This window comes from Acidovorax sp. Leaf191 (assembly GCF_001424425.1).
Classification (GTDB): Bacteria; Pseudomonadota; Gammaproteobacteria; order Burkholderiales; family Burkholderiaceae_C; genus Acidovorax.
In genome coordinates this window covers 1-51,992 of record NZ_LMPT01000009.1, presented here as the reverse complement: position 1 = coordinate 51,992, position 51,992 = coordinate 1, and the positions used below count along the sequence as shown (strand labels likewise).

Annotated in this window: 67 protein-coding genes and 2 pseudogenes (1 of these 69 running past the window's edge); 32 read left to right on the top strand and 37 right to left on the bottom strand. The window is 65.5% G+C overall.

What is annotated here, in order from left to right; genetic code table 11:
* Positions 1-416 carry the 5' end (the start) of a hypothetical protein gene (locus tag ASG27_RS08095; RefSeq protein ID WP_056416788.1) on the bottom strand. Its footprint begins 1,138 nt before the window's first position, so only the first 416 of its 1,554 coding nucleotides appear in the window; the start codon lies at positions 414-416; the stop codon falls past the left edge of the window.
* Positions 417-562: 146 nt separating this feature from the next.
* On the opposite strand from ASG27_RS08095, the gene ASG27_RS08090 reads away from it, so the two are divergent.
* On the top strand, positions 563-895 hold the full coding sequence (locus ASG27_RS08090; protein ID WP_056416786.1) for an STAS domain-containing protein: 333 nt from the start codon (positions 563-565) through the stop codon (positions 893-895).
* A 104-nt stretch (positions 896-999) separates the two neighbouring features.
* On the opposite strand, the gene sctV is transcribed toward ASG27_RS08090, so the two are convergent.
* The 5 genes from sctV to sctW all read right to left on the bottom strand — a co-directional run bounded on the left by sctV (position 1,000) and on the right by sctW (position 5,630).
* The gene (gene sctV, locus ASG27_RS08085; RefSeq protein ID WP_082485937.1) at positions 1,000-3,120 is read right to left on the bottom strand and encodes a type III secretion system export apparatus subunit SctV; all 2,121 of its coding nucleotides are present in this window, start codon (positions 3,118-3,120) and stop codon (positions 1,000-1,002) included.
* A gap of 12 nt (positions 3,121-3,132) precedes the next feature.
* On the bottom strand, positions 3,133-3,549 hold the full coding sequence (locus ASG27_RS08080; protein ID WP_200912422.1) for a CDC27 family protein: 417 nt from the start codon (positions 3,547-3,549) through the stop codon (positions 3,133-3,135).
* A gap of 8 nt (positions 3,550-3,557) precedes the next feature.
* Positions 3,558-3,986, bottom strand: coding sequence for a hypothetical protein (locus ASG27_RS08075; RefSeq protein WP_056416783.1), 429 nt, complete (start codon positions 3,984-3,986; stop codon positions 3,558-3,560).
* 154 nt (positions 3,987-4,140) lie between these two features.
* Positions 4,141-4,524, bottom strand: coding sequence for a hypothetical protein (locus tag ASG27_RS08070; RefSeq protein WP_056416780.1), 384 nt, complete (start codon positions 4,522-4,524; stop codon positions 4,141-4,143).
* Positions 4,525-4,526: 2 nt separating this feature from the next.
* Positions 4,527-5,630 (bottom strand): type III secretion system gatekeeper subunit SctW, encoded by a 1,104-nt coding sequence (gene sctW, locus ASG27_RS08065; RefSeq protein WP_056416777.1) that lies wholly within the window; start codon positions 5,628-5,630, stop codon positions 4,527-4,529.
* A 190-nt stretch (positions 5,631-5,820) separates the two neighbouring features.
* On the opposite strand from sctW, the gene ASG27_RS08060 reads away from it, so the two are divergent.
* The 22 genes from ASG27_RS08060 to sctC all read left to right on the top strand — a co-directional run bounded on the left by ASG27_RS08060 (position 5,821) and on the right by sctC (position 22,708).
* A complete protein-coding gene (locus tag ASG27_RS08060; protein WP_056416775.1) occupies positions 5,821-6,114 on the top strand; it encodes a hypothetical protein in 294 nt (97 codons plus the stop codon).
* 39 nt (positions 6,115-6,153) lie between these two features.
* Complete coding sequence (locus ASG27_RS08055) at positions 6,154-6,648, top strand: hypothetical protein (protein ID WP_156388134.1); 495 nt, start codon at positions 6,154-6,156, stop codon at positions 6,646-6,648.
* Positions 6,649-6,756: 108 nt separating this feature from the next.
* A complete protein-coding gene (locus ASG27_RS08050; protein ID WP_156388133.1) occupies positions 6,757-7,452 on the top strand; it encodes a hypothetical protein in 696 nt (231 codons plus the stop codon).
* Positions 7,449-7,949 carry a SycD/LcrH family type III secretion system chaperone gene (locus tag ASG27_RS08045; RefSeq protein WP_056416768.1) on the top strand — a complete coding sequence of 167 codons (501 nt, stop codon included), beginning with the start codon at positions 7,449-7,451 and terminating at the stop codon, positions 7,947-7,949. The genes ASG27_RS08050 and ASG27_RS08045 overlap by 4 nt, the downstream gene beginning before the upstream one ends.
* Positions 7,950-7,962: 13 nt before the next feature.
* On the top strand, positions 7,963-9,099 hold the full coding sequence (gene sctE / locus ASG27_RS08040; protein WP_056416765.1) for a type III secretion system translocon subunit SctE: 1,137 nt from the start codon (positions 7,963-7,965) through the stop codon (positions 9,097-9,099).
* Between the two features lie 25 nt (positions 9,100-9,124).
* Positions 9,125-10,006 (top strand): type III secretion system translocon subunit SctB, encoded by an 882-nt coding sequence (gene sctB / locus ASG27_RS08035; RefSeq protein ID WP_056416763.1) that lies wholly within the window; start codon positions 9,125-9,127, stop codon positions 10,004-10,006.
* A gap of 23 nt (positions 10,007-10,029) precedes the next feature.
* Positions 10,030-10,518, top strand: coding sequence for a tetratricopeptide repeat protein (locus ASG27_RS08030; RefSeq protein ID WP_056416760.1), 489 nt, complete (start codon positions 10,030-10,032; stop codon positions 10,516-10,518).
* A gap of 37 nt (positions 10,519-10,555) precedes the next feature.
* Positions 10,556-10,948: a hypothetical protein gene (locus ASG27_RS08025; RefSeq protein WP_056416758.1), complete on the top strand. Its 393-nt coding sequence runs from the start codon at positions 10,556-10,558 to the stop codon at positions 10,946-10,948.
* A 14-nt stretch (positions 10,949-10,962) separates the two neighbouring features.
* Positions 10,963-11,406, top strand: a complete 444-nt coding sequence (gene sctI, locus ASG27_RS08020; RefSeq protein ID WP_056416755.1) for a type III secretion system inner rod subunit SctI — start codon at positions 10,963-10,965, stop codon at positions 11,404-11,406.
* On the top strand, positions 11,403-12,248 hold the full coding sequence (gene sctJ, locus ASG27_RS08015) for a type III secretion system inner membrane ring lipoprotein SctJ (protein WP_056416752.1): 846 nt from the start codon (positions 11,403-11,405) through the stop codon (positions 12,246-12,248). The genes sctI and sctJ overlap by 4 nt, the downstream gene beginning before the upstream one ends.
* Before the next feature lie 44 nt (positions 12,249-12,292).
* Complete coding sequence (locus ASG27_RS08010) at positions 12,293-12,991, top strand: hypothetical protein (RefSeq protein WP_056416749.1); 699 nt, start codon at positions 12,293-12,295, stop codon at positions 12,989-12,991.
* Entirely contained in the window at positions 12,961-13,602 is a 642-nt protein-coding gene (locus ASG27_RS08005; protein WP_082485934.1) for an HrpE/YscL family type III secretion apparatus protein, read from the top strand. The genes ASG27_RS08010 and ASG27_RS08005 overlap by 31 nt, the downstream gene beginning before the upstream one ends.
* Before the next feature lie 44 nt (positions 13,603-13,646).
* Positions 13,647-14,987, top strand: a complete 1,341-nt coding sequence (gene sctN, locus ASG27_RS08000) for a type III secretion system ATPase SctN (RefSeq protein ID WP_156370654.1) — start codon at positions 13,647-13,649, stop codon at positions 14,985-14,987.
* Positions 14,984-15,490, top strand: a complete 507-nt coding sequence (gene sctO / locus ASG27_RS07995; protein WP_056416741.1) for a type III secretion system stalk subunit SctO — start codon at positions 14,984-14,986, stop codon at positions 15,488-15,490. Before sctN ends, sctO begins: the two co-directional genes overlap by 4 nt.
* A 139-nt stretch (positions 15,491-15,629) precedes the next feature.
* Positions 15,630-16,256, top strand: coding sequence for a hypothetical protein (locus ASG27_RS27140; RefSeq protein WP_056416738.1), 627 nt, complete (start codon positions 15,630-15,632; stop codon positions 16,254-16,256).
* Positions 16,257-16,335: 79 nt separating this feature from the next.
* Positions 16,336-17,409: a type III secretion system cytoplasmic ring protein SctQ gene (gene sctQ, locus ASG27_RS27135; protein WP_056416736.1), complete on the top strand. Its 1,074-nt coding sequence runs from the start codon at positions 16,336-16,338 to the stop codon at positions 17,407-17,409.
* Between the two features lie 7 nt (positions 17,410-17,416).
* Positions 17,417-18,064, top strand: a complete 648-nt coding sequence (gene sctR / locus ASG27_RS07980; protein ID WP_056416733.1) for a type III secretion system export apparatus subunit SctR — start codon at positions 17,417-17,419, stop codon at positions 18,062-18,064.
* Between the two features lie 68 nt (positions 18,065-18,132).
* A complete protein-coding gene (sctS, locus tag ASG27_RS07975) occupies positions 18,133-18,402 on the top strand; it encodes a type III secretion system export apparatus subunit SctS (RefSeq protein WP_056416730.1) in 270 nt (89 codons plus the stop codon).
* Positions 18,403-18,455: 53 nt separating this feature from the next.
* Positions 18,456-19,265 carry a type III secretion system export apparatus subunit SctT gene (gene sctT, locus ASG27_RS07970; RefSeq protein WP_056164708.1) on the top strand — a complete coding sequence of 270 codons (810 nt, stop codon included), beginning with the start codon at positions 18,456-18,458 and terminating at the stop codon, positions 19,263-19,265.
* An 8-nt stretch (positions 19,266-19,273) separates the two neighbouring features.
* Positions 19,274-20,326: a type III secretion system export apparatus subunit SctU gene (gene sctU, locus ASG27_RS07965; protein WP_056416851.1), complete on the top strand. Its 1,053-nt coding sequence runs from the start codon at positions 19,274-19,276 to the stop codon at positions 20,324-20,326.
* Between the two features lie 25 nt (positions 20,327-20,351).
* A complete protein-coding gene (locus ASG27_RS07960; RefSeq protein WP_056416727.1) occupies positions 20,352-20,765 on the top strand; it encodes a type III secretion system chaperone in 414 nt (137 codons plus the stop codon).
* Between the two features lie 35 nt (positions 20,766-20,800).
* Positions 20,801-22,708, top strand: a complete 1,908-nt coding sequence (sctC, locus tag ASG27_RS07955; RefSeq protein WP_235504016.1) for a type III secretion system outer membrane ring subunit SctC — start codon at positions 20,801-20,803, stop codon at positions 22,706-22,708.
* A 239-nt stretch (positions 22,709-22,947) separates the two neighbouring features.
* Here the strand turns inward: sctC and ASG27_RS07950 are convergent, their stop codons facing one another.
* A complete protein-coding gene (locus ASG27_RS07950) occupies positions 22,948-23,538 on the bottom strand; it encodes an RNA polymerase sigma factor (protein ID WP_235504015.1) in 591 nt (196 codons plus the stop codon).
* Positions 23,539-23,729: 191 nt separating this feature from the next.
* Entirely contained in the window at positions 23,730-24,335 is a 606-nt protein-coding gene (locus ASG27_RS07945; RefSeq protein ID WP_056416721.1) for a hypothetical protein, read from the bottom strand.
* Between the two features lie 398 nt (positions 24,336-24,733).
* On the opposite strand from ASG27_RS07945, the pseudogene ASG27_RS27510 reads away from it, so the two are divergent.
* Positions 24,734-24,957, top strand: a pseudogene (locus tag ASG27_RS27510) (DUF4148 domain-containing protein); the annotation flags it as partial.
* Between the two features lie 577 nt (positions 24,958-25,534).
* Here ASG27_RS27510 and ASG27_RS07935 read toward each other — a convergent pair.
* The 9 genes from ASG27_RS07935 to ASG27_RS07895 all read right to left on the bottom strand — a co-directional run bounded on the left by ASG27_RS07935 (position 25,535) and on the right by ASG27_RS07895 (position 32,717).
* Positions 25,535-25,951 (bottom strand): F0F1 ATP synthase subunit epsilon, encoded by a 417-nt coding sequence (locus ASG27_RS07935; protein WP_056164895.1) that lies wholly within the window; start codon positions 25,949-25,951, stop codon positions 25,535-25,537.
* Positions 25,952-26,035: 84 nt separating this feature from the next.
* Positions 26,036-27,442 (bottom strand): F0F1 ATP synthase subunit beta, encoded by a 1,407-nt coding sequence (gene atpD, locus ASG27_RS07930; RefSeq protein ID WP_056416714.1) that lies wholly within the window; start codon positions 27,440-27,442, stop codon positions 26,036-26,038.
* A 33-nt stretch (positions 27,443-27,475) separates the two neighbouring features.
* A complete protein-coding gene (gene atpG / locus ASG27_RS07925) occupies positions 27,476-28,342 on the bottom strand; it encodes a F0F1 ATP synthase subunit gamma (RefSeq protein WP_056416711.1) in 867 nt (288 codons plus the stop codon).
* An 18-nt stretch (positions 28,343-28,360) separates the two neighbouring features.
* Positions 28,361-29,914, bottom strand: coding sequence for a F0F1 ATP synthase subunit alpha (gene atpA, locus ASG27_RS07920; protein WP_056416708.1), 1,554 nt, complete (start codon positions 29,912-29,914; stop codon positions 28,361-28,363).
* 42 nt (positions 29,915-29,956) lie between these two features.
* Entirely contained in the window at positions 29,957-30,499 is a 543-nt protein-coding gene (locus tag ASG27_RS07915; RefSeq protein WP_056416706.1) for a F0F1 ATP synthase subunit delta, read from the bottom strand.
* A 10-nt stretch (positions 30,500-30,509) separates the two neighbouring features.
* Positions 30,510-30,980: a F0F1 ATP synthase subunit B gene (locus ASG27_RS07910; protein ID WP_007847746.1), complete on the bottom strand. Its 471-nt coding sequence runs from the start codon at positions 30,978-30,980 to the stop codon at positions 30,510-30,512.
* A 34-nt stretch (positions 30,981-31,014) separates the two neighbouring features.
* Positions 31,015-31,284 carry a F0F1 ATP synthase subunit C gene (gene atpE, locus ASG27_RS07905; RefSeq protein WP_007847749.1) on the bottom strand — a complete coding sequence of 90 codons (270 nt, stop codon included), beginning with the start codon at positions 31,282-31,284 and terminating at the stop codon, positions 31,015-31,017.
* 59 nt (positions 31,285-31,343) lie between these two features.
* Positions 31,344-32,222, bottom strand: a complete 879-nt coding sequence (gene atpB, locus ASG27_RS07900) for a F0F1 ATP synthase subunit A (RefSeq protein ID WP_010467223.1) — start codon at positions 32,220-32,222, stop codon at positions 31,344-31,346.
* Between the two features lie 21 nt (positions 32,223-32,243).
* Positions 32,244-32,717, bottom strand: a complete 474-nt coding sequence (locus ASG27_RS07895) for an ATP synthase subunit I (protein ID WP_056416703.1) — start codon at positions 32,715-32,717, stop codon at positions 32,244-32,246.
* A gap of 275 nt (positions 32,718-32,992) precedes the next feature.
* Here ASG27_RS07895 and ASG27_RS07890 point away from each other — a divergent pair, with 275 nt between their 5' ends.
* The 5 genes from ASG27_RS07890 to ASG27_RS07870 all read left to right on the top strand — a co-directional run bounded on the left by ASG27_RS07890 (position 32,993) and on the right by ASG27_RS07870 (position 36,683).
* Positions 32,993-33,313 (top strand): YbeD family protein, encoded by a 321-nt coding sequence (locus tag ASG27_RS07890; RefSeq protein WP_056416701.1) that lies wholly within the window; start codon positions 32,993-32,995, stop codon positions 33,311-33,313.
* A 13-nt stretch (positions 33,314-33,326) separates the two neighbouring features.
* Complete coding sequence (gene lipB, locus ASG27_RS07885) at positions 33,327-34,025, top strand: lipoyl(octanoyl) transferase LipB (RefSeq protein ID WP_056416699.1); 699 nt, start codon at positions 33,327-33,329, stop codon at positions 34,023-34,025.
* Positions 34,026-34,049: 24 nt separating this feature from the next.
* The gene (gene lipA, locus ASG27_RS07880) at positions 34,050-35,030 is read left to right on the top strand and encodes a lipoyl synthase (RefSeq protein ID WP_056416696.1); all 981 of its coding nucleotides are present in this window, start codon (positions 34,050-34,052) and stop codon (positions 35,028-35,030) included.
* An 18-nt stretch (positions 35,031-35,048) separates the two neighbouring features.
* A complete protein-coding gene (locus ASG27_RS07875) occupies positions 35,049-35,756 on the top strand; it encodes an AraC family transcriptional regulator (RefSeq protein WP_056416693.1) in 708 nt (235 codons plus the stop codon).
* Positions 35,757-35,849: 93 nt separating this feature from the next.
* Entirely contained in the window at positions 35,850-36,683 is an 834-nt protein-coding gene (locus ASG27_RS07870) for a DMT family transporter (protein WP_056416691.1), read from the top strand.
* Positions 36,684-36,843: 160 nt separating this feature from the next.
* Here ASG27_RS07870 and ASG27_RS07865 read toward each other — a convergent pair whose 3' ends face one another.
* The 6 genes from ASG27_RS07865 to ASG27_RS07840 all read right to left on the bottom strand — a co-directional run bounded on the left by ASG27_RS07865 (position 36,844) and on the right by ASG27_RS07840 (position 42,709).
* Positions 36,844-38,103, bottom strand: a complete 1,260-nt coding sequence (locus ASG27_RS07865; protein WP_056416846.1) for an MFS transporter — start codon at positions 38,101-38,103, stop codon at positions 36,844-36,846.
* A gap of 248 nt (positions 38,104-38,351) precedes the next feature.
* Positions 38,352-40,121: a phosphoenolpyruvate--protein phosphotransferase gene (gene ptsP, locus ASG27_RS07860; protein ID WP_056416687.1), complete on the bottom strand. Its 1,770-nt coding sequence runs from the start codon at positions 40,119-40,121 to the stop codon at positions 38,352-38,354.
* A 54-nt stretch (positions 40,122-40,175) separates the two neighbouring features.
* On the bottom strand, positions 40,176-40,445 hold the full coding sequence (locus ASG27_RS07855) for an HPr family phosphocarrier protein (protein ID WP_056164752.1): 270 nt from the start codon (positions 40,443-40,445) through the stop codon (positions 40,176-40,178).
* The gene (locus tag ASG27_RS07850) at positions 40,414-40,866 is read right to left on the bottom strand and encodes a PTS sugar transporter subunit IIA (protein WP_056164753.1); all 453 of its coding nucleotides are present in this window, start codon (positions 40,864-40,866) and stop codon (positions 40,414-40,416) included. The genes ASG27_RS07855 and ASG27_RS07850 overlap by 32 nt, the downstream gene beginning before the upstream one ends.
* On the bottom strand, positions 40,863-42,140 hold the full coding sequence (locus ASG27_RS07845) for an MFS transporter (RefSeq protein ID WP_056416685.1): 1,278 nt from the start codon (positions 42,138-42,140) through the stop codon (positions 40,863-40,865). Before ASG27_RS07845 ends, ASG27_RS07850 begins: the two co-directional genes overlap by 4 nt.
* Positions 42,137-42,709, bottom strand: coding sequence for a hypothetical protein (locus tag ASG27_RS07840; protein ID WP_056416682.1), 573 nt, complete (start codon positions 42,707-42,709; stop codon positions 42,137-42,139). Before ASG27_RS07840 ends, ASG27_RS07845 begins: the two co-directional genes overlap by 4 nt.
* A 254-nt stretch (positions 42,710-42,963) precedes the next feature.
* Here ASG27_RS07840 and ASG27_RS07835 point away from each other — a divergent pair, with 254 nt between their 5' ends.
* Complete coding sequence (locus ASG27_RS07835; protein ID WP_056416678.1) at positions 42,964-43,467, top strand: TlpA disulfide reductase family protein; 504 nt, start codon at positions 42,964-42,966, stop codon at positions 43,465-43,467.
* Positions 43,468-43,759: 292 nt separating this feature from the next.
* Here ASG27_RS07835 and ASG27_RS07830 read toward each other — a convergent pair whose 3' ends face one another.
* Positions 43,760-44,215: a c-type cytochrome gene (locus tag ASG27_RS07830; protein WP_056416675.1), complete on the bottom strand. Its 456-nt coding sequence runs from the start codon at positions 44,213-44,215 to the stop codon at positions 43,760-43,762.
* A gap of 295 nt (positions 44,216-44,510) precedes the next feature.
* Between ASG27_RS07830 and ASG27_RS07825 the strand changes: the two genes are divergently transcribed.
* Together ASG27_RS07825 and ASG27_RS07820 are read left to right on the top strand one after the other, a co-directional pair.
* The gene (locus ASG27_RS07825; protein WP_056416673.1) at positions 44,511-45,197 is read left to right on the top strand and encodes a cytochrome b/b6 domain-containing protein; all 687 of its coding nucleotides are present in this window, start codon (positions 44,511-44,513) and stop codon (positions 45,195-45,197) included.
* Between the two features lie 46 nt (positions 45,198-45,243).
* Entirely contained in the window at positions 45,244-45,735 is a 492-nt protein-coding gene (locus ASG27_RS07820) for a GNAT family N-acetyltransferase (protein ID WP_056416670.1), read from the top strand.
* An 82-nt stretch (positions 45,736-45,817) separates the two neighbouring features.
* Here the strand turns inward: ASG27_RS07820 and ASG27_RS07815 are convergent, their stop codons facing one another.
* The 13 genes and pseudogenes from ASG27_RS07815 to ASG27_RS25855 form a co-directional block, all read right to left on the bottom strand.
* A complete protein-coding gene (locus ASG27_RS07815; protein WP_056416667.1) occupies positions 45,818-46,324 on the bottom strand; it encodes a peroxiredoxin in 507 nt (168 codons plus the stop codon).
* A 161-nt stretch (positions 46,325-46,485) separates the two neighbouring features.
* Complete coding sequence (gene rpsQ, locus ASG27_RS07810; protein WP_055394987.1) at positions 46,486-46,755, bottom strand: 30S ribosomal protein S17; 270 nt, start codon at positions 46,753-46,755, stop codon at positions 46,486-46,488.
* 10 nt (positions 46,756-46,765) lie between these two features.
* Positions 46,766-46,960 carry a 50S ribosomal protein L29 gene (gene rpmC, locus ASG27_RS07805; RefSeq protein ID WP_008906429.1) on the bottom strand — a complete coding sequence of 65 codons (195 nt, stop codon included), beginning with the start codon at positions 46,958-46,960 and terminating at the stop codon, positions 46,766-46,768.
* A gap of 16 nt (positions 46,961-46,976) precedes the next feature.
* On the bottom strand, positions 46,977-47,393 hold the full coding sequence (gene rplP / locus ASG27_RS07800) for a 50S ribosomal protein L16 (protein WP_056164770.1): 417 nt from the start codon (positions 47,391-47,393) through the stop codon (positions 46,977-46,979).
* A gap of 2 nt (positions 47,394-47,395) precedes the next feature.
* Positions 47,396-48,277 (bottom strand): 30S ribosomal protein S3, encoded by an 882-nt coding sequence (gene rpsC, locus ASG27_RS07795; protein ID WP_056164772.1) that lies wholly within the window; start codon positions 48,275-48,277, stop codon positions 47,396-47,398.
* Between the two features lie 15 nt (positions 48,278-48,292).
* Positions 48,293-48,625 (bottom strand): 50S ribosomal protein L22, encoded by a 333-nt coding sequence (gene rplV / locus ASG27_RS07790; RefSeq protein ID WP_005796970.1) that lies wholly within the window; start codon positions 48,623-48,625, stop codon positions 48,293-48,295.
* 9 nt (positions 48,626-48,634) lie between these two features.
* Positions 48,635-48,910 (bottom strand): 30S ribosomal protein S19, encoded by a 276-nt coding sequence (gene rpsS, locus ASG27_RS07785; protein ID WP_056164774.1) that lies wholly within the window; start codon positions 48,908-48,910, stop codon positions 48,635-48,637.
* A gap of 10 nt (positions 48,911-48,920) precedes the next feature.
* Positions 48,921-49,745 (bottom strand): 50S ribosomal protein L2, encoded by an 825-nt coding sequence (gene rplB / locus ASG27_RS07780; protein WP_010467175.1) that lies wholly within the window; start codon positions 49,743-49,745, stop codon positions 48,921-48,923.
* A 2-nt stretch (positions 49,746-49,747) separates the two neighbouring features.
* Complete coding sequence (gene rplW / locus ASG27_RS07775; RefSeq protein ID WP_010467173.1) at positions 49,748-50,062, bottom strand: 50S ribosomal protein L23; 315 nt, start codon at positions 50,060-50,062, stop codon at positions 49,748-49,750.
* Entirely contained in the window at positions 50,059-50,679 is a 621-nt protein-coding gene (rplD, locus tag ASG27_RS07770; RefSeq protein WP_010467171.1) for a 50S ribosomal protein L4, read from the bottom strand. The genes rplW and rplD overlap by 4 nt, the downstream gene beginning before the upstream one ends.
* On the bottom strand, positions 50,679-51,350 hold the full coding sequence (gene rplC / locus ASG27_RS07765; RefSeq protein WP_056416664.1) for a 50S ribosomal protein L3: 672 nt from the start codon (positions 51,348-51,350) through the stop codon (positions 50,679-50,681). The genes rplD and rplC overlap by 1 nt, the downstream gene beginning before the upstream one ends.
* A 210-nt stretch (positions 51,351-51,560) precedes the next feature.
* Positions 51,561-51,872, bottom strand: a complete 312-nt coding sequence (gene rpsJ / locus ASG27_RS07760) for a 30S ribosomal protein S10 (RefSeq protein WP_005796953.1) — start codon at positions 51,870-51,872, stop codon at positions 51,561-51,563.
* A gap of 26 nt (positions 51,873-51,898) precedes the next feature.
* A pseudogene (locus ASG27_RS25855) lies at positions 51,899-51,992 on the bottom strand (elongation factor Tu); the annotation flags it as partial.

The window sequence follows — 51,992 nt, the reverse complement described above, 5'->3', positions numbered from 1 at the left end:
CCGGCGCTGGCTGCCGTCAAAGTGGTATCTGCGGCGGTTTTGTCAGCGGTTGCAGCCGCACCAGCAGCTTCCACATGGCCGTGCGGCACGGCCTGCCAGGCAGCGTCCGCCGCGCTGACGGTGATCGCCACCTGCCCCAGGTAGGCCACCGCACCCCAGGGCTGCTCGGACACCCAGGAGGAAGCGGGGTCTGCCGGCGGGGCATCGGCCGGTGCCTGCGCCTCGGGCGGCGACGAGCGCACCCACCAGCGTCCCATCGCAATCTGTACCCAGGCCCCCATGTCGGAGGGCAGGTCCAGGTCGGTCAGGATGAGGTCGCAACCGTCGTCCGCCCCCATGCGCTCGCCGCCCGCCAAGGGGGCGCGCGCGCCGGCGTGCCGGCCGGTCAGGATGCGCAGTTCCGCCGCAGCGCTCATCGTGCGCCTCCTGCGGCGGACACCCGCGCCGCACGCCGTGCAGGCGCCGGGCAATTAATCCGCGCGGGTTGGCGGGGCGGCCCATACAATGCGCCCTTTCCGGTTTTCTCCCCCACTCCACCCCTCACCCCCGAAGGACTGCGTCCATGAATCTCGAACAGGAACGCCGCAATGACATCCTCATCCTGCGTCCCCGTGGCCGTCTGGACAGCAGCAGCTCGCCGGAGCTCGAACGCGTGGTGACCGAGCAACTCGACGCAGGCATCCAGCGCCTGGTGTTCGACCTCTCGGCGCTGGAATACATCAGCTCCGCCGGACTGCGCGTGGTGCTGCTGGCGGGCAAGAAGCTGCGCACCAGCAAGGGCAAGCTGGTGCTCGTGGGCCTGCGCGACATGGTGCGCGAGGTGTTCGACATGAGCGGCTTCCTGACCCTGTTCGCCGTGACCGACACGCTGGACGAGGGCATCGCCAAGGTGTAACGCCGACGGGGCGTTGAACTTGAAGCAAAAATGGGCCCTGCCGCTTGCTGGACAAGCGGTAGCAGCTATGAATTCAGGAGCATCGCTCCAGGGTCGGCTTCCGCTCACAGGTCGATCCTCGCGAGCGGCTGGATGTTGATCTCCTGGGTCAGCTCCTGGTAGGACAGCACGGGCAGGTCGTACAGGTCCTGCTCGATCATCTTGCGCATGTAGCGCCGGATGTCCATGGAGGTGAGCAGCACGGGGCGCTGCGCATTGCCGCCGATGTCGCCCACCGCCTTCTTGATGTTCTCCACCAGCCGCTTGCTCACCGCCGGGTCCAGCGACAGGTAGCTACCCGCCGAGGTCTGGCGCACCGCGCCGCGCACGGTGTCCTCGATGCTGGGCGCCAGCAGGTAGGCCGGCAGGATGTTCTGCCCGCTGGAGTACTTGTAGCTGATGTGCCGCTTGAGCGTGGAGCGCACGTACTCGGTCAGCAGGACCGAGTCCTTTTCCTTCTGGCCCCATTCGATCAGCGACTCCAGGATGGCGCGCAGGTTGCGCACGGAAATGTCCTCGGACACCAGCCGCTGCAGGATTTCGGCAATCTTCTGGATCGGCAGGACCCGGGTGGACTCCTTGACCAGGTCGGGGAAGCGGCCCTCCATTGCGCTGAGCAAAAAGCGGGTTTCCTGGATGCCGATGAAGTCGGCCGAGTACTTCTTGAGCACGAAGGCCAGGTGGTACGTCAGCACCTGGCTGGGGTCCATGAACGGAATGCCCGCGCGCGACAGCGGCTCGCGCAGGTGGTCGCCCACCCACAGGGTCGGGATGTGGGGCAGGAACTTGCGGTCCTCCTCGTAGGCGATCTGCAGCGCATCGAGGTTGCTCAGGCTCTCGCGCACCAGCAGGTAGCCGGGGCGCAGGCGGCCCTGCGATACCGGCACTTCGGACAGCAGGATGTTGTAGCTCTCGGGCGGCAGGGATTCGTTGAAGCGCAGCTGGATGCCCGGGAACGGCACGCCCAGGTCGAAATACAGCGCACGGCGGATCTTGAGCAGTTCGTCGTTGAGCACGCCGGCATCGAAGCTGGTCTGCAGGCCCGCGGCCACGTCCATCAGCAGGGGCACCGTGGGCGCGAACTCGTCGCTGCCGTCCGATGCCTTGGGCTTGGTGCGCGCCTCGCCCGCGGGCTGCATGGCGGGCACCTCGGTGACCTCGCCGGTTTTTTCGTCCACCACGCGCCGGGTGCCGCGCAAAATGGTGAAGCCGATGGTGCCGATGACCACCGCCAGGATCAGGAACACCGGCAGCGGCATGCCGGGGATCAGCCCCATGCCCAGCGCCACGGCCGCAGCGATCAGCAGCGCGCGGGGCTGCGCCAGCACCTGCTGGCCGATGTCCTTGCCGACGTTGGAGGGGCCATCGCCCGTCTGCACGCGCGTCACGATCATGCCCGCGCAGATCGCGATGAACAGCGCCGGGATCTGCGCGATCAGGCCGTCGCCGATGGTCAGCACGGAGTAGGTCTTCATCGCGTCCGCCGCGCTCATGCCGCGCTGCGTGGTGCCGATGACGATGCCGCCCAGCAGGTTCACCGCCACGATGATCAGGCCGGCGATGGCGTCGCCCTTGACGAACTTCATCGCGCCGTCCATGGCGCCGTAGAGCTGGCTTTCCTTCTCGACGATGTTGCGGCGGCGCTTGGCCTCGTCCATGTCGATGGTGCCCGCGCGCATGTCGCCGTCGATGGACATCTGCTTGCCGGGCATGGCGTCGAGCGAGAAGCGCGCCGCCACTTCGGCCACGCGCTCCGCGCCCTTGGTGATCACCACGAACTGCACGATGGTCAGGATCAGGAACACCACCAGGCCGACCACCAGGTTGCCGCCCACCACGAAGTTGCCGAACGTGAAGATGATATGGCCCGCGTCGCCCTGCAGCAGGATCAGGCGGGTGGTGGCGATGGAGATGCCCAGGCGAAACAGCGTGGTCACCAGCAGCACCGACGGAAACGACGAGAACGCCAGCGGCGAGGGCAGGTACATGGCCACCATCAGCAAGATGGCCGAGATCGTCATGTTGATGCCGATGAGCGCGTCCACCAGCCAGGTCGGCAGGGGCAGGATCATCATGAAGATCACCGCCACCAGGAAGAACGCCAGGATCAGGTCGTTGCGGCTGGTGAGTATCTGGACGAAGCGCTGCAGGCGGGCGAACGGAGAGAACGAAGCAGTCTGGGACATGGTGGAATGCAATCAGCGCCCGGTGGACGCGGTCTCCGGGGTGGGCTCGGCAGCGTTGCGCTGTGCGACGAAGGCACGCATCGCGGCCGCCGCTTCGTCGCGGCGGTCCAGCGCATGCAGGGCTTGCGCGCGCACCAGATGAAAGGAAGCATCCATGGCGCCCAGCAGCGCCAGCTGCTCCAGGGTGTTCAGGGCGCGCTGCGGCTTGGCCGAGCGCACCTGGGCCAGCGCCAGCGACAGCAGCGCCCGGGGATCCTCGGGCGCCAGGAGGTTGCGGGCGGCCAGCAGCACGGCGGCCTTGTCGGGCAGGCCGTTTTGCAGGTACACGAAGGCCAGCAGGTCCATCAGCTCGATACTGGCCGCCGGGGTTGCGCCGGGTTGCTGGGCGCTCGCCGCCGCGGTTGCGGGTGCTGCTGCGTCAGATGCCATGTGCGCCATCAGCCCTGGTAGAGAGCGCTGCGGTACATCTGCACGAGGTCGCGCAGTCCCACCTCTTCGCTCAGAAGGCGGGTGGCGCGGTTGAGCACGCGCAGCTCGTCGTCCGAGCCGGGGGCCGAGCCCGCGCCGCCCGGCGCCTGCCACTGGGCCGCCGCATCGCGCAACTGCTGCAGGGCGTTGTCCAGGGCCTCGCGAAAGCGCGTGGGCACGAGCAGGTCCCGGTTCGCGATCTGCGGGCGGGTGGCCGTGTCGAGGAAGTCGTCGATGGACGGCTTGTCCAGCAAAGCCGACAACTGGGCCCGTGAACCCACGTCGGGCGGTGCGGACTCCCCGCGCTCGGGCAGCATGGTCTGCGCATCCTGCTGGGCGTAGGTGATGCTGTCGATGCCCCGGTCAAACACCAGACCGCTGATTCTCATATCCGTCATACAGCATGCTCCCAGAAGATTCGCAGGGTGCGGGCGCAGCCTTGCGTGTTTCAGTAACCGCGCGCACGGGGAAGTTCCATCGCGCGCGCAGTTTAGTTGTGCCGGTGCGCCGCGGCACCGGCCCCCAGCCGCCCGCGGCATCGCGGGCTCGCGGTCAGCGGCTGCCGCCCAGGTCGGCCTGCCACTGCCGCAGGAACTCCGAGGCCTCCCGAATGCGGCGGGCGCTCACGCCTTCGGCCGCGAACCGGGTGGCCAGCACCAGCCAGTCGCCCGTGGGCAGGCTGCGCAGCCCCACCTGCACGGGCTGGGCGGCATCGCGGGCGTCGCCCGCCAGCTTCATGGCACGCAGGAGCAGCGCAGCAATGTCGTAGCGCACCGGTTCGGCCCAGTGCACCACCACCTCCTCGCCCTGCTGGGCAACCCCCAGCAGCGCGCCCGACTCCAGACGCAGCTGCACGCCCCCGTCCGGGCCGCCCTCCAGAGTGGGCAGGCCGATATCGCGGCCGAAATCGGCCAGCGCCTGTTGCAAATGCGCCATGGTCAGTAGTCCTCCTTGTCGATGGCGGCGTCCAGTGCATCCTGCACCGCCTGAAAAATCGTCTGCCGCTGGTCCGCATCCACGAACACCTTGACCGGCATGTCCCGCACCAGCAGCTTCACGCCCGTGAGGAAATGGATCTGCGCCTCCACGCCCGTGGCGCCGAACTTCTCGGCCAGGGCGGTGAACCGCGCGCCGGAGACCCATTTTTCGGCGCTGATGCCCACCAGGTCCTGCATCAGGGCGACCGGCGTGCCGGTGAGCGGGCCGTGCTGTTCGCTGATCTTGGCGTGCAGCTCGCGGCTGGCATCGAGCACGGTCGAGGCCACGCCCAGGTGGTACAGGTCCTGCACCAGGTTTTGCAGCCGCGTGGGGTCGGCCGAGGGCCGGGCGGCTGCCAGGTCCTGGCCCAGCGCCTGGGTCAGGCGCGCCAGCCCGGCGGCGAAGTCGCTGTCGCCAAAGCGCTCGAGCGCCAGCTTGAGCGTGCCCGCCAGCGACGGGTTGCCCAGCACCACGTCGCGGTAGGTGGACTGGAACTGCGCCACATCGGCATGCCCCCGCGCGCCCTCTTGCGCCGTGCCGATGGTGTTGACATCGGCCCGCATGCGCGGCCCGTGCTCCATCTCCAGGTCGTCCAGGGCCTCGCGCAGGGCGTCCAGCACGTCGGCCGGCGCGCCGTCGCGCTCGCCCTGGTGCAGCGCGTACTGCAGCGCCATGAACTGCTCGGTGGGACCCTGGAAAGCCTGCTTGGCCTGGGCTGCGGGGTCGCCCTGGCCGGACAGCATCCGCTTGGCCAGTTGCACCAGCTGCTCGGGGTCCTCGAAGGCCTGGGCCGCCTCCATGTAGGCCGTGATGGCCTCGGGGCTCATCAGCTCCATCGGCCGGGTGGCCTCCTTCTTGCGTTCGGAGGCGTGCTTGGTCTCGGCCTTTTCCGAATGGTGCAGGCTGATTTCTTCCGCCGCGTCGGCCAGCACGGACAGCCCGTCATCCACCTTGACCTGCTGGCCGGCGTATTGCCCGGCCAAAGCCTGGCCCCCGCCCTGCAGCCCGCCGCGCAAAGACATGTTGTCGAAAGACGGGGTGTTGAACGATTCGATTCTGGACATAGGGATTTCTCTTATGGGCTCGCGCGCAGGGCACCCCTGGGTGGGTAACGGCTGGCGCCATCGGGTTCCCTGCAAGGCCTGCCGAAAATTTCTGCGCGACCGTGGAACCGGACCTTCGGGGTGGTTACTTACCCGGTGTCGTGCGGCACATTTCGCACCACCACCGCCCAATATCAACAGGAGTTTCGAAATGGCAGGACAAGACAACCCCCAGGACATCGTAGCCCGCGCCCAGGCGCTGATCGATGAAGTGCAAGGCCAGCTGGCAGCCGCCGACGAGTTCTACCGCAGCCAGGGCCTGGACCCCGAGAAGGTGCGCAGTGTCCTGGACGCCCAGCTCGACCTCAAGGGCATCGAAGCCGCGCAGAAGGCCTTCCAGGAAGACATGGCTGCGGTGGAGCAGGACGTGAAGGAAGAACAGGCCCGCGCTTCGTTTGCAGCGCCCGGCGCCGGTGCGGCACGCCGCCCGCGTTCGATGATCTAAAAATCTCCAATCAACCAAACATTTCAATAGGAGAAAACTATGTCTAGTATCTCTGGTATCGGCGGCGCACAGGGCATCAACGTCCAGGGCATGGACCTTGAAACCGCCATGATGGCCGTCCAGTCCAACCGCGCCAATCTGCTGGAAACGCAACTCAAGGACCAGATCTCCTCGGTGCAAGCCAAGAACGATCAGATCTCCAAGATGAACCAGCTGCTGGGTTCGCTGAACAAGGCCGCTGCCATGTTCGGCTCGGACGCCAAGGCCGACACCCGCATCGATGGGAACAGCCAGTTCGCCAACGGCGGCGCCTACAACGTCGAGAAGGAAGTCAACAGCGCCTACATCTCGGCCGGCATCACCAACCCCGGCCTGTCGGACAACAAGGACGGCGGCGGCGGGCTGACCAACACACTCAAGGCCGATGGCAGTGCAGCGCGCCTGGAAGGCGGCCTGCGCGGCGACGTGACCAAGGGCAAGCTCGATGGCGCGATCCAGCCCTGTCCAACAAGCGCAACGAAGCCTTCGACGTGATGACCAACTTCATCAAGAAGATGCAGGACAGCCGCAGCTCCATCATCGGCAACATGCGCTGAGATCAGCGACCCGCAACAACGACAACAGCATCGGAAGGACGCCATCATGTCAACTGTCGGCAATGTCAATGTGGGGGGCGTGACCTCCATCAACGTCCAGGGCATGGACCTGGAAACCGCCATGATGGCCGTTCAATCCAACCGCGCGAATCTCCTGGAAGCGCAGCTCAAGGACCAGATCTCTTCGGTCCAGGCCAAGAACGACCAGATCTCCAAGCTCAACCAGCTGCTGGGCTCGCTCAACAAGGCCGCAGCCAGTGTGCCGGCCGACGCCAAGGCCGGCGACAAGGTCAACATCGCCGGATCCGCACCCGACCTCAAGTCGGCTGCCGCCAGCGCTGGCGTGACGCTGCCCGAGAGCATTGGCGCCGAAAAATCCTGGGAAGTGAAACTGCGCGACGGCACCACGCACAAGGTGGACGAAGCCGGCAAACGCGAAGCGGACGACTACAAATCCAAGAACTGGGCGTTCCGCTCCAGCGACTACAGCGGCAAGAAGGGCATCGCGTCCATCACGGAAACCACGCCGCAACCCACCAAGGGCGAGCTCGACGGCTTCATCCAGCAGRTCAAGTCGCAGATCGACAGCATGAGCAACCCTGTCCAACAAGCGCAACGAAGCCTTCGACGTGATGACCAACTTCATCAAGAAGATGCAGGACAGCCGCAGCTCCATCATCGGCAACATGCGCTGAGCGCACGCGAACGCGCGCCACAGCCAACCCCCGAGAGTCACCCATGAATACCAAAAACGCACCCGCTTCGATTCCCGACAATCTGCCAGAACAGATTGCGGAGTTGCTGACGAACGGCGGAACCCTGGGTTCCGTCTACGACTACGACGACACCGACTACGAAGTGCTCTACGCACTGGGCCACAGCCTGTACAGCCAGACCCGCTACCAGGATGCCATGCGCACCTTCGGCTTCCTGGTCACGCACAACCACATGGAAAAGCGGTTCATGAACGCGTTTGCCGCCAGCCTGCAGATGCTCAAGAGCTACAAGGAAGCCATCAAGTACTACTCGATGGCCTCGCTGATGGACATGGGCGACCCGCTGCCCACCTACCACACCGCCGAATGCATGATCGCGCTGGGCTACACGGCTGAAGCCAAGGAAGCGCTGCAGTTCGTGCTGCGCCAGAGCGAAACGCCGGAGCGCGCAGAACTCAAGTCGCGCGCACAGGCCATGCTCGAGCTGATGAACAGCGCCAAATCGTCCACGTCCACGCACTGAACAGGGAGATCCCATGAACGACATCACCCGCGTGGCAGGCGGCCCCGCCGCTTTCACCCCCTTTCAGCCCAGCGACCTGAGTGCCGAAGTGGCCAGCCGCATGCAGCAGGCGCGGCTCGACCCCACCCAGTCCCTCAAGGAAATCGCGGACCTTGCCGGCACGATCAAGACCTTGAATCCACAGGGCAGCACGGGCGGCAACTCCATCGTCAACGGCAACGGCGCGCCCCAGCTGGACGGCGTCACGGTCAACTTCTCGGCCGAAGACATGGCGGCCACGCTCCTGGTCCTGCAGGGCAAGACCCAGGAAGCCCAGTTGTCCACGGCCAAGGAAGGCATCAACACCAACAAGAAAAAGCTGGAAGACCAGAACCAGCGCGCCACCGACAAGATCAACGACTGGATCAAGAAGTGCGAAGAGGCGTCCGCCAAGGAAAAGGCCGGCGGCGTGCTGAACTGGTTCAAGAAGATCGCCGGTGCCATCGCCGCCGCATTCGCGGTGGTGGCAGCCGCTGTCGCCACCGTGGCGACCGGCGGTGCGGCAGCCCCATTGCTGGCCTTGGCGGTGCTCGCCCTGGCCTCGTCTGCGGTCGACATTGCCAGCGAGGTCGACAAGGCCAACGGGGGCAAGGGGTTCGATCACGTCACCCAGTGGATGGACCCGGGCTCGATCATCGGCAAGGGCATGGGTGAACTGGCCAAGGCCTTCGGCGCCAGCGACGAGCAGGCCGCCATCGTGTCCGCCACGTTCGCGGTGGTGGCCACCATCGCCATCATGGCTGCGTCCATCGCCCTCACCGGCGGCGCATCGGCAGTGAGCGACGTGCAAAAGATGATCCTCACGGCGGCCCGCGTCGGCCAGGCGGTGGCAGGCGTCGTCGCCGGTGCGACCACGGCCGCCAAGGGCGGCGTGGACATCGCGGTGGCGCACGACCAGCGCGACGCGACCCTCATCCAGGCCGACAAGAAGAAGATCGACGCCATCATCGCCAAGCTGCAAAAGCAGATGGACGAGGACCGGGACGAAATCAAGAAGGTGCTCGACCAGATGATGGAAGGCATGAACATCGTCAGCAAGATGATCAATTCCGCTGGCGAGAGCCGCGCCCAGATTGCATCGAACCTGTCCGGCAAGGCACAAACCATTTGACGCACCAGGCGCCAAGGAGAATTTCATGAGCATCGACGGCATCCAAAGAGCCCCCACCCTCGCCCCGCTGGGCGACACCGGCCCCACCCAGGCCGCAGGCAAGACCGCCGGGGCCAAGGGCTATTCTGAAATCGACATCGAGGCGCTGCTGGGCGCGAAAGGCGGCCCCGCAGGCGGCCCCGCAGGCGGCGCCAAGAGCGCGGCGGATGCACTCAAGACGCCTGCATCGTCCAGCGACCCGAAGGCCCAGGAAGCGGCGCTGAACAATCTGGGCGGCTTCTCGGACACCCAGGTCACGGCGGACATCTTTGCGTTCATGGCGCTCTTCCAGAAGCTCGCGCAGCAAATGCGCGACACGGCCCGCACGCAGCGCACGACCGACATGCAGGCGCAAGTGTCGTCGCTGCAAAACGCGGCCGAAAAGATGAAGGACGCAGCGGCTGAGCGCCTCACGGCAGCCGTCGTGCAGGGAGCCATGCAAATTGCGGGTGGCGTGATGCAGGTCGGCTTGTCGGCAGCTTCCATTTCCAACACGGTCAAGGGCGCCAAGATGGGTGCAGAAGCCGATGCGATGAGCCCCAAGGCAGCCGTCATGACTGGCGCCAAGGCCGATGCCGCCAAGCTGACGGCCACCGGCCAGGCGCAGGTGAGCTATGCACAGGCCTCAGGCGGCATCACCGCAGGCCTGGGCGGCATCATCGGCGCTTCGTTCACCCACAAGGCCGATCTGCTCGACGCCGACAAGATGAACCTGGAAACCCAGGCCAAGGTCGCCGAGACCGGCGTGCAGCATGCCAACGACATGATGCAGCAGATGATGGACGTGATCCGCGACGTGCGCGAAAAGCTGTCCTCCATCCAGCAGGCGTCCATCGAAACCAACCGCGGCATCGCGCGCAACATCTGATCACCGAGAGGAACCCAGCCGCCATGTCGAACACCGCTTCTCCCTCCGCCGCCGTCCAGTCCATCCTGGACCTCAAGGCCGCACTCGAGTCCCTGCCGTCCAACACACGCCTGTCCACGGCCGACGCCGACGCCATCTACGCACTGGCCTATCAACTGGTCCGGCAAAACCGCTACGAGACCGCCTACCGCTACTTCTCGCTGCTCACGCTGTACAAGCCGACCGACACGGCCTACCTGCAGGGCCTGGCGCTGACCTACCGCATGATGGAGCGCTACGACGAGGCGCTGAACGTGTACTCGTTCCTGGCCACGATCGATCCGGACAACCTGGACCACAACATGGCCATCGTCGAGTGCCTGCTGCTCAAGCGTGAATTCGAGGAAGCCCAGGACACGGTGACCACGCTGCTGCAGTACTGCAAGGAAAACGCGATCACCGGCAAGGTCGGCGACCGTGCCGAAGCCCTGCTGGGCCTGCTGTCGTCCGCCAAGGGGGCCGTGTCTGCTTGACGCCCCGGACATCCGCCTGCTGACCGAGGTCGGGTTCATGGCCTCCGCCCGCGCGGACGTGCAGCGCGCCGAACGAATCTTCGGCGCGCTTTTGCGCGTGCGGCCCGACCGCGCCTTCGGACACATCGGCATGGCCACGGCGTTGCTCAATGCGGGCCGTGCTGGCGATGCAGCCACGCGGCTGTCGGATGCCCGCACCTCGGCCGGCGAAGACACCGACCTGGTGCAGGCCTTTCTTGGCCTGGCCTTGCAGCTCGACGGCCGGGCCGGAGAAGCCATGCGCGTCTTGCGCCCCGTGGCAGCGCGCGGTGACAATGGCAGCACGGCAGACACCACCGAGGGTGTGCGGCTGGCACAGCGCCTGCTGGGCCAACCCGCCGGCATCCCCGGCAGCACGCAGCAGCCCGGTCTTTCCACATCCCCATCCTGACCCTAGGAACCACCATGGACATCGTTGCAAGCCCACTGGTTGCCACCACTTTGCCGGCCCTCTCATCGCCTGCGGTCGCCACCGCGGTGCCCGATGCGTCGGCCACCGCGCGCTTCGCTGCACTAATGCAGGCTCCGCCGGCAGCCCCCACCGCCATGGACAGCGTGGCCGCATCCATGGCGGCGCAACCCGCCGCCGGCAGCACGGCCGCAGCAGTCAAGGGACCGTCGTCGGTGGGCGACCGCATCCTGGCGGGCATGCAGGGGGTGTCGAGCGACTTCCAGTCGGCCTGGAAGTCGGTGTCCGCGTCGCTGGACGCGAACTCGCAGTCCATGGGCATGCAGGACCTGCTCAAGCTGCAGCTGCAGCTGGTGCAGGTGTCCGTGCAGTACGACCTCGTCGGCAAGGCCGTGAGCCGTTCCACCCAGAATTTCGATCAGTTGGTACGCATCCAATGAAGCTGCATTTTTCAACGGGCTCGACGGGCTCCTCATCGCTGGCGCGCTGGCTGCGTGTGTCCCTGGCCTGCGCCCTGCTGGCGCTGGTGGCGGCCTGCGGAGCGCGCGTCGACCTGATGGGGTCCATCCCCGAAGACGAAGCCAACGACGTGCTCTCGGCGCTGCTGAAAGCCGACATTCCCGCCGAGAAGATCGCCGGCAAGGAAGGCATGGTCGGCGTGCGCGTCGATGCCAGCCAGGTGGGCCGCGCACTCGAGATCTTGCGCGAGAACGGCCTGCCGCGCGAACGCTTCGCCGGCATGGGGCAGGTGTTCAAGAAGGAAGGCCTGATCTCCTCGCCGCTGGAAGAGCGTGCGCGCTACATCTACGCGCTGTCGCAGGAGCTGTCCAACACCCTGTCCAAGATCGACGGCGTACTGGCCGCCCGCGTGCACGTGGTGCTGCCCGAGCGCGGCCCCGCGGGCGAAACCGGCGTGCTGTCGACGTCGGCCGTGTTCATCAAGCACCAGGAGGGCTACAACCTGGATGTGATCCAGCCGCAGATCCGCAGGCTGGTGACCAACAGCATTCCGGGCCTCACGGCCGACCGGGTCTCTGTGATCTTCGTGGCCGCGCAGCCCCGCACCAACGGCGTCCGCGCAGAGACTGGCGCCGGCGCAGGCAGCACGGTCTGGGGCATCGCGGTGCCCAGCAGCAGCGCCGGCACGCTGGGCAGCGTGCTGTGGGGCCTGCTGGCGGTGGCGGTGCTGTCCCTGGCGGCGTTGGGCTTTCTGCTGTGGCGCTATGTGCTGCCAGCCCGCAAGGCTGCCGCACGCGGTGATGGCCTGGCACGGGCCGCCTGACCGCACCACCCCACCCGCCTTCACGTTCAGCCCGCCCCTCTCGCATGCCCGCACAGGCCGCTTTCTCCCCCCGTCTTCTGCAGGCACCGCTGCAGGAGTTCAACCTGCTGCCCAGCCGCAGCCTGCACGCCGGCCGCGCGCAGGCCTTGGCGCATGCCGGCATGCCGCCGCAGGGGCCAGCAGCCCTGGCCGCGCCCCCCGCCGTGCAGCGCGCACTGCACCGGCGCTGGTCCGCGCAACTGCTGGCCCAGCTGGGCGACCACGCGCAGCCCGTGCTGGACCTGTCCCACGCGGCGTTGCCGGTGGCGCTGGCCTCACCGGCGTTGCTGGGCCGCGTGGCACGCGATGCAGGGGTGGCGCTGCTGGGCGGCTACCTGCGCCGCACCATCGCCCGCGACGCGGTGCTGTCGGCCCGTGAATCCCTGGGCGCGCCGGCCCTGGACTGGGCCCGCCACGGCGCAGCAGATGTCCATCCCGGCCTGGCAGACCCCGGCCGATGGACCCAGTCCGACCTGGGCGAGGCGGCAGACCTGCTGGGCGCTGGCGTCATCGCCCAGTCCTGGCAGGATGCCCCCGCGCCCCTCAAACTGCGCGCCGACTGGAAGCTGCCCCCCAGGGCGGTCGAAGACACTGCGGTGCGCACCGCCAGCGCCCTGGACCCTCAGGGCGCGCGACAACTTTGCCTTCAACTACTGGCCCGACTGGACCCTGCATGGCTTTCCAACTTCCCCGCGACCCGCTGACCCCCCAGCGCACGCTGCAAGCGCGCATCGCACCGGGCAGCCGCGTGGTGCGCGCCGCCGACGTGGCCGCCTGGACCGACGCGCAAGGCCTGATTGCCGCGGCGCGCGCGCAGGCCGATGCCATCGTGGCGCAGGCGCAGGCCGCCTTCGAAGAAGAGCGCCAGCGGGGCTATGAGGAAGGCGTGGCCGAGGCCCAGCTGGAGCAGGCCGAGAAGATGATCGAGAACGTGAGCCGCACGGTGGACTACTTCTCCAAAGTCGAGACCGACATGGTCGCCCTGGTGATGTCTGCGGTGCGCAAGATCATCGACGGCTACGACGACGCCGACCGCGTGATCATCGTGGTGAAGAACGCACTGTCGGTAGTGCGCAACCAAAAGCAGATGACGCTGCGCCTGCACCCGCAGCAGGTCGACACGGTGCGCGCGCGGGTGAACGACCTGCTGGCCGCGTACCCCGGCGTGGGCTACCTGGACATCGTGGGCGACGGCCGCCTGGGCAAGGAGGCGTGCATCCTGGAAAGCGAGATCGGCTTGGTGGAGGCAAGCATCGACGGGCAGATCGCCGCGCTGCAGGGCGCGTTCCAGAAAGTGCTGGGCAGCCGCATATGACACCCCCCGGCACCACCGGCCACCCGCAGGGCGCCACGCGCTCGGTGCGCCAGTTCGACTACATCGCCGAGATGATGCAGCTGGCGCTGGACGACACGCCGGTGCTGCAGATCAAGGGCCGCGTCACGCAGGTGATCGGCACCATCATCAAGGCCGTGGTGCCCACGGTGAAGGTCGGCGAGGTGTGCGTGCTGCGCAACCCCGGCGAGGATTTCGAGATGAAGGCCGAGGTGGTGGGCTTTGCACGCGACGCCGCGCTGCTCACGCCCATCGGCGACATGTACGGCATCTCTGCCGCGACCGAGGTCATCCCCACCGGCCGCGCGCACATGGTGCCCGTGGGCTTCGGCCTGCTGGGCCGCGTGCTGGACGGCCTGGGCCGGCCCCTGGACGAGGCCGAGCGCGGCCCGCTGGAGGCCACCAAGTTCTACCCCGTCTTCGCGGATGCGCCCGATCCGCTCAAGCGCCGCATCATCAGCGAGCCGATGGAACTGGGCGTTCGGGTGCTCGACTCGGTGCTGACCTGCGGCGAGGGCCAGCGCATGGGCATCTTCGCGGCGGCGGGCGGCGGCAAGTCCACCTTGATGGGCATGCTGGTCAAAGGCGCCGCAGTGGATGTGACCGTGGTGGCGCTGATCGGCGAGCGGGGCCGGGAAGTGCGCGAGTTCCTGGAGCACGAACTGGGCGAGGAAGGCCGGCGCAAGAGCGTGATCGTCTGCGCCACCAGCGACAAGTCTTCCATGGAGCGCGCCAAGGCCGCGTACGTGGCCACCGCCATCGCCGAGTACTTCCGCGACCAGGGCAAGAAGGTGCTGTTCCTCATGGACTCGGTCACGCGTTTTGCCCGGGCGCAGCGCGAGATCGGGCTGGCAGCGGGCGAGCCGCCCACACGGCGCGGCTACCCGCCCAGCGTGTTCGCCACCCTGCCCAAGCTCATGGAGCGCGTGGGCATGAACGACAAGGGATCGATCACCGCGCTGTACACCGTGCTGGTGGAAGGCGACGACATGACCGAGCCGATCGCCGACGAAACCCGCTCCATCCTGGACGGGCACATCGTGCTGTCGCGCAAGCTGGGCGCCGCCAACCACTACCCTGCGGTGGACGTGCTGGCGTCGGCATCGCGCGTGATGAACGCCGTGATCACGCCCGAGCACAAGAAGCTGGCCGGCCGGCTGCGCGAGCTGATGGCCAAGTACGAAGAGGTCGAGCTGCTGGTGAAGATCGGCGAGTACAAGCGCGGCGGCGACCCGACGACGGACGAGGCCATCGACAAGATCGAAGCCATCCGCACGTTCTTGCGGCAGCGCACGGACGAGCACGCCACCATGCAGCAGACGCTGGAACAACTGTCTGCCCTGGTGGGCTCGGGTGTACGCCGATGAGCATCTTCCGCGACCTGCTCGCCATCAAGGCCTTTCGCGAGAACAAGGCCGAGACGGCGGTGCGCGTGCAGCGTGATGCGCTGCGCGAGGCCCGCGAGGCCCGCGAGGCGGCCCAGGCGCTGCTGGAGCGCCTGCTGCGCGAAGGGCTGGCGCACGAAATGCAGCTCTACCGCGACCTGTGCGAACGCATCGTGCGGCTGCGCGAGATCGAAGACGTGCAGTTGGCCGTGGTCGGCCTGCGCCAGCGCGAAGCGCAGCAGCAGGATGCAGTCGTGGCGGCCACCAAGGTGCAGGAGCAGGCCAACGAGAAGCTGGAGACGGCGCGCGCTGCCCACCAGGAGGCCAGCCGGCAGAAATCCAAGTTCGTCGACCTGGCGCGCAACTACGCCGAAGAGCAGATGCGGGAGACCGAGCGCAAGGAAGACCTGGAGATGGAAGAAGCTGCCAGCGTGAAACGCGACCGCGAAGATTGGGAAGCGTACGACCCGGAGGCCGTGGCATGACCCCCCTGCAAGGCGCACCCCGCGGCTGCAAAAGCCGCCCACACACCGAATGCTACATATTTGATAGCTTAAGAAGCACGTCCATCGAGCGGCAGAGGCCATTTTTTATGCCAACACCCATGGCTGCAAAGGTGCTGGCATGAACACCGAACGACCGATTCACCTGGACCTGGGCATGCCGGCGTCGACGGCGTTCGAAGCCCGCACCGGCAATGGCGCGCAGACCGGCGGCGAGCCCCGCGACACCGACACGCTGTCCGACGATGCGAAGGCACTGCGCAGCCTGCTGGAACAGCAGCGTGCGGCGCCCCCCGCTGGCGCGGCGCAGCCGCCCAGCGCCCCGCGCCCCTTCGACCTCTTTGGCGCCGGTGCCGCGGCACTGCCAGGCCAGGTGCCGCAGCAGGCCGTCCAGCCCGCGGGCACCGCAGCGGCAGCCCCCGCCGATGCGCCCCGGGGCATTGGCGAGACCTTGTCGCAGATGGCCCAGCGGCTGCTGGTGGGCGACGGCAGCACCGGCCGGCGCTCGGTGCAGATCCAGTTGGCGGACGACAGCCTGCCGGGCGTGGTGGTCGACATCTTCGAAGACGGTGGCCGCGTCGTGGCGCAGTTCACCTGCATGCAGGAGTCGTCGCGCGAACGCCTGGTGCGCAATGCGCAGTGGCTGGCGGACGGACTGGCCGAGCGCCTGGCCCAGGGCGTGTCCGTGCGGGTGCAGACCGACGACCCGGAAGACCTTTGCCTGGTGGAGGCGCACGCCGGCGGGTGACACCCCACCTGCTGCCTGTATCCCACCGCTTGCACCGCTGACCGAACCACCCATCGACTCGCCTTTTTACCGAGCACCCATGTCCTCCCCCCACGCCACCGCCGCCTTGCAGCCCCTGCGCCTGTCGCGCAACGAGGCCCAGGCCCGCACCACCATTGCCCAGCGCGCCGCGGGGCTGCCGCTGCGCCTGGGCGCGTCCGCCTGGCAGGCCCGCCTTCACCCGGTGGCCGGCTCGGCCGCGCCCTGGCCCGAGCCCGGCTACGTTCTCCGCCTGGAATGGGCCGGTGCCGCCATGGCCTTGCGGCTGCCCGCCGCAGCCATCGAACAGGCCCTGGCCAGCGTGCTGGAAGGTGCCGCGCTGCCCGCCATCCCGTCCACCCTGGCCGATGCCGTGCTGGAAGCCAGCGCGGGCGAGCTGCTCCAGAGCCTGCAGGCCCTGGGCCGTGGCACGCCAGAGCTGCTGGCCTGGGGCCCGGCGCAGCCGGGCGACGTGCAGAACCTGCCGCCCCATGCGTGCGATGTCTATCTGGCCGCTGACGACGGCGTGCAGGCGATTGCCGGCTCGCTGCACCTCGATGGGCTGGGGCTGCTGCTCGTGGCAGGCCTGGTCGGCAAGCGCCCGCCGCAGCCGGGCCCGCTGGACGACAGCCTGCCCGTCACCCTGCGTGCGGAAGTCGGCTTCACCCGCCTGCCCGCCGGCGATGCCGCCACGCTGGCGCTTGGCGACGTGGTGCTGCTGGATGCTTTCTTCGCCACGGCCGACCGTGCGCTGTGGCTGAGCGCCGACGGCCGCCAGGGCGTGCACGTGCAGTGGCCCCTGCCGGCCGATGCCGCCGACGCCACCCAGCCGAGCCGCCTTACCGTCATCCTCCCCTGGACCGAAACCATGCCCGCCACCTCCGACACCCCTTCCACCGACACCGCGGCACTCGACACGGTGCCGGTGCGGCTTTCCTTCGACCTGGGCGATGTGACCCTGACGCTCGCGCAGCTGCGCGCCCTGCAGCCCGGCCAGACACTGGACCTGGGCCACCCGCTGGCAGGTGCCGTGCGCATCCGTGCCAACGGCGCACTGGTGGGCGAAGGCGACCTCGTGGACATCGACGGCCAGATCGGCGTGTCCGTGCGCAGCCTGCACTCTGCCAGCCACTGAGTCCCCGATGAGCAATTTCGATCCGATCACGCTGGCGGTACTGCTGGCCCTGATGGCGCTGATGCCCACGCTGGTGGTGGTGAGCACGAGCTTCCTCAAGATCGCCGTGGTGATGTCGCTGCTGCGCAATGCCATCGGGGTGCAGCAGATGCCCCCCAACCTGGCGCTGTACGGCATGGCGCTGATCCTGTCGGCCTATGTCATGGCGCCGGTGGGCATGCACATGTTCGATCGGCTCACCGAACGCCCCGACACGCTCAAGAGCGTGCCCACCCTGGTCGGCGCGGTGCGCGACGGGGCGGAGCCGCTGCGCGAATTCATGCTCAAGAACAGCCGGGCCGAGCAGCGCGACTTTTTTGTGCGCACTGCGCAGCGCATGTGGGGCCCCAAGCTGTCGGAAGGCATCACGCAGCGCGACTTCATCGTGCTGATGCCGGCCTTCGTGGTGTCGGAGCTCACGGCGGCGTTCCAGATAGGGTTTTTGCTCTATCTGCCGTTCGTGGTGATCGACCTGATCGTCTCCAACATCCTTTTGGCGATGGGGATGATGATGGTCTCGCCCGTGACCATCTCCCTGCCGCTCAAGCTCTTCCTGTTCGTGATGGTGGACGGCTGGTCGCGGCTGATCCAGGGCCTGGTCCTCACCTATGCATGAACACACTCCCCTGTTGGCGCTGACGGCAGCAACACCACGCGCGGCACACCCTACCTTGGACCACTGACATGCAATCCGTCGACGTCGTTTCGTTCTTCACCCAGGCGCTGTACCTGGTGCTCTGGCTGTCCCTGCCACCCATCGTCGTGGGCTCGGTCGTGGGTACCTTGTTCTCGCTGTTCCAGGCGCTCACGCAGATCCAGGAGCAGACGCTGTCCTTCGGCGTGAAGCTGATCGCCGTGTCCGTGACCATTTTGCTGACGGCCCGCTGGGTCGGCGGCGAAATGTTCAATTTCACGGTGCAGATCTTCGACTCCATCCCGTCGCTGGGCCGCTGAGCCCCGCACGGACAGCAACGCCCTCAGCCCGCACACGCACAGGACGGAACCGCATGGACCTGCCGGTTACTTACCAGGAAGCCAAGACGTTCATCGGAACGCTGGCCCTGACACAACCGCGCATCCTGGCCATGTTCATCGTCCTGCCGCTTTTCAACACCCAGTTGGTGCCGGGCCTGCTGCGCATTTCCGTGGCCGTGTCGCTGGGCATCGTCATGGTGCCCGCGCTGTCCGGGCAGATCGCGGTGGCCGAACTGCACGCGGCGCAGTTGCTGCTGTTGATCATGAAGGAAGCGTTCATCGGCTTCGTCATCGGCTACATCGCCGCCATCCCGTTCTGGATCTTCGAAGCCGTCGGGTTCCTGGTGGACAACCAGCGCGGGGCCAGCATCGCGTCCACGCTCAACCCGCTGACGGGCAACGACTCGTCGCCGCTGGGCATCCTGTTCAACCAGGCGTTCATCGTGTTCTTTCTCATCACGGGGGGCTTCACGCTGCTGCTGGGCGTGCTGTACGACAGCTTCGGCCTGTGGAGCGTGACCCAGTGGGCGCCCACGCTGCGGCCTGAATCGATCCCCCTGCTACTCGATCAGCTCGACCGCCTGGTGCGCATGGCCATGCTGCTGGCGGCGCCGGTGCTGGTGGCGATGTTCCTCGCCGAGATCGGCCTGGCGCTCGTGAGCCGCTTTGCGCCGCAGCTGCAGGTGTTCTTCATGGCCATGCCCATCAAGAGCGCGCTGGCGATGCTGGTGCTGCTGCTTTATGGGGCGTCGCTCTTCGAGTACGGCGCGGAGCAGGTCGAGTCCATGGGCCACATCCTGCCTTTCCTGCGCGAGCAGTGGGCGGCGCCGTCCGGCGGCTGAGGAGCACCATGAGCGAAAAGACCGAACAACCCACCTCCAAGCGCCTGCGCGATTCGCGGCAAAAGGGCGATGTCGCGTACAGCAAGGACTTCACACAGACCTTTCTGATCCTGGCCATCTTCGGCTACCTGCTCGCCAGTGCCGGGCACATGGTCGAGGTGATGGGCCAGATGATCCTGCTGCCCACCACGCTGCTCAAGCTGGGCTTCAACGAAGCGGCCAACACCCTGGTGGAAGAACTGCTGCGGGAAGCTGCGTGGCTCACCCTCCCCATCATCGGCATCGTGCTGGGCGCCGGTGTGTTTGCCGATGCGCTGCAGGTGGGCGTGCTGTTCGCCTTCGAGAAACTCAAGCCGTCCGCCAAGAAGCTCAACGTCCTGGACAACCTCAAGAACATCTTCTCCAAGAAGAATCTCATGGAGTTCTTGAAGTCGATCCTCAAGATCGCGTTCCTGTCCACCCTGCTGACGCTGCTGATCAAGGACGCGCTGCCGATCATGACGAGCATTCCGCAGGCCGGCCTGCCGGGCCTGGGGCAGGTGGTGGCCGCGCTCCTCAAGACCATGCTCATCCACATCGGCCTGGCCTATGGCGCCATTGCGCTGGCCGACTTCGCCTGGCAGCGGTACCAGTACCGCAAGGGGCTGATGATGTCCAAGGACGAGATCAAGCAGGAATACAAGGAGATGGAGGGCGACCCCCACATCAAGCACCAGCGCAAGCACCTGCACCAGGAGATGATGCAGCACGGCGCCGTGGAAAGCTCCCGCAAGGCCACCGTGGTGGTCACCAACCCCACCCACCTGGCCGTGGCCCTGCGCTACGACGCCGAAGAAACGCCGCTGCCCGTGGTGCTGGCCAAGGGCGAAGGCGCGCTGGCCGAACGCATGATGCAGGCAGCCCGCGAAGCCGGTGTGCCGGTGATGCAGAACATTCCGCTGGCCCGCGCCCTCACCGAACATGCCGAAGCCGGCCAGTACATCCCTTCCGAGCTGGTGGAGCCCGTGGCGGAACTGCTGCGCCTGCTGCAACAGATGAATGCCGATCCGGGCCTGTCCTGAACGTCGCTCCCGATCCCGAAACACCATGAAATCATCCGCCCCCGCAGACCCCACTTCCGCCCGCCTGCTGCAGGCCTACGCCAGCCAGCACGGCCTGGTGGCACCGGGCGCCGCCAGCAGTGCCCCCGTCGACATGACCGTGGACGGCATCTACCGCATCCGCCTGCGCGCACTGCCCCAGGGTGGTGTGGCAGTGAGCGCGCGCCTGCGCACCTTGCCGGAGCCCGGCCCGGCCCGTGACGACATGCTGCTGGGCGTTGCGCGCCTGGCCTGCGGCACCATGAAGGACCATGCCAGCGGCTGCGTGGTCGATGAGCGCGCGCGCGCCATCTGGCTGCAGCAGACGGCGCCTGCAGCCTCCGGCCAGGATATCGACGACGCCGTGGGCGGGTTTGTGAATGCCCTGGCGTTCTGGTCCAAGGCCATCGCCACCGTCTGATTGATCCCCCGGTCCCTGCGCACGATCCGAACCCTATGCACGCCACTCCACGCTCCTTCTTCCCACGCATGCCGGCCGCTGGCCCGCTGGGCTCCGCCATCGCCCTGGCATGCGCGCTGCTGCTGGGCGCTGCGCCCGCGCAGGCCGGCACGCCGCCGTGGGCCAACGCGCCCTACAGCTACTACGCAGACAACGCGCCCATCGCCAACGTGCTGCGGGACTTTGCGAGCAGCTTCAGCCTGTCGCTCGAACTCTCGCCGCTGGTGGAGGGCAAGGTCAACGGCCGATTCAACGCCCAGAACCCGACCGAGTTCATGGACCGGATGGCCAGCGTCTACGGGCTGACCTGGTTCACCCACGCCGGCACGCTGTTCGTGAGCCGCACCACCGAAATGAGCACCCGCAGCATCACTGGCGGCGGCAGCGGCATCGCCACGGTCCGCCAGGCGCTGACCAGCCTGGGCGTGCTGGACACACGCTTCGGATGGGGTGAATTGCCCGAGCAGGGGGTGGCGCTGGTCTCCGGCCCGCCCGCCTACGTGGCCTTGATCGAGCGCACGATGGCCTCGTTGCCGCTGATGGCGGGCGGGCAGCAGGTGGCCGTGTTCCGCCTGAAACACGCGTCGGTGGACGACCGGACCATTCTCTACCGCGACCGGCAGATCACGACGCCGGGGCTTGCGCAGGTGCTGCGCAACCTCATCAGCGGCAGTGCTGGCACTGCCGGGGTGAACAACGCCCTGCTGTCGTCGGTGGCAGGACAGTCCGGCAACATGGCAGGGATGCCGGTGGCGGCCAACACCGCCGGCATCTCCTTCGACCCTGCAAGCTCCGGCATGCAGACCGGGCCTGCGGCCTCGGCGAATGGAACGGCGTCAGGCACGGGCGCGACCAACGCCCAGGGGTCTGGCTCGGGCCCGGCCGCAGGTGTGGGCGGGCGCGGGGGCTCTTCCGGGGCGGCGAGCGTGTCGTCCACCCGGCGGCTGGCGCCCTCCATTCAGGCGGATTCGCGCCTCAACGCCATCATCGTGCAGGACACGCCCGAGCGCATACCGCTGTACAAGGCGCTGATCGATCAGCTCGATATCCCCACGCCGCTGATCGAGATCGAGGCGATGATCATCGACATCAACTCCAGCCGCCTGGACGAGCTGGGCATCTCCTGGAGCGGCCGCCGCGGTGGCAGCGTGGGAGGCTTCGGCAACATGACCCGGGTCGACGATGGCAACGACCTGGTGCTGGGCGCCCTGCAGCGTGGCGCCAGCGTGGACCCCACCAGCCTCGTCGTCAGCTCGGGCAACTTCCTGATGAGCCGCATCCGCGCGCTGGAGGGCACCGGAGAGGCATCCATCCAGTCGCGTCCGTCCATCCTCACCATCGACAACATCGGGGCACTGCTGGACCTGTCCGAGACCTTCTACATCCGCAGCATCGGTGAACGCGTGGCCACCATCACGCCGATCACGGCCGGCACGACCTTGCGGGTGACGCCGCACTTCGTTCAGCGCGATGAGGGGCCCGTCATCCAGCTGGACGTGGACATCGAGGACGGGCAGATCCAGGAAACGACGGTCGACACCATTCCTACCGTTCGGCGCAGCGTGGTGAGCACCCAGGCCATCGTCGGCGAAGGGCAGACCCTGGTCATCGGCGGCTACAAAAGCACGCAGCGGACCAACGAGTTGAACAAGGTGCCTGGCCTGGGCGCCGTGCCCGTCGTGGGCCTGTTTTTCTCCAACCGCGTCAACAACGTCCAGTCGCGTGAACGCGTGTTCATGATCAAGCCCCGGCTGGTATCGCTGCCCTCCAACGTGGTATCGGCGGCGGATGCGCTGCGCACCGGCCCTGCGGTGGCCATGCCCCCGCTGAATGTGCCGCAGCCCGCACCGGTGGCCCCGGCATACTTGCCGCCGATGACCGGGAATCCCGCCACGCAGCAGTAGAGCGGCGCAACAAGGCCGGGGATCCTCGGCAACTGGGGGAGAGGGGTGCCATGCCCCGCGCTCTGCCCCACCCTCCGCAAGGCGTGGGCAGCTCAAGGCCCTGGAGGGCGCGGCGGGGTCGGTTTGTTCGAAGCGCGAGGACCCGGGTCGTGCGGCGTCCGGGCTGGGGTCTCCGCTGGCTGGGCGGCACGCAGTGCGGGCTGCACGCCAGCCTCTCCTTCACCGCGCACGCGCCAGTGTCAGAACTCGAATTCCACGCCGCGGGCCAGAAGCTTTGCGCGCAAGGCGCTGCGGGCTCGCGACAGACGGCTGCGCACGGTGCCGACAGGCACGGTCAGCAACGCTGCGGCGTCTTCATAGGACAGCTCATCGACCGCCACCATCAGGAGGATGTCCCGCATGCTCTCCGGAAGCTCGGCCATCGCCTCTTCCAGAAAACGCAGGTGCTGTGCCTGTTCCACGGCCTGCGCAGGCGTGAGGTGCTCGCTCGCCATCTCTGACAGCTCAGACTCGTCGGTGAACTCGTAGCGCCGATGGGGGGCCCGTGACAGGTGATTGCGCACCAGATTCATGGCAATGCCGTACAGCCAGGTGGACAGTTCTGACTGGCCCTTGAACGTCTCGTAAGAGCGCACAGCCTCCATGAATGCCTGCTGTGCCAGGTCTTCCGCATCGGTGGAGTTGCCGATGTTCTTGATGATGAAGCGGTGCAGGCGCACGCCATGGGCTTGCACCAGCGTGCGAAACAGGGCGTCGCGCTCGACCACTTCGTGCTCGCGCAAATCGCGCACTGGCTCCGGGGTGTCGGCCGCGGCGTAGGCAGCCGACAAGCTCTCTGATTCACTATCGTGTCCGGGCATCGCCAGGGGCGGATATTCCGGGTGTGCACACTCAGCTGGATGGGCTCCAGAATTGGTAATAAGTGTTACAAAATGGGCGTGCACCGGGGGATTTTCACAGAGGAATTCCCACCTGTACAGCAAGAAGTGTGCGCTGCGTGTTTATGCGGATGGCGCCGCCATCAGTTTGCGTGTGGACGGGAAAGCTGCAGGGCTTGCAGCTCGTCACGCAGCCAATCGCGCGCAGTTTGCAGGGCCACCGGCGAGCGCCCTTCGCGCGCCGCAAGGTCAAACCGCTGTTGCATGGCGGCATCGATAGATTCGCGTTGCTGTGGCGTCACAGCGTCCTCCGAAATCCCGCTGGACCGGCAGGCTTCTTTGAACCCCGCCGAGTGCCCCACCGCACTCACCGTGAGCTGGGTCAGAAAATCCACGCCCTGCATCGTCTGACGGCTAGTCTGCGCCATGTCGATGGCCTGCATCACGGTGCGTGACGACAGCGGTTTGCCCGGAGCGGGGCCCAACCCCAGCTCGCGCACGACCGACGCCTGAATGCCCTGCGAAAAGCTCTGGCCTAGCGCCCCCACGAAGGCGGACGTGGAATCTGCTCCGGGCTCGATCCAGGCCACGGACCGCTGGGACGGCGTGGTCCCGGTGCCCAGCACTTTCCACTGCGCGCCGTCCCGGCTGACGTGCACCCAGTCCCCTTCCTGCGCGGCTTGCTGGAACGCGTCCAGCGAAGGGCGGGCAATGGCATCTGCAGGAGAGAGGCGGTTGGAAACGTTCACACGAAACAGGCTATTGAGGGGGTTCGTCGCTAGTTTAGTAACAAGGACTTCGTTGCGGTTCCACTGGTTTGCAAACGATTGTCAGCAGACATCAGGCCGGATTTTGGCAATGGTGTGTCTGCGGGACGCTGATGCGGATCAGTGTAGCGCGATCATTGTTCGCAATACTGGAACATTCAGTTCGCGACTGGGTGGTTTTTCTCTGGACACCACCGGCGTACAGTTCAACCCATCGATGAGCCGAACCCGCAAGGCGACTCACCGAACCCGGTTCAAGAATGGTTTTTGTACCGGCTTTATTGAGACGCTTTTNCCGCAAGGCGACTCACCGAACCCGGTTCAAGAATGGTTTTTGTACCGGCTTTATTGAGACGCTTTTAACTTCAAGGACTTTCATCATGAACAAGACCGCACGCTTCCTCTCCATCGCCGCTGTGTCCGCTTTCGCTGCCTTCGGCGCCCACGCCGACGAAGCCGATGCTTCGCAATTCGCCACCCAATTCGAAACGAACCGCACCCGCGCTGAAGTGGCTGCCGAAGCCTCCACCGTTGCCCAGACCCGCAGCATCGAGCCTGCTGGTTCGCGCGTCGTGACCTACAAGTCCACGGCCGACCGCGCTGCNGAAGTGGCTGCCGAAGCCTCCACCGTTGCCCAGACCCGCAGCATCGAGCCTGCTGGTTCGCGCGTCGTGACCTACAAGTCCACGGCCGACCGCGCTGCCGTGCGTGCCCAGGCTGCTGAAGCCGTGCGTGCTGGCACGATTCCTTCGGGCGAAATCAGCGCGATGTAAGCAACAGCGATCGGGGGGCATCATTGTTTGCCACCCGATCGTGGCGATGCCTTTGGGTGACGCCGCTGCGCAGGGTGGTTTGAAACAGCCCTCCGTTGCACAAAAAAGCGGGCTCCATCAAGGAGCCCGTTGTCGTTGGCGAGCAGTACATCTCGCCTGACCTTCAAGCTTGGTTGCCCGCTATCGATGGACACCGCTGGCGGCGCACCAGCATCAGTTGGCAAGTGCTCCAAGTCCAGAGAAGGCAGGCCGCACAGGGCCGACGTTCAGCCGAAATGTTCGGCTGGCTAGATGGTTCACTCGACGACGGACAGAGTTGCCGAACTGGTCATCCGTCGGTCCATGAAAAAACCCGGCAAAGCCGGGTTTTTCTTGAAGGGTTGCCGATACAGCAACTCCGACGTCGCCTTACTTCTTTTGGCGAAACTTGCGCAGGGCTGCAAACTGGGCAGCCAGCACCGCCAGTTCGGACTGTGCCTTGGCCAGGTCGATTTCGCTCTTGGCGTTTTTCAGCGCTTCTTCGGCCGAGGCCTTGGCAGCGTTGGCCTTCTCGTCGTCCAGGTCCTTGCCGCGGATGGCGGTGTCGGACAGCACGGTCACGCGGTTGGGCTGCACTTCCAGAATGCCACCGGCGACGAACACGAATTCTTCGCGGCCGTCGGCCATTTCGATGCGCACCGAGCCCGGCTTGATCCGGGTGATCAGCGGGGTGTGGCGGGGAAAGATGCCCAGTTCGCCGGCTTCGCCAGGCAGCGCGACAAAGCGTGCTTCACCGGAGAAGATGGACTCTTCGGCACTGACCACATCAACGTGGATGGTGTTCATCATTGCTCCTAGGAAAAGGGGATGGGTTGCTTGACTGCAGTGGACGGCCGGGCAGCGCGGTGGCGCTGCTCAGCCACCGGGCAATCAGGCCACCTTCTTGGCCTTTTCGAAGGCTTCGTCGATGGTGCCGACCATGTAGAACGCCTGTTCTGGCAGGTGGTCGCATTCGCCGTTCACGATCATCTTGAAACCACGGATGGTTTCAGCCAGGGGAACGTACTTGCCTGGCGAGCCCGTGAACACTTCGGCCACGTGGAAAGGCTGTGACAGGAAACGCTGGATCTTGCGAGCGCGGGCCACGGCCAGCTTGTCGTCGGGAGCCAGTTCGTCCATGCCCAGAATGGCGATGATGTCGCGCAGTTCCTTGTAGCGCTGCAGCGTGCCTTGCACCGCACGGGCCGTGGCGTAGTGGTCTTCGCCCACGACGTTCGGGTCCAGCTGGCGGCTGGTGGAGTCCAGCGGGTCCACGGCGGGGTAGATACCCAGCGAAGCGATGTCACGGGACAGCACCACGGTGGAGTCCAAGTGAGCGAACGTGGTGGCGGGCGATGGGTCGGTCAAGTCATCGGCTGGCACGTAAACGGCCTGGATGGACGTGATCGAACCGACCTTGGTCGAGGTGATGCGCTCTTGCAGGCGACCCATTTCCTCGGCCAGCGTAGGCTGGTAGCCCACGGCGGAAGGCATGCGGCCCAGCAGGGCGGACACTTCGGTACCGGCCAGCGTGTAGCGGTAGATGTTGTCCACGAAGAACAGAACGTCACGGCCTTCGTCACGGAACGATTCCGCGATGGTCAGGCCGGTCAGCGCCACGCGCAGACGGTTGCCTGGGGGCTCGTTCATCTGGCCGTACACCATGGCGACCTTGGACTCTTCGAGCTTCTCCAGGTTCACCACGCCGGAATCGGCCATTTCATGGTAGAAGTCGTTCCCTTCGCGGGTACGCTCGCCCACACCAGCGAACACCGACAGCCCCGAGTGGGCCTTGGCGATGTTGTTGATGAGTTCCATCATGTTCACGGTCTTGCCCACGCCGGCGCCGCCGAACAGGCCCACCTTGCCGCCCTTGGCGAACGGGCACACCAGGTCGATCACCTTGATGCCGGTTTCCAGCAGCTCTTGCGAAGGCGACAGTTCGTCGTACGCAGGGGCCTTGCGGTGGATGGATGCGGTCAGCTCCTGGCTCACCGGACCACGTTCGTCGATGGGGTTGCCCAGCACGTCCATGATGCGGCCCAGCGTGGCCTTGCCCACTGGGACGGTGATGGCGTTGGCGGTGTTGCTGACCATCAGGCCGCGACGCAGGCCGTCCGACGAGCCGAGGGCAATGGTACGCACCACGCCGTCGCCCAGCTGCTGCTGCACTTCCAGCGTCAGGGCCGAGCCCTCGAGCTTGAGTGCGTCATACACCTTGGGCATCTGGTCGCGCGGGAACTCAACGTCCACCACAGCGCCGATACATTGAACAATCTTGCCTTGCACTTGAGCCATTTTTCGCTCCAATTTAGATGTTGGTTGAGCTGCTTACACAGCAGCGGCGCCAGCCACGATTTCCGAAAGTTCTTTCGTGATCGCTGCCTGGCGCGTCTTGTTGTAGACCAGCTTCAACTCGCCAATGACGCTGCCGGCGTTGTCGGTGGCGGCCTTCATGGCCACCATGCGTGCCGACTGCTCGGACGCCATGTTTTCCGCAACGGCCTGGTAGATCAGGGATTCGACATAGCGGACCAGCAGATCGTCGATCACGGTCTGGGCATCGGGTTCGTAGATGTAGTCCCAGCCATGTTCGGTCTTCTCGGCCTGCATCTGCTCGGACGACAGCGGCAGCAACTGCTCCACCACCGATTCCTGACGCATGGTGTTGATGAACTTGGTGTAGCTCAGGTACACCGCGTTGATCTTGCCTTCTGCATAGGCGTCGAGCAGCACCTTGACGGGGCCGATCAGCTTGTCCAGATGCGGCGTATCGCCCAGGCCCGTTACATGCGACACCACCTTGGCGCCGACGCGGTTCAGGAAACCCAGGCCCTTGTTGCCAATGGCCACCGCCTCCGTCGACACACCCGCGCCTTGCAACTCACGCAGCTTGGTCGTCACGGCACGCAACACGTTGGTGTTCATGCCGCCGCACAGGCCCTTGTCCGTGGTCACCACGATCACGCCAGCCACCTTGGCATCGTTCACTTTCATGAACGCGTGCACGTATTCGGGGTTGGCGTGGCCGAGGTTGGCTGCAATGTTGCGGATCTTTTCGCTGTAAGGGCGGGCAGCCCGCATCCGTTCCTGCGCCTTGCGCATTTTGGATGCAGCCACCATTTCCATGGCCTTGGTGATCTTCTTGGTGTTTTCCACCGATTTGATCTTGCCGCGTATTTCCTTGCCTGCTGCCATGATCGCTCCTCGTCCGGTTTAAGCGAACGACTTCTTGAACGCTGCGACTGCGGCGGTCAATTCGGCTTCTGCATCCTTGTCCATGGCCTTGGCCTGTTCCAGCTTGGCCAGCAGTGCGGCGTGGCTGGTCTTCAGGAACTGGTGCAGACCGTGTTCGAAGTCGAGAACCTTCTTGACGTCGATATCGTCCATGAAGCCCTTGTTCACAGCGAACAGCGTGGCACCCATCAGCGAGATGGGCAGCGGGCTGTACTGTGCCTGCTTGAGCAGTTCGGTCACGCGGGCACCGCGGTCCAGCTGCTTGCGGGTGGCTTCGTCCAGGTCGGAAGCGAACTGCGCGAACGCAGCCAGTTCACGGTACTGGGCCAGGTCGGTACGGATACCGCCGGACAGGTTCTTCACCAGCTTGGTCTGGGCGGCACCACCGACGCGCGACACCGAGATACCGGCGTTGATGGCGGGGCGGATACCGGCGTTGAACAGGCTGGTTTCCAGGAAGATCTGGCCGTCCGTGATCGAGATCACGTTGGTCGGAACGAAGGCGGACACGTCGCCGGCTTGCGTTTCGATGATAGGCAGTGCGGTCAGCGAACCGGTCTTGCCCTTGACTTCACCCTTGGTGAAGGCTTCGACGTAGTCGGCGTTCACACGGGCTGCGCGCTCGAGCAGGCGGCTGTGGAGATAGAACACGTCGCCAGGGTAGGCTTCGCGGCCTGGTGGGCGGCGCAGCAGCAGCGAAACCTGGCGGTAGGCCACGGCTTGCTTGGACAGATCGTCATAAACGATCAGGGCGTCCTGGCCGCGGTCGCGGAAGTATTCGCCCATCGTGCAGCCCGAGTAGGCCGACACGTACTGCATGGCTGCCGATTCGGAGGCCGATGCGGCCACCACGATCGTGTAGTCCATGGCACCGGCTTGTTCCAGCGCGCGCACCACGTTCTTGATCGACGAAGCCTTCTGGCCGATGGCGACGTAGATACACGTCACGCCCTGGCCCTTCTGGGCGATGATGGCGTCGATGGCGACAGCGGTCTTGCCGGTCTGGCGGTCACCGATGATCAGCTCGCGCTGGCCACGGCCCACGGGCACCATGGAGTCGATGGACTTCAGGCCGGTCTGCAGGGGTTGGTCCACCGATTTACGGGCGATCACGCCCGGAGCGACCTTTTCGATCACGTCGGTGAGCTTGGCATTGATGGGACCCTTGCCGTCGATCGGCTGGCCCAGGGCGTTCACCACGCGGCCGACCAGCTCGGGGCCGACCGGCACTTCCAGAATGCGGCCCGTGCACTTGACGGTGTCGCCTTCGGAGATGTGTTCGTACTCACCCAGAATCACGGCGCCGACGGAGTCGCGCTCGAGGTTCAGGGCCAGGCCGTAGGAGGGCTGGCCGTCCTTGGTGGCAGGGAACTCGAGCATTTCACCGGCCATGACTTCCGACAGGCCGTGAACGCGCACGATACCGTCGGACACGGACACCACGGTACCCTGATTGCGGATATCGGTGCTGGCGGCCAGACCTTCGATGCGGCTCTTGATGAGTTCAGAAATTTCTGCGGGATTGAGTTGCATGACTCTTTCCTTCTTTCTTTGGTTCGCTGTCCTCGCCGCGCGTTACGCGGTGAGGGCCGCTTTCATTTGTTCAAGACGGGCCTTGACCGAAGTGTCCAGCACCTCGTCACCCACCACTACGCGAATGCCACCGATCAGGGACTGGTCCAGCTGAGCAGTGAGGTTGAGCTTGCGGCCAAAGCGCTTTTCGAGCGCCGAGCCGACCTCAGCCAGTGCTGCAGCGTCCATCGGGAAAGCGCTGTGCACCACAGCATCCGAAGATCCGCTGCGGCCATTCACGAGGGTACGAAACTGTGCAGCGACTTCCGGCAGCGCGGCGAGGCGCCCGTTGTCGATGATCGTGCGCAGGAAGTTCTTGGCCGTGTCAGGCAGTGCCGAACGCGCAACACCCGTGAAGACGGCAAACACCTGGTCTGCCGTCACCTTAGGGTTGTCCGCCAGCAGACGCAACTGGGGGTTGGCGGCAATGGCCGCCAGTTCATCGACCCAGTCAGCGGTGCTGGCCAGGTCCATGCCCGCACCCGCGGTAGCGGCCTTGAACAGGGCTTCGGCGTAAGGGCGGGCAATGGTGGCGAGTTCAGCCATGTGTGTCCCCTTACAGCTCGGTCTTCAGGCGGTTGAGCAGGTCGGCGTGAACGCCGGCATTGACTTCCTTGCGGAGAATCTGCTCTGCACCTTTGACGGCCAGCGCGGCGACCTGCTCACGCAGGGCTTCGCGGGCTTGCACCGTTTGCTGTTCGGCTTCGGCACGGGCGGAAGCAACGATCTTGTTGCCTTCTTCCGTGGCGCGTGCCTTGGCTTCTTCGATGATGGCCTGGGCACGTCGGTCGGCGTCCGCAAGACGCGAGGCCGTTTCGTTGCGTGCCTGTGACAGTTCCTTCTCGACGCGCTGGTTGGCAGCGGTCAGTTCGGACTTGGCACGGTCGGCAGCAGCGAGGCCTTCGGCGATTTTCTGGGCTCGTTCATCCAACGCCTTCGCGATCGGGGGCCACACGAATTTCATCGTGAACCACACCAGGATCAGGAAGACGATGGCCTGAATGAACAGGGTCGCGTTGATACTCACGGCAACACCTTTCTAGAGTGGCGTTGAACGGGAATTACTTGGGCAGGTTGGCCAAGAACGTGGAAGCGAAGGGGTTGGCGAAAGCGAACAGCAGAGCGATAGCAACACCGATCAGGAACGCAGCGTCGATCAGACCGGCCAAGATGAACATCTTGGTTTGCAGTTCGTTGATCAGCTCAGGCTGACGTGCCGACGATTCGAGGAACTTGCCGCCCATCAGCGCGATGCCGATGGAAGCGCCGATAGCGCCGAGGCCAACGATCAGACCACAAGCCAGAGCGACGAGACCGAGAATGTTTTCCATGATGACTCCTGAGTTAAAAAAGAAAAGTTGAAAAGGAAAGAGAAACGAAAAGGGAACCGTTAGTGCGCGTTGTGCGCCTGACCGAGGTAGATCAGCGCAAGCATCATGAAGATGAAGGCTTGCAGCGAAATCACCAGAATGTGGAACAGCGTCCAGATGGTGCCAGCGATGACGTGGCCCACAGGCAGCAGCACACCCGACAGCGACAGTGCAGCTGCGCCACCCATGAGGGCGATCAGCATGAACACCAGTTCACCGGCGTACATGTTGCCGAACAACCGCATGCCATGCGATACGGTGTTGGCCACATATTCAATGATCTGCATCAGCAGATTGACCACGCCCAGGATGAGGGCGAAGATGGGATTCTTGCTGGTGCCGAAGGGTGCCGACACGAGTTCGTGCGCCCAGCCGCCGGCGCCCTTGATCTTCACGCTGTACCAAAAGCGCAGGATCAGGATGGCGAATGCCAGGCCCAGGGTGGTGGACAGGTCGGCCGTGGGCACGACGCGCAGGTAGGCGTGGTGCGGGTCATGGCCGGCGGCGCCGTAGATCTGGGCCCAGATGGCGGGCAGCAGGTCCACGGGCAGCATGTCCATGAAGTTCATCAGGAAGATCCAGACGAACACCGTCAGGCCCAGGGGGGCGATGAACTTGCGGCTTTCGGCGTTGTGGATGTTGGCCTTGGCCTGGTTGTCCACCATCTCGACCAGCATTTCCACCGCCGCCTGGAAACGGCCGGGCACGCCGGAAGTTGCCTTACGGGCAGCTGACCACAGGATCAAAAGCGTGAGGGCACCCAGAACCAAACCCACGATGATGGAGTCGTAGTTGATGACCGTGAAGTCGACGATCTTGGTCTGGTTGACGTTTTGAAGATGCTGCAGGTGGTGAACGATGTATTCACTTGCAGTCGGAGCGTGCGCTTCTGCGGCCATCGGACAACTCTCTTGTAACTATCAATCGGTTTTTCGAACACCGGGCCGCACCATCAGTGCCACCCAGTACGTTTTCATTGTGATCACTATGCCTACCAGCAAAGCGATCCAGCTCAAGCCCGGCACGAGCCGGGGCGCCGCTGCGAGCAGCAGCACCGTCAACACAATCTTGGCAATTTCCCAGCCGAAGAATCCCACCATGGCTGCACGCGGATTGGCAGACGCCTTGTGGCGCAGCACCCCCCGTGCAAACAAGGCCGCCGGCAAGACCACCGCCAGAGCGCCGTACGCTGCAGACCAGCCCACCGACACCCTGCCCGTCAGAACCCATGCCCCGAGGGCCACCAGCATTCCAACCACCGCCTGGCCCAGCACTACCTTCCACACCGAGATGGGAAGGTGGCGACTGCGCCACTGTTCGGCCTCTTGGGCAGTCAGGGGCTTGAAGTCGGATTCATCAGCCTCAGTTTCCGTCTCAGGAGCGATTGTTTTCATTGTTGAATGACGCCCGCGTTACAGACCGAAACTTTCACAAAGCCTCTAATTATAAGTAAAAACCCATGTAGGTCAGCAAAGACCCGCAATCGTGCGCCGAAAACTGTGCACTTGCATGCTTCGGTGTGCGACGGCGCGACAGTTCCCGTGCACCCGGCGGGTGCAGGCACGCACCGCGTCGGCGCACATCTGCAGGCTCTCGGCCTGGCACGCTCACCACTTTGGCGCACAATGGACAAGGCTTTCCCGCTATAGAAACCGAAGCACTGCTCACCATGACCTCTTCCTCCCAGCCGCCAGCGAACGGCCACGACACCCCTAAGCCTAACGACTCGCGCAAGGACTCCTTGATCGAGTACCCCTCGAGCTTCCCGATCAAGGTCATGGGCGCCAAGGTGGACGGCTTCGTGCACGCCGTCACCGAACTGGCCCGCCAGTTCGACCCGACCTTCGACGCCGCCACCATTGAACTGCGCGACAGCCGGGCCGGCAATTACCTCGGAATAACCATCACCATCACCGCCACCAGCCGCGAACAGCTGGACGGCCTGTACACCGCACTGTCTTCGCACCCGCTGGTGAAGATCGTTCTCTGAGCGGCCGCGGCGCATGAGCATCGAGATCCGCACGCTGGGCCGGGTGGACTACGCCGCCACCGTGCAGGCCATGCAGGACTACACCGCCACGCGCGCGGACGGCAGCCCGGATGCGCTCTGGCTCTGCGAGCACGCCCCCGTGTACACCCAGGGCATCGCGGGCAAGAGCGACCACCTGCTGCAGCCCGGCGAGATTCCGGTGGTGCCGACCAACCGGGGCGGCCAGGTCACCTTCCATGGCCCCGGGCAGGTCGTGGCCTACCCGCTGGTCGACCTGCGACGGGCCGGCTATTTCGTCAAGGAGTATGTCTACCGGGTCGAAGAAGCGGTGATCCGCACACTGGCGCATTTCGGCGTGACGGGCCACCGCGTGGCCGGGGCACCGGGCATCTACATTCGCCTTGCCGACCCGCACAGCCACGCGATGCTGCCTCAGCGCCCGCAAAAGCGCGCCGTGGATGGCGCGCCGCCGGAGCCCGACTTCGACGGCCTGGGAAAGATCGCCGCGCTGGGCATCAAGGTGAGCCGGCACTGCACCTACCACGGCGTCGCGCTCAACGTGGCGATGGACCTGGAACCCTTCGGCCGCATCAACCCTTGCGGTTACGCAGGATTGCAAACGGTGGACCTTTCTACAATCGGGGTCCACACCACCTGGGACGAAGCCGCGCAGGTGCTGGGCCAGCAGCTCAGCATCCGCCTTGCGCCTTGACCTCCACCACGCTGCCTACACGCCATGAGCACCCCTGAAGTCGTCCGCGAAGCGCAATCCACCGAAACGTACAACCCGCTGGCCAAGCAGAAGGCCGCGGCCAAGCTGTCGCGCATTCCGATCAAGGTGGAACAGGGCGAAGTCCTCAAGAAGCCCGCGTGGATCCGCGTGAAGGCGGGTTCGCCCACCACGCGTTTCTACGAGATCAAGGACATCCTGCGCCAGAACAACCTGCACACGGTGTGCGAGGAAGCGTCCTGCCCCAACATCGGTGAATGCTTCGGCAAGGGCACGGCCACCTTCATGATCATGGGCGACAAGTGCACGCGCCGCTGCCCGTTCTGCGACGTGGGCCATGGCCGCCCCGATCCGCTGGACAAGGACGAGCCGCTGAACCTGGCCCGCACCATTGCCCAGCTGCGCCTCAAATACGTGGTGATCACCAGCGTGGACCGCGACGACCTGCGCGACGGCGGCAGCGGCCACTTCGTCGAATGCATCCAGAACATCCGCGAGCTGTCGCCCACCACGCAGATCGAGATCCTGGTGCCCGACTTCCGTGGCCGCGACGACCGCGCGCTCGAGATCCTCAAGGCCGCGCCGCCCGACGTGATGAACCACAACCTGGAGACCGCGCCCCGCCTGTACAAGGAAGCGCGCCCGGGGTCGGACTACCAGTTCAGCCTGAACCTTCTCAAGAAGTTCAAGGCGCTGCACCCCAAGGTGCCGACCAAGAGCGGCATCATGGTCGGCCTGGGCGAGACCGACGAAGAGATCCTGCAGGTGATGCGCGACATGCGCGCGCACGACATCGACATGCTGACCATCGGCCAGTACCTGTCGCCCAGCAACAGCCACCTGCCGGTGCGCCGCTACGTGCACCCCGACACCTTCAAGATGTTCGAGGAAGAGGCCTACAAGATGGGCTTCAGCCACGCGGCCGTGGGCGCCATGGTGCGCTCGAGCTACCACGCCGACCAGCAGGCGCACGCCGCTGGCGTCTGATACCGCACCCCGGCTGCCATGGACTCCACCGCTGCGCCGAGCCTGTCGCTGCGCAGCTACGGTGCCTCGCCAGGCAGCCACAGCCATGGGCATTTCCAGGTGTTGATGGGTTTGTCCGGTGCGCTGGAACTGGAAGTGGAGGGACGCGGCCTGCGCGTTGCCCCTGGCAGCGGATACGTGATTGAACCCGGTGCCCGCCACGACTTCGAATCCCGCCACGGAAGCGTGTGCCTGGTGCTCGACAGCCCGGACCACGCGTGGTCGCAATGCGCAAAGCCTCCCGCGCCGGCACTGGCGCTGGCCCACTATCTGGCGAGCGCCTTGCAGCAGGGCCTTCCGATGGCCCAGGCCCACGGCCCCGCGTTGCTTCTGGAGGCTTGGCGGGCCCTGCCGGCACCCGCAGCGGCGCACAGCGGTACTGCAGGGCCCGCGTCCCGGCGCAGGGCCATCGACTGGGCCCAACTGCAGGGTTGGGCTGCACAGCAGGGGGATGCACACATCACCGTGGCAGACCTGGCCGCACGGGTGCACCTGAGCGCGAGCCAGTTCGCAGCACGCTGCCGCGATGACCTGGGCATCAGCGCCATGGCCTGGCTGCGCGGCCAGCGGCTGGCGCAGGCGCGGCTGCTGCGCGACAGCGGCATGGCGGTGGCCGAGGTGGCGCGGCGCACGGGCTACCGATCGCCGTCGGCGCTCACCGCGGCCCTGCGCCGCGCGGGGCCGTAGCAGCCGCAGGCGCCTGGCCCTCCCCCTCTTGCGCGACGACACGCCATCGTTGCGCGACGATGCCGGCGGCCCGGTGCGCATACAGTCGGCGGCATGCAAGCCAATCTCTACGCCCTGGGCGCCATTGCGCTGTGGGCCTCGCTCGCGTCGCTGGGGGTGTCGCTCACCCATGTGCCGCCGTTCCTCCTCACGGGCATCGCGCTCATCATCGGCAGCGTGCCGGCCTGGCCGTTCGTGGTGCGCGATCCGTCGCAGTGGCGCATTCCGCTGCGCACGCTCGCGCTGGGCGTGTACGGCCTGTTCGCGTACCACTTCCTGCTGTTCATCGCGCTGCGCCATGCGCCGCCGGTGGAGGCCAACCTGGTCAACTACCTGTGGCCGCTGTTCATCGTGGTGCTCGCACCCGTGGTGCTGCCCGGCGTGTCGCTGCGCCTGCCGCACGTGCTGGCGGCGCTGCTGGGCTTTGGCGGTGCAGCGATCGCCATTGCGGGCGGCCGGGAGTTGAGCGGCACGCTGGCCTGGGGTTACCTGCCCGCGCTGGCGGCCGCGTTCATCTGGTCCACCTACTCGCTGCTGACCAAGCGGGTGGCGGCCTTCCCGACCACGGCCATCGGCCTGTTCGGGCTGGTGTCGGGCGTGCTGTCGCTGCTGTGCCATGTGGCGCTGGAGCCGTCGGTGGCGCTGCAGCCGCGCGACTGGGCACTGCTGGCCTTGCTGGGCCTGGGGCCGCTGGGGGCCTCGTTCTTCCTTTGGGACAAGGCCTTGAAGCTGGGCGACGCGCGGCACATCGGCATCCTGAGCTACATCACGCCACTGGCCTCCACCAGCCTGCTGATCGTGGTGAGCGGGCGGACCTTCAGCTGGAGCATTGCGCTGGCCACGGCCATGATCATCAGCGCAGCCATCATGGGAATGCGGGCGAAGTGAAGCCCCCCTGAGGCGCTGCGCGCCCTCCCCCCCGAGGGGGGACGCACCCGGTGGATTGGCGGAGCCAGATCCACGGGAGCGCTGGCATTGGGCGCGCCCTGTTTTGAACGATGTGAGTGAAATGGGGAGCTGCCGCTCGATCAGCAAGCGCTGGCAGCTCCTATTTTGATAGCACCGTACCATGCGCGGCTGCGTGCTGGCTGCGCAGGCGCAGGAACAGCCAGCCGGTGATGGAGAGGTTCAGCAGATTCCAGCCGATGCCGTTCAGAAAGGCAGCGTGATAGCTGCCGGTCAGGTCGAAGATCCAGCCCGACAGCCAGCCGCCCAGGGCCATGCCGACCAGCGTGGCCATGATCACGGCGCCGACGCGCACGCTGGCCTGGCTGGGCGGAAAGTGCTCGCGCACGATGATGGCGTAGGTCGGCACGATGCCGCCCTGGAACAGCCCGAACAGCGCCGAGATCACGTACAGCGGCACCAGGCCGTCGTAGGGCAGGAACAGCAGCAACGCCACGCCCTGCAGCGCAGACCCCAGCAGCAGCGTGCGGATGCCGCCGATGCGGTCGCAGATGAGGCCGAAGACCAGGCGGCTCACGATGCCGCAGGCGAGCATGAGCGACAGCATCTGCGCGCCCTGCGCGGCGCCGAAGCCCAGGTCGGTGCAGTAGGCGACGATGTGGACCTGGGGCATGGCCATCGCGACGCAGCATGCGACGCCCGCCACGCACAGCAGCGCCATCGCGGTGCCCGGCGCCAAGCCGAAGGGAAGGCTGCGGTCCACCGCCGTGGCACTGGCAACGGTACCCGTGGCCTGCGCCGGGATGGCCGGCGGGCGCTGGCGCATGCGCAGCGACAGGGCCAGCATGCCCGCACCGCAGACGGCGCCCAGCGCCATGTAGGTGGGCCGCCAGCCGATGGTGTCGATGCCGTACTGCACGATGGGCGGCCAGACAGCGCCCGCCACGTAGTTGCCGCTGGCGCACACCGCCACCGCGATGCCGCGCCGCCGGTTCCACCACAGGGCCGTGTCGGCCAGCAGGGGCGCGAAGGTGGAAGACCCGCCGATGAAGCCCATGATGGCGTGGGCCAGGCCGAAGGCCCAGATGCTGCCCGACAGGCTCGCGCCCAGGAAGCCGCCGAACACGGCCAGCGCGCCCAGCCACAGCACCGGGGTCAGGCCATGGCGGTCCGCCAGCCGGCCCGTGAGCAGCCCGCCCAGGCCGAGGCACACCATCATCAGCGTGTAGGGCAGCGACGCGCTCGCGCGGCCGATGCCGAACTCGCTCTGCACGGCGGGGAGCACCACCGACACCACGTACATGCTGCTGTTGCCCAGCACGACGAGGCCCAGCGTGGCCAGCAGCCGCCGCAGGGCCTGGGGGGAATCGATGAGGGACGGGTCTGCGGGAGCGGTGTGCATGGGTGCGCTGGGGATGAATGTCGAAGCGTTGGGCCGGGCGGCCATGCCGGGTGAGCGGGGAAGTGCGGCGGTTGCGCGGCGGGGCAACGGCGGCCTCGCATGGCACAGGGCCAGATTTTTGATCAACACAAGCCGCTACCGCTTGATCAGCAAGCGCAAGCAGCTATGAATTCAGTAGCGGCAGCAACGGTACCTACATCCCACCACGCAACGCAACGTCACACCACACCGCAGCGGATGTCCAGACCTCACGAAACCAGCAACGTCCCGGGCTCTTCACCCTCGAGCACCTGCTGCGCCCACGGCGCGAGCTTGCGCGTGTCGGCGCGCAGCACCTCCTGCTTGATAGCCAGGATCTGCGCCGGGTGCATGGAGAAGCTGCGCAGGCCCAGGCCCAGCAGCAGGCGCGTCATGGTCACGTCGCCGGCCGTCTCGCCGCACACGCACACGCTCTTGCCCTGGCGGTGGCCTTCGGCGATCACATCGCCCACCAGGCGCAGCACGGCGGGGTGCAGCGGGTCGTACAGGTGGGCCACGGCTTCGTCGGCGCGGTCGATGGCCAGGGTGTACTGGATCAGGTCGTTGGTGCCGATGGACAAGAAGTCGAAGTACTTGAGGAAGGTGCGCACCATGAGCGCCGCGGCCGGCACCTCGATCATCGCGCCCAGCTCCACATGGCCGTAGGGCTCGCCGCGGGCGTCCAGCTCGGCGCGGGCCAGCTCGACCTGGGCCAGCGTCTGCTGGATCTCGTGCGTGTGGGCCAGCATGGGGAACAGCAGGTTGACCTTGCCGCGTGCCGCGGCGCGCAGCACGGCCCGCAGCTGCGTGCGGAACATGCTCGGGTCGGCCAGGCTCCAGCGGATGGCGCGCAGGCCCAGGGCCGGGTTCAGGTAGCTGTCCTTGTGGGCCTTGTTGTCCAGCGGCTTGTCGGCCCCCACGTCGATGGTGCGGATGGTCACGGGCAGGCCCTGCATGCCGTCGATGGCCTCGCAATAGGCGCGGTACTGCTCGTCCTCGCCGGGCAGGTTGCCGGTCTTGCCCATGAACAGGAATTCGCTGCGGAACAGCCCGACGCCCACGGCACCGGCACGCACGGCGGCGGCGGCGTCGCCGGGCTGCTCGATGTTGGCCAAAAGCTCGATCTTGTGCCCGTCGAGCGTGACGGCGGGCGTATGGCGCAGCCGGGCCAGGCGCTCGCGTTCGAGCTCGACCTGGCGCTGCCGAAAGCCGTACTCGGCCAGGATGATGGGCGACGGGTCGACGATGACCACACCCGCGTCGCCGTCGATGATGACCCAGTCGTCCTGGCGCACCAGTTGGCTGGCCGCACGCGCGCCCACCACGGCCGGGATGTCCATGCTGCGCGCCACGATGGCGGTGTGCGATGTCTTGCCGCCGACGTCCGTGACGAAGCCGGCGAACACACTCTGCTTGAACTGCAGCATGTCGGCGGGCGACAGGTCGTGCGCCACCAGCACCAGGGGCACGTCCACGGTCTCATCGAGCAGCAGGTCTTGCTGCAGCCCCAGCTGCTTGTGCCGCCGCGGGCTGCTGGGCGGCGGTGCCACGGGGCTGGCCACGCCCTTCATGTAGCGCAGGATGCGCTCGACCACCTGCTCCAGGTCGGCCTTGCGCTCGCGCAGGTACTCGTCCTCCATCTCGTCGAACTGGCGCGCGATGACTTCGAGCTGCGTGGTCAGCGCCCACTCGGCGTTGTACAGACGCTCGGTGATCCAGTGCTTGACGCCACCGGTCAGGGCCTCGTCCTGCAGCAGCATCAGGTGCACGTCGAGCAGCGCGGTCAGCTCGTGCGGCGCGTCGGCGGGCATGTCGGCCTGCAGGCGCTGCAGCTCCTCGACCACGGCATTGCGGCCCTGGCGCACGCGCTCGATCTCGGCCGGGATCTGCTCGGCCTGGATGAAGTAGTGGGCCACGTCCACGCGGCTCGATGCCACCAGCACCGCCCGGCCAATGGCGATGCCCCGGGCGACTGCGAGACCGTGGACGGAGAAGGTCATGGTGGTGGGGCTACAGGTTCAACAAAGGTGATGAAAAATGGACAGTTGGCCAACTCACTCACCCTCGCCGAACTTGTCGGCGATGAGCGCGAGCAGCGCATCCATGGCCTCCTGCTCGCGGTCGCCGCTGGTCTCGACCTCGACCTCGGTGCCCATGCCGGCGGCCAGCATCATCACGCCCATGATGCTCTTGGCGTTGATGCGGCGGTCGCCGCGGCTCATGAACACGTCACAGGGAAAGCTGCCTGCCAGCTTGGTCAGCTTGGCCGAGGCGCGGGCATGCAGGCCCAATTTATTGCTGATGGTCGTACGTGTCTTGATCATGGGAATTACGGCGGTTCTGGTTCTGCGGCGCGGAGATCGCCACCTGCATCACACCCTGCGTGCCGCCCACCACGGCGCGGTTGACCACGGAGTCGAGCGGCTCGCTGCGGTAGCTCACGGCGCGAAGCAGCATGGGCAGGTTGGCGCCCGTCACCAGGCGCGATCGCACGCCGTCGGTCAGGCGCTGCGCGATGTTGCAGGGGGTGGCACCGAACACGTCGGTGAGCACCAGGGTGGAGTCGGTGCCGAGCTGGTCCAGCAGGATGCGCGCCTGGGCCAGCGACTCTTCGGGCGGCTGGTTGGGCGGCACGTCCAGCGCGGCCACGCTGCTGCCGCAGTCGGGGAACACATGCAGCGCGCATTCACGCAGTGCATGGGCCAGCGGGGCGTGGGCGATGAGGAGGATGCTGGTGGTGCTCATGGGGCGGATGTTTGGATCACATTATGGCGCCGCCCCCGCAGCATGAACCACGCATAGGCCGAGACGTTGCACGCGAGGAACAGCCCCATGGCGGCCTGGAACGACGGCACGGTGTCCATCCCCAGCGCGGCGAACGCATCCACGGCCAGCCCGATGCCCCACTGCACCACGAACACGCCCGCGAAGATCACCAGGTTGTAGGCCGACAGCGCCCGCCCCGCCAGCGCCTGCGAGAACGCCATGCCCACCGCCGGCTGCGACAGCGAGACAAAGGTGCACGACACGCAAAACAGCGCCCAGGCCCCGCCGCCGGCACGCGGGCCGGCCACGATGATGGCCAGCAGGATCAGCAGCGAGAACGGCAGCCCCGCCGCCATCAGCCGGTCAGGCCCCAGACCCTTGCGCAGCAGCCACGGGTTGACCATGCCCCAGGTCCAGAAGGTGCACAGCATGGACACATTGATCCAGAACAGCCCCGTGGCCGACTCCAGCGGCGTGTAGCCCGCCACACGCTGCATCCACGGGCCCGCCCACAGCGTCTGCATGGCCACCATGCCGCCGTAGACGAAGAAGCCCAGCGGGGCCAGCCGCTGGAAGTACGCATGGCTCCACACCACCGCATAGCCCGGTGCCTCGGGCGGCGGCGCATCATGGCGGCCTGCAGAAGAGTCCGCCCCGCCCTGCCCCACAGCCGCCCAGCCCGGCACCCAGACGGCGATCACCACCATCGACACCGCGATCAGCGCGGCCAGGCCCCAAAAGAGCGGCCGCCAGCCCACCAGCGGCAGCGCCCACTGCACCGGCAGCGTGGACGCCACCATGCCGAGCGAGCCCGTCATGAGCATCCAGGAGTTGGCGCGCATCTGCGTGGTGGGCTCGAACCACCGGCGGTAGCCGGTGAGCGGCGCCATCAGGCAGGCACTGACGCCCGCGCCGCACAGCACGCGCCCGGCCAGCAGGCCCGAAAACCCCGTGGCCACCGAAAACACCAGGCTGCCCACCACCGCCACGCCCAAAAATCCGAGCGCCACCTTGCGGGGCCCGTGCCGGTCCAGCCACGTACCGAGCGGCAGCTGTGTGGCCGCAAAGCCCAGGAAGTACCCGCCCGCCAGCAGACCCAGGTCGCTGGCATGCAGCGAAAATTCCTGCGCCAGGGTGGGCGCCAGCGTGGCGGTCACGGCCCGCACCAGCGCCGACAGAAAGTACGCGAACGCAAAGGCGAGAAAGACGATGATGGCCGCCCGCCGCGGCAACAGGTGGGGCGCGCCCGTCATTGGAAGGCGATCCCGGCGAAGAAGGTGTCCGCCACCTCGGGGCGCGGCTTGGCGGTGTAGACCACCGCGTGGTACAGCCGCACCTGCGGCCCCACGGCCCGCGCGAACCACACGCCCTGCGCGCTGACCGCGCTGCCGTCAGCCCGCTGGCCCTGGACCACTGTGCGCACCGACTGCGGCAGGGGCAGCACCCCCGTGGGTGTGTACGGCGTGTCGGTGGCCGACGCGGCGGCTGCGGGCCCGAGGTTGGCAAGGACTGCGGCGCGCCAGTGCATGAGGGCTGCGCCCGCCTGCGATGGGTCGGCCAGCGCGGTGTGCGACACGGCCAGCGTGGCGCCGTCGGCGTCACAGCCCGTCATGGCCAGCTCGACCGGCATACCGGCCAGCTCGACCGCACGCGTGGCCTGGTCGGGCTTGCAGGGCAGCGTGATGGTGATCGCGGCCTCAGGCAGGGGCACGCTGCGCCAGTTCAGCGCCGGGCTGCAGCCCATCATCATCATCAGCCCCAGCGCGACGGATACCGAGAGCATCAGCGGCAGGGCCCGGGCCCCGGTCAGTGTCCATTTCATCGGCCCATTATCGGCAGAGCGCTCCTGGTTTGCGCCAGATCATGCTGCGCGCAGAACTTTTGCCCGCGGCGCCGCTCCATCCGATGGTTGGCGGCGGGGTCTCAGGGCTTTGCGCCAGCGCCGCAATGCCTGGTCCGGCACAATCTGCCTCGGGCGGTGCCTTCACCGGCAGGCCTGCAGGCAGTGGCGTCAGTCAGGCGGACCGAAGGACGGCCGGCAGTTTCAGCATCGACGGATGGACGAAAGCGAAAGTCATGGCAATCAAACATTGGGCGGCAGGTGTGGCGGTTGCGGCGTTCGCAGCCGTGGGCGCCTATGTGTACCTGGACACGGGCCGCTCCACCGCGCCCGAATCGACTTTTGTGCTGCTGGACGGCACCAGCAAGTCGACCACCGACCTCAAGGGCAAGGTGACGCTGGTCAACTTCTGGGCCACGAGCTGCACCACCTGCGTGGCCGAGATGCCCGAGATCATCTCCACCTACAACAAGTACAACAGCCAGGGCTTCGACACCCTGGCCGTGGCCATGAGCTACGACCCACCGAGCTACGTGGTGAATTTTGCGGAAACCCGCAAGCTGCCTTTCAAGGTCGCCATCGACAACACCGGCAACGTCGCCAAGGCCTGGGGCGACGTGCGCCTGACTCCCTCGACCTTCATCGTGAACAAGCGCGGCGAGATCGTGAAGACCTACGTCGGCGCGCCTAACTTCCCCGAGTTGCACCAGTTGATCGAGAAGCTGCTGGCAGAGACCTGAGGCGCGACTGCACCTCCAAAACATAAGGCCGATTTCTTACGAAATCGGCCTTTTGGCTTATGTGAGAAGCGTTAAAAGCTATTTTATTGATAGCAAATGCTTGCAACGGCTGCGTCCTAGACCAGGGCCGCCCCGCCGCTGGCGTCGTCCCCCATCCCGAATTGCGCAGCGATTCGAGAGAAGGGGCTGAGGGCCGCGGCTCCGAGCCTGCCTGCGCAGCCTTGGACGGCCCGAAGAGCTGTCGCCTCTGGCGACCAGCACCGAGCGGCGCAGCCGCTCAGGGGGATGTACCTTATTTTGCGCGGTAGCTATCGTGACACGCCTTGCAGGTGCCGGCCGCGGCACCGAAGGCGGTCTTGAGGTTGTCCAGGTTGCCGGTCTTGGCGGCGGCCGCCAGCTTCACCGACTCCGCTTCGAGTTTCTCGGCGTGTTCCTTGAACTTGGCCTGCTCCGTCCAGATCTCCGGCAGCGCCTTGGTCGGGGCGCCCTTGTCGGTGCCAGGTCCGAAAGCCACCCAGGGCAACTTGGCCATCTGGGCCACCACGTCGGCATTTTCTTGTGCGGCCTTGGCATCGAACGGAATGCGGCCATTGGCCATGGCGCCCAGGCGGCCAAAGTGCTGGCCCATCACGAACAGCGCGCTTTGGCGGTATTTGATGGCGTCTTCGGCCTTGGCGAACTGGGCGGAGGCCGGTGCCGACATGGCGAGGGTGGCGGCAGCCAGGGCGAGCGCAGCGATTGCTTTCATGGGAACTTCCTTTTTGTCGTGGGGTGGGAACAAGAATCGGCGGCTTGGAACCGGCAGCGACCCTGCAGGCGCACCGATGGCGGCCCACGCCAGATCACGAAACGGATTCCCAGCGCAGGCAGTATGCCGGTTTGGCGCTGCTTGTGCTGCTTTGGCGTGCGCCGGGCGCTTTTCGCGGCGCCTGCTCTCCCGCACAATGCGGCCATCGCCCGGGTATCGATCCATCGGAGCAGCCTTCCCGCACTCACCCGCCGACCTACCCCCCCACCCATCCACCCACGCCGCCGCAGCCACCATGACGCAGCCACAGCACACCGTACGCATCTGGGACCTTCCCGTCCGCCTCTTCCACTGGGCGCTGGCCGCCAGCGTGATCGCACTGGTCGTCACCGCCAAGGTCGGCGGCAACGCCATGGAATGGCACTTCCGGCTGGGCTATATGGTGCTGGCCCTGCTGGTGTTTCGCATCGTGTGGGGGCTGGTGGGCGGCCGGTGGTCGCGTTTCACGTCCTTTTTGTACTCGCCGGGGCGCCTGGTGCGCTATCTGAAAGGCTCTGCCCACGCGGAAGATGGCATCGGCCACAGCCCGCTGGGTGCGCTGTCGGTGTTCGGGCTGCTGGCGGTGCTGATCGCGCAGGTGGCCACGGGCTTGCTCAGCGACGATGAGATCGCGTTCGCCGGGCCGCTCACCCGCTTCGTGTCCAACGCGGTGGTGGGCCAGGCCACCAGCTACCACAAGGAGATCGGCCAGTACCTCGTGATCGGCCTCGTGGTACTGCACCTGCTGGCCATCGCCTTCTACGTGCTGGTGCGGCGCCAGCGCATCGTGCGGCCCATGGTGCACGGCGACAAGGACCTGGCGGCCCCCGCCGCCCCGTCGCGCGACGACTGGGCCAGCCGCTTGGTAGCACTGGTGGTGCTCGCAGCCAGCGGAGCGCTGGCCTGGTGGGTCTCCACCTTGGCCGGCGCACCCTCGTTCTAGCAGACTCGCTACACTGCCGCTTCCGTCGTTTTGCACCAACCGTGTTGTGGACAAACCCACCGTCACCTTGCTGACCCCCACCTCGGACGCCGAGATGCAGGAGGTTCGCGACATCTTCCGGGAATACGCCAGCACCCTGGGCGTGGACCTGTGCTTTCAGGATTTCGAAGGCGAAATGGCCGACCTGCCCGGTGACTACGCAGAGCCACGCGGCTCGCTGCTGCTGGCCAAGGTCGATGGCGCAGTCGCCGGCTGCTGCGCCCTGCGGCCCCTGGATACCGCCGACTATCCCAACGCCAGCGAAATGAAGCGCCTCTACGTGCGCAAGGCCTTCCGCGGCTTCGGCCTGGGCCGCGAGCTGGCCGAAGCCATGCTCGACCGCGCACGGCAGGCGGGGTACGCCTGCGTGCTGCTCGACACGCTGGACGACATGGAATCGGCCCGTGCGCTCTACACGGACCTGGGGTTCGAAGAAATTCCTCCGTACTATCACAACCCCATCGCCGGGGCGCATTACCTCAAGGTGGATATCTACTGAGGCATTGAGGGTGCCGTCGCTTGATCATCCAGCACGTGATGCTACGTTTTGGATAGCATCACGCGCCATGGTGTCAGCGGAGTTATGCCTTGGCCTGGGCCAGCAGCGTGTCCGCGTCGCTGACTTCGAACTTGCCCGGGGCTTCCACGTTCAGCGTGACCACCTTGCCGTCCTTGACCAGCATGGAGTAGCGGTTGCTGCGCAGGCCCAGGCCCTTGCCGTTCAGGTCCAGCGTGAGGCCGGTGGCCTTGGCGAACACGGCATCGCCGTCGGCCAGCATGCGCACCTTGCCGTCGGTCTTCTGGTCGCGCGCCCAGGCGCCCATCACGAAGGCGTCGTTCACGCTCACGCACCAGATCTCATCGACGCCGGCCGCCTTGAATTCTTCGACCTTGTCGCGGTAGCCAGGCACGTGCTTGGCCGAGCAGGTGGGCGTGAAGGCGCCGGGCAGCGCGAACAGCGCAATGGTCTTGCCTGCAGTGGCCTTGTCGACCGGCACGGCGTTCGGGCCAATGCTGCAGCCTTCGCCTTCGACTTCGGAATACTCCATCAGGGTGCTTGCGGGCAGGGTGTCACCGACTTGGATCATTGATCTCTCCTAGGTTGTGGGTTGGTTGGTGGGTTTGATGGATGGGCGGATTGGCTGTCGCGTCCGCATGCGAGGCCTTGCAAAAATGCGGCCCCCAAAAGCAAAACGACCCACATTGTGGGTCGTTCTGGAGGGCAGTGCTGCCAATCAGCCGCAAGGGCTTAGAGCAGACCGGCCTTTTGCACCAAGCGGGTAGCCACCCAGTTCTTGGTCTTGGAGAGCGGACGGCTCTCGGTGATTTCGATCACGTCGCCCAGCTTGTACTCGCCATTTTCGTCATGGGCGTGGTACTTGCTCGACTTCGCAACGATCTTGCCGTAGAGCTCGTGCTTCACACGGCGCTCGACCAGCACGGTCACGGTCTTTTGACGCTTGTCGCTGACCACCTTGCCAACCAAGGTGCGCTTGAGGGATTTTTTAGGTTCCGTCATAGGGGGCTCCTTACTTGGCGGCTTGCTTTTCAGCAAGGATGGTCTTGGCACGGGCGATATCGCGGCGGGTGGTGCGCAGCGTGTTGGTGTTACCCAGTTGCTGCGTAGCCTTCTGCATGCGCAGGCCGAAATGGGCCTTTTGCAGAGCCTTGATTTCGGCTTCGATGCCGGCGACGTCTTTTTGGCGCAGTTCAGTAGTCTTCATTGCTTGTTCTCCTGAATTACGCGCCAATGTGACGGCTGACGAACGTGGTGCGCAGCGGCAGCTTGGCAGCAGCCAGGCGGAACGCTTCACGGGCCAGTTCTTCGGGCACACCGACGATTTCGAAAACGATCTTGCCGGGCTGGATTTCGGCCACGTAGTACTCGGGGTTGCCCTTACCGTTACCCATACGCACTTCTGCGGGCTTGGTAGAGATTGGCTTGTCCGGGAACACGCGGATCCAGATACGGCCGCCACGCTTGACGTGACGGGAAATCGCACGGCGTGCAGCTTCGATCTGGCGGGCCGTCAGACGGCCACGATCGGTGCACTTCAGACCGAAATCACCGAACGCAACGGAGGCACCCCGCGTTGCGACACCGGTATTACGGCCCTTTTGCTCCTTGCGGTACTTGCGGCGAGCAGGTTGCAGCATACTTATTCTCCTTTTCCGTCCGCTGCTGTAGCGGGCGCGGCGACTTTGCGTACGCGCTTAACGGCGGTGTTATCAGCGCCACCAGCTTCCGCTGGCTTGTCGCTGCCGTCGGCCGGTGCGGTGTTGCCACCGACAGGACGACGTGGACCACGGCCTGCGCCTGGACGGTCGCCACCTGGGCGGCCATCACGGCGAGGACCACGGGGACGGCGCTCTTCTTCAGGACGCGGCGTTTCTGCCACTGGCAGATCGTTGCGGCCCAGCGTATCGCCCTTGTAGACCCACACCTTCACGCCGATCACACCGTAGGTGGTCTTGGCTTCGGAGGTGCCGTAGTCGATGTCGGCGCGCAGGGTGTGCAGTGGCACACGGCCTTCGCGGTACCACTCGGTACGTGCGATTTCGATACCGTTCAGACGGCCGGACGACATGATCTTGATGCCTTGGGCACCCAGACGCATGGCGTTTTGCATGGCGCGCTTCATGGCACGGCGGAACATGATCCGCTTTTCGAGCTGCTGCGTGATGCTGTCGGCGATCAGCTTGGCATCGATTTCAGGCTTGCGCACTTCTTCGATGTTCACTGCGACGGGCACGCCCAGGCGAGCTGCGAGTTCCTTCTTGAGGTTCTCGATGTCTTCGCCCTTCTTGCCGATCACGACGCCAGGACGTGCCGAGTAAATCGTGATGCGGGCGTTCTTGGCAGGACGCTCGATCAGGATGCGCGACACGGCGGCGTTCTTGAGCTTGGCCTTCAGGTACTCGCGCACCTTGATGTCTTCGGCCAGCATGCCCGCGAAGTCGCGGTTGCTGGCGTACCAACGGCTGGACCAGTTGCGGCTGACCGCAAGGCGGAAGCCGGTAGGATGGATTTTCTGTCCCATAGTCTTCCCGAGCCTTTAGTTGCCAACCGTCACGTACACATGGCACGTGGGTTTGCTGATGCGGTTGCCGCGGCCTTTGGCGCGCGCGGTGAAGCGCTTGAGCGTGGTGCCTTGCTCGACGTAGATGGTCTTGACCTTCAGTTCGTCGATGTCAGCGCCGTCGTTGTGCTCAGCGTTGGCGATGGCGGACTCCAGAACCTTCTTGACGATGCCGGCAGCTTTTTTCTGCGTGAACGTCAGGATGTTCAGAGCTTGGTCAACCTTCTTGCCGCGGATCAGATCGGCGACCAGACGGCCCTTGTCGACCGACAGACGGACGCCCCGGAGGACTGCACGTGTTTCAGACATGGTCGTTCCTTATTTCTTGACTTTTTTGTCAGCGGGGTGACCCTTGAAGGTGCGCGTCAGGGCGAATTCGCCCAGCTTGTGGCCCACCATCTGGTCGGTAACGTAGACCGGCACGTGTTGCTTGCCGTTGTGCACGGCGATGGTCAGACCGATGAAATCGGGCAGAACCATGGAGCGACGCGACCAGGTCTTGACTGGCTTCTTGTCCTTGGTGGCGATGGCCTTTTCGACCTTGGCCAGCAAGTGATGGTCAACAAACGGGCCCTTTTTGAGAGAACGAGTCATTTGCTACCCCTTACTTCTTGCGACGCGACACGATCATGATCTGTGTGCGCTTGTTGTTGCGGGTGCGATAACCCTTGGTCAGATTGCCCCAAGGATCGACTGCATGGCGGCCTTCGCCGGTGCGGCCTTCGCCACCACCGTGAGGGTGATCCACTGGGTTCATGGCCACGCCGCGAACGGTCGGGCGGATACCCATCCAGCGCTTCACACCGGCCTTGCCGAGTTGGCGCAGGCTGTGTTCTTCGTTGGCGACTTCACCAATGGTGGCGCGGCACTCGATGTGAATCTTGCGCACTTCGCCAGAGCGCATACGCACCTGGGCGTAGACACCTTCGCGGGCCAGCAGGGTTGCCGAAGCACCAGCCGAACGGGCGATCTGTGCACCGGCACCGGGCTTGAGCTCGATGCAGTGGATGGTCGAACCCACGGGGATGTTGCGGATCGGCAGCGTGTTGCCAGCGCGGATCGGGGCTTCCGAACCGGACAGCAGGGTTGCGCCCACTTCCAGGTTGCGGGGAGCGATGATGTAGCGACGCTCACCGTCGGCATAGCACACCAGAGCGATGTGGGCCGTACGGTTGGGGTCGTACTCAATGCGCTCGACCTTGGCGGGGATGCCGTCCTTGTTGCGCTTGAAGTCCACCACACGGTAGTGGTGCTTGTGGCCACCGCCCTTGTGGCGGGTGGTGATGTGACCGTTGTTGTTACGGCCGGCCTTCTGGAACTGAGGTTCCAGCAGGGGGGCGTACGCTTCACCCTTGTACAGGTGGTCACGCGTGACCTTCACCACAGCACGTTGGCCGGGCGAAGTGGGTTTCATCTTGATGACAGCCATGATTACGCGGCCTCCCCAGAGAGGTTCAGCTCTTGACCAGGCTGCAGCGTGACATAAGCCTTGCGAACGTTGTCGCGGCGGCCGATGGTCTTGCCAAAACGCTTGGTCTTGCCTTTGGTGTTCACCACAGAAACGCCCTTGACCTCGACCTTGAACATCAATTCCACAGCGGCCTTGATTTCTGGCTTGGTTGCGTTCTGCAGCACCTTGAACGTCACAGCATTGGACTTTTCAGCAACCATGGTGGCCTTTTCGGACACGATGGGAGCGACCAGCACTTGCATCAGACGACCTTCGTCAAACTTGAGTGTGCTCATGCGAACATCTCCTTGAGTTTGTCGATTGCACCCTTGGTGACGAGCACTTTCTTGAAACGGACAAGCGACACGGGATCGGCGTAACGGGGCTCGACGACGAGCACGTTCACCAGATTGCGCGATGCCAGGTACAGGTTTTCGTCCACTTCCTCGGCGATCACCATCACCGATTGCAGGTTCATCGCCTTGAACTTGTCGGCCAGGACCTTGGTCTTGGGCGAGTCCAGCTTCAGCGAGTCGACCACAGCCAGACGGCCTTCACGGGCGAGCTGCGAAAGGATCGCAGACATGCCGGCGCGGTACATCTTCTTGTTGATCTTTTGCGTGAAGTTTTCGTCAGGCATGTTCGGGAAAATCCGACCGCCCCCGCGCCACAGTGGCGACGAGGTCATACCTGCACGTGCGTTACCCGTACCCTTTTGCTTGAAAGGCTTCTTGGTCGAGTGACGAACTTGCTCGCGGTCCTTCTGGGCGCGCGTGCCTTGGCGTGCGTTGGCCTGGTAGGCCACCACGATCTGGTGGACCAGATCTTCGTTGTATTCACGACCGAACACGGTTTCTGGAACATCCAGCTTGGATGCGCCTTGGCCTTGGTCATTCAGGAGTTCGAGCTGCATTAGTTCGCTCCTTGTGCTTTGGCCTTGACCGCTGGACGCACCGTCACGAACCCACCCTTGGAGCCCGGAATAGCGCCCTTGATCAAGAGCAGTTGACGCGCTTCGTCGATGCGGATCACATCGAGGTTTTGCGTGGTCTTGGTGACATCGCCGAGGTGGCCCGTCATCCGCTTGCCGGGGAACACGCGACCTGGGTCTTGTGCCATACCGATCGAGCCAGGCACGTTGTGCGAACGGCTGTTACCGTGCGACGCGCGCTGCGAGCTCATGTTGTGGCGCTTGATGGTGCCGGCGTAGCCCTTACCGATCGAAGTACCTTGCACGTCGACCTTTTGGCCCACGGCAAACACATCCGCCACGGGCACAGCGGCACCAGCGGCATATTTGCCGGCGGTTTCAGCGGTCACGCGGAATTCTTGGATGATTTCACCGGCTTCCACACCTGCCTTGGCAAGGTGGCCGGCTTCTGGCTTGGTCACGCGCGATGCTTTGCGCGAACCGAACGTGACCTGCAGGGCCACGTAGCCATCGTTCTCTTGGGTTTTGATCTGGGTAACGCGGTTGTTGGACACATCCACCACCGTGACAGGCACTGCGTCCCCATCATCAGTGAACAGACGCATCATGCCCACCTTGCGACCCAGCAACCCGAGGGAGTTGCTCAGACTCATTGGTTTTCTCCAAAACTCTCACCGCCCCAACTTCAATTGGCTGTGGCGTTGCACTCGCGTGCATGAAAGAAGGTTAATAAAACTCCGCAAAAAGCGCCCGCAAGCGGGCGCAAATGAAGCGAAGCCCTAAAGTATAACGCGAACCGCTTTTTCAAGCAAGTTCGCGTTATTTCTACCAGGGCGGGCACCGGGCCCGCCCCGAAGCTGCCATTACTGGAGCTTGATTTCGACGTCCACGCCTGCGGGCAGGTCGAGCTTCATCAGGGCGTCCACGGTCTTGTCCGTAGGGTCCACGATGTCCATCAGACGCTGGTGCGTGCGGATTTCCAGCTGGTCGCGCGACGTCTTGTTGACGTGGGGCGAACGCAGGATGTCGAAGCGCTTCATGCGGGTCGGCAGGGGCACGGGGCCCTTGACGATCGCGCCGGTGCGCTTGGCGGTGTCAACGATCTCGGCGGCGGACTGGTCGATCAGCTTGTAATCGAAGGCCTTCAGGCGGATGCGGATTTTTTGCTTGGACATGGCAAGTTCCTTCTGATGCTTGTGAATTAAGCAATGATCTTGGCCACGACGCCAGCGCCCACGGTGCGGCCGCCTTCGCGGATAGCGAAGCGCAGACCTTCTTCCATGGCGATGGGGTTG

What these genes read in the sequence shown, in the direction of transcription:
- ASG27_RS08090 (WP_056416786.1), top strand. Translation starts at nt 563, where the DNA reads ATGAATCTCGAACAGGAACGCCGCAATGACATCCTCATCCTGCGTCCC.
- sctV (WP_082485937.1), bottom strand. Translation starts at nt 3,120, where the DNA reads ATGTCCCAGACTGCTTCGTTCTCTCCGTTCGCCCGCCTGCAGCGCTTC.
- ASG27_RS08080 (WP_200912422.1), bottom strand. Translation starts at nt 3,549, where the DNA reads ATGGCATCTGACGCAGCAGCACCCGCAACCGCGGCGGCGAGCGCCCAG.
- ASG27_RS08075 (WP_056416783.1), bottom strand. Translation starts at nt 3,986, where the DNA reads ATGACGGATATGAGAATCAGCGGTCTGGTGTTTGACCGGGGCATCGAC.
- ASG27_RS08070 (WP_056416780.1), bottom strand. Translation starts at nt 4,524, where the DNA reads ATGGCGCATTTGCAACAGGCGCTGGCCGATTTCGGCCGCGATATCGGC.
- sctW (WP_056416777.1), bottom strand. Translation starts at nt 5,630, where the DNA reads ATGTCCAGAATCGAATCGTTCAACACCCCGTCTTTCGACAACATGTCT.
- ASG27_RS08060 (WP_056416775.1), top strand. Translation starts at nt 5,821, where the DNA reads ATGGCAGGACAAGACAACCCCCAGGACATCGTAGCCCGCGCCCAGGCG.
- ASG27_RS08055 (WP_156388134.1), top strand. Translation starts at nt 6,154, where the DNA reads ATGTCTAGTATCTCTGGTATCGGCGGCGCACAGGGCATCAACGTCCAG.
- ASG27_RS08045 (WP_056416768.1), top strand. Translation starts at nt 7,449, where the DNA reads ATGAATACCAAAAACGCACCCGCTTCGATTCCCGACAATCTGCCAGAA.
- sctE (WP_056416765.1), top strand. Translation starts at nt 7,963, where the DNA reads ATGAACGACATCACCCGCGTGGCAGGCGGCCCCGCCGCTTTCACCCCC.
- sctB (WP_056416763.1), top strand. Translation starts at nt 9,125, where the DNA reads ATGAGCATCGACGGCATCCAAAGAGCCCCCACCCTCGCCCCGCTGGGC.
- ASG27_RS08030 (WP_056416760.1), top strand. Translation starts at nt 10,030, where the DNA reads ATGTCGAACACCGCTTCTCCCTCCGCCGCCGTCCAGTCCATCCTGGAC.
- ASG27_RS08025 (WP_056416758.1), top strand. Translation starts at nt 10,556, where the DNA reads ATGGCCTCCGCCCGCGCGGACGTGCAGCGCGCCGAACGAATCTTCGGC.
- sctI (WP_056416755.1), top strand. Translation starts at nt 10,963, where the DNA reads ATGGACATCGTTGCAAGCCCACTGGTTGCCACCACTTTGCCGGCCCTC.
- sctJ (WP_056416752.1), top strand. Translation starts at nt 11,403, where the DNA reads ATGAAGCTGCATTTTTCAACGGGCTCGACGGGCTCCTCATCGCTGGCG.
- ASG27_RS08010 (WP_056416749.1), top strand. Translation starts at nt 12,293, where the DNA reads ATGCCCGCACAGGCCGCTTTCTCCCCCCGTCTTCTGCAGGCACCGCTG.
- ASG27_RS08005 (WP_082485934.1), top strand. Translation starts at nt 12,961, where the DNA reads ATGGCTTTCCAACTTCCCCGCGACCCGCTGACCCCCCAGCGCACGCTG.
- sctO (WP_056416741.1), top strand. Translation starts at nt 14,984, where the DNA reads ATGAGCATCTTCCGCGACCTGCTCGCCATCAAGGCCTTTCGCGAGAAC.
- ASG27_RS27140 (WP_056416738.1), top strand. Translation starts at nt 15,630, where the DNA reads ATGAACACCGAACGACCGATTCACCTGGACCTGGGCATGCCGGCGTCG.
- sctQ (WP_056416736.1), top strand. Translation starts at nt 16,336, where the DNA reads ATGTCCTCCCCCCACGCCACCGCCGCCTTGCAGCCCCTGCGCCTGTCG.
- sctR (WP_056416733.1), top strand. Translation starts at nt 17,417, where the DNA reads ATGAGCAATTTCGATCCGATCACGCTGGCGGTACTGCTGGCCCTGATG.
- sctS (WP_056416730.1), top strand. Translation starts at nt 18,133, where the DNA reads ATGCAATCCGTCGACGTCGTTTCGTTCTTCACCCAGGCGCTGTACCTG.
- sctT (WP_056164708.1), top strand. Translation starts at nt 18,456, where the DNA reads ATGGACCTGCCGGTTACTTACCAGGAAGCCAAGACGTTCATCGGAACG.
- sctU (WP_056416851.1), top strand. Translation starts at nt 19,274, where the DNA reads ATGAGCGAAAAGACCGAACAACCCACCTCCAAGCGCCTGCGCGATTCG.
- ASG27_RS07960 (WP_056416727.1), top strand. Translation starts at nt 20,352, where the DNA reads ATGAAATCATCCGCCCCCGCAGACCCCACTTCCGCCCGCCTGCTGCAG.
- sctC (WP_235504016.1), top strand. Translation starts at nt 20,801, where the DNA reads ATGCACGCCACTCCACGCTCCTTCTTCCCACGCATGCCGGCCGCTGGC.
- ASG27_RS07935 (WP_056164895.1), bottom strand. Translation starts at nt 25,951, where the DNA reads ATGAACACCATCCACGTTGATGTGGTCAGTGCCGAAGAGTCCATCTTC.
- atpD (WP_056416714.1), bottom strand. Translation starts at nt 27,442, where the DNA reads ATGGCTCAAGTGCAAGGCAAGATTGTTCAATGTATCGGCGCTGTGGTG.
- atpG (WP_056416711.1), bottom strand. Translation starts at nt 28,342, where the DNA reads ATGGCAGCAGGCAAGGAAATACGCGGCAAGATCAAATCGGTGGAAAAC.
- atpA (WP_056416708.1), bottom strand. Translation starts at nt 29,914, where the DNA reads ATGCAACTCAATCCCGCAGAAATTTCTGAACTCATCAAGAGCCGCATC.
- ASG27_RS07915 (WP_056416706.1), bottom strand. Translation starts at nt 30,499, where the DNA reads ATGGCTGAACTCGCCACCATTGCCCGCCCTTACGCCGAAGCCCTGTTC.
- atpE (WP_007847749.1), bottom strand. Translation starts at nt 31,284, where the DNA reads ATGGAAAACATTCTCGGTCTCGTCGCTCTGGCTTGTGGTCTGATCGTT.
- atpB (WP_010467223.1), bottom strand. Translation starts at nt 32,222, where the DNA reads ATGGCCGCAGAAGCGCACGCTCCGACTGCAAGTGAATACATCGTTCAC.
- ASG27_RS07895 (WP_056416703.1), bottom strand. Translation starts at nt 32,717, where the DNA reads ATGAAAACAATCGCTCCTGAGACGGAAACTGAGGCTGATGAATCCGAC.
- ASG27_RS07890 (WP_056416701.1), top strand. Translation starts at nt 32,993, where the DNA reads ATGACCTCTTCCTCCCAGCCGCCAGCGAACGGCCACGACACCCCTAAG.
- lipB (WP_056416699.1), top strand. Translation starts at nt 33,327, where the DNA reads ATGAGCATCGAGATCCGCACGCTGGGCCGGGTGGACTACGCCGCCACC.
- lipA (WP_056416696.1), top strand. Translation starts at nt 34,050, where the DNA reads ATGAGCACCCCTGAAGTCGTCCGCGAAGCGCAATCCACCGAAACGTAC.
- ASG27_RS07875 (WP_056416693.1), top strand. Translation starts at nt 35,049, where the DNA reads ATGGACTCCACCGCTGCGCCGAGCCTGTCGCTGCGCAGCTACGGTGCC.
- ASG27_RS07870 (WP_056416691.1), top strand. Translation starts at nt 35,850, where the DNA reads ATGCAAGCCAATCTCTACGCCCTGGGCGCCATTGCGCTGTGGGCCTCG.
- ASG27_RS07865 (WP_056416846.1), bottom strand. Translation starts at nt 38,103, where the DNA reads ATGCACACCGCTCCCGCAGACCCGTCCCTCATCGATTCCCCCCAGGCC.
- ptsP (WP_056416687.1), bottom strand. Translation starts at nt 40,121, where the DNA reads ATGACCTTCTCCGTCCACGGTCTCGCAGTCGCCCGGGGCATCGCCATT.
- ASG27_RS07855 (WP_056164752.1), bottom strand. Translation starts at nt 40,445, where the DNA reads ATGATCAAGACACGTACGACCATCAGCAATAAATTGGGCCTGCATGCC.
- ASG27_RS07850 (WP_056164753.1), bottom strand. Translation starts at nt 40,866, where the DNA reads ATGAGCACCACCAGCATCCTCCTCATCGCCCACGCCCCGCTGGCCCAT.
- ASG27_RS07845 (WP_056416685.1), bottom strand. Translation starts at nt 42,140, where the DNA reads ATGACGGGCGCGCCCCACCTGTTGCCGCGGCGGGCGGCCATCATCGTC.
- ASG27_RS07840 (WP_056416682.1), bottom strand. Translation starts at nt 42,709, where the DNA reads ATGAAATGGACACTGACCGGGGCCCGGGCCCTGCCGCTGATGCTCTCG.
- ASG27_RS07835 (WP_056416678.1), top strand. Translation starts at nt 42,964, where the DNA reads ATGGCAATCAAACATTGGGCGGCAGGTGTGGCGGTTGCGGCGTTCGCA.
- ASG27_RS07830 (WP_056416675.1), bottom strand. Translation starts at nt 44,215, where the DNA reads ATGAAAGCAATCGCTGCGCTCGCCCTGGCTGCCGCCACCCTCGCCATG.
- ASG27_RS07825 (WP_056416673.1), top strand. Translation starts at nt 44,511, where the DNA reads ATGACGCAGCCACAGCACACCGTACGCATCTGGGACCTTCCCGTCCGC.
- ASG27_RS07815 (WP_056416667.1), bottom strand. Translation starts at nt 46,324, where the DNA reads ATGATCCAAGTCGGTGACACCCTGCCCGCAAGCACCCTGATGGAGTAT.
- rpsQ (WP_055394987.1), bottom strand. Translation starts at nt 46,755, where the DNA reads ATGACGGAACCTAAAAAATCCCTCAAGCGCACCTTGGTTGGCAAGGTG.
- rpmC (WP_008906429.1), bottom strand. Translation starts at nt 46,960, where the DNA reads ATGAAGACTACTGAACTGCGCCAAAAAGACGTCGCCGGCATCGAAGCC.
- rplP (WP_056164770.1), bottom strand. Translation starts at nt 47,393, where the DNA reads ATGCTGCAACCTGCTCGCCGCAAGTACCGCAAGGAGCAAAAGGGCCGT.
- rpsC (WP_056164772.1), bottom strand. Translation starts at nt 48,277, where the DNA reads ATGGGACAGAAAATCCATCCTACCGGCTTCCGCCTTGCGGTCAGCCGC.
- rplV (WP_005796970.1), bottom strand. Translation starts at nt 48,625, where the DNA reads ATGTCTGAAACACGTGCAGTCCTCCGGGGCGTCCGTCTGTCGGTCGAC.
- rpsS (WP_056164774.1), bottom strand. Translation starts at nt 48,910, where the DNA reads ATGACTCGTTCTCTCAAAAAGGGCCCGTTTGTTGACCATCACTTGCTG.
- rplB (WP_010467175.1), bottom strand. Translation starts at nt 49,745, where the DNA reads ATGGCTGTCATCAAGATGAAACCCACTTCGCCCGGCCAACGTGCTGTG.
- rplW (WP_010467173.1), bottom strand. Translation starts at nt 50,062, where the DNA reads ATGAGCACACTCAAGTTTGACGAAGGTCGTCTGATGCAAGTGCTGGTC.
- rplD (WP_010467171.1), bottom strand. Translation starts at nt 50,679, where the DNA reads ATGCAGCTCGAACTCCTGAATGACCAAGGCCAAGGCGCATCCAAGCTG.
- rplC (WP_056416664.1), bottom strand. Translation starts at nt 51,350, where the DNA reads ATGAGTCTGAGCAACTCCCTCGGGTTGCTGGGTCGCAAGGTGGGCATG.
- rpsJ (WP_005796953.1), bottom strand. Translation starts at nt 51,872, where the DNA reads ATGTCCAAGCAAAAAATCCGCATCCGCCTGAAGGCCTTCGATTACAAG.